Source organism: Sphingobacterium sp. WM, from assembly GCF_029542465.1.
GTDB classification, from domain to species: Bacteria; Bacteroidota; Bacteroidia; order Sphingobacteriales; family Sphingobacteriaceae; genus Sphingobacterium; species Sphingobacterium cellulitidis.
Genome location: NZ_CP120709.1, coordinates 57,672 through 115,342, shown reverse-complemented (window position 1 = coordinate 115,342; position 57,671 = coordinate 57,672). Strand labels below are relative to the sequence as shown.

The window sequence follows — 57,671 nt, the reverse complement described above, 5'->3', positions numbered from 1 at the left end:
AGTTTTAAATACCATAATTACTGAATAATCAACCGCGATGAACCAAATCAGTTTAGGATTGTTATTTTCGAACGAAAAACATTAGGGTTATGCAAGATATATTAATCTTTGACCACATTAGCGAATACAATGCGTTCAACAAGAATCAAACCTTACACCCATTGGTAAGTGTGGTTGATTTGGATAAAGCAGACGTCCGTACTTTACGGAAAATGCGCTATGATTTTTATTTGGTATTCTTAAAGAAGGTTAAGTGTGGTGATTTACGGTATGGCTTGGAGAATTATGATTATGAGGAAGGGACCTTGATTTTTGTTTCACCCGGACAGGTAATTGGCGAAAATGGAACAGAGGCCTATAAACCGCAAGGCTATGCCTTGGCATTTCACCCTGATCTATTGAATGGTACAAGCCTAGCGAAAAGAATGAAAGACCTCCATTTCTTTTCCTATGCGGTCAATGAGGCATTACACCTTTCCGAGAAAGAAAGAAACATAATCCTCGATTGCTTTGCGAAAATTGAATATGAATTGGAGCAGAACATGGATAAACACAGTAAACAATTAATCGTTTCGAATATTGAATTATTTTTAAATTATTGTGAGCGATTCTATGATCGTCAATTTATCACAAGGGAACATGTAAATAAGGGGATTCTATTTCGATTTGAAGAACTCTTAGATAAATATTTCCATTCTGAAATGCCGAAAACCCTGGGTATCCCAAGCGTGGCATATTGTGCTGATCAATTGTATCTATCAGCAAATTATTTCGGAGATCTTATTAAAAAGGAAACAGGGAAGTCACCTCAAGAATATATTCATCAAAAGTTGATAAAAGAAGCAAAAGACTTATTGTTTGATCGAGAAAAGAGCATTAATGAGATTGCTTATGACCTTGGGTTCAAGTATCCACAACATTTCTCCAGGTTTTTCAAGAATGCCGTGGGGAACAGTCCAAATGAGTACAGGACTTTAGGAGCGAACTAATAGGAAATAAAAAAGATGCCCGATAAATCGGGCATCTTTTGTTTATGTTAATTAGCAGTTAGAGCAACTGCGTTTAATTGTCTAGGAGTACCATCTGGTCCTACGGCGATAATATTATCAAATATTACACGTGAACCTGGCGTGATTCCATTTAATGCGGACTGCATTGCTGAGCTTAGTCTTCCTCCAGAAGTAGAAAGAACGATCGCATCTGCGCGAGGCTTAGCAATGATAAGTGAGAATTTAGTCACCTTAAATGAGGCATCAAAATCAAAATTATCCAATTTTGCGAAGATGGCATTTTGAGCTTTAATTGCTACAGTTGCCATCGAGCCACCGGTTTTACCAGCAAATTGAGCAATAGGATCCGGAATTCTTTTTACACGGAATTCTGTTGTGCTCAAGGTTTGTGTTTTACCAGGGGCTACCTCTGCTGAAACAGAGATTCTTGCTGTACCAGGAGAACTAACCTTGACATTGTACTTACCGCCAGAACCACTGATGCTACCGCCACTCATACTAACCTTGATTTTATCCGTTGGAGTACCTGGTGCCGATACAGAAATTGGGTTATTCACACCAATATAAAGTACATTCATCTTATCCGGAGATACTACAGCCGATGGTCTAGCAACTTGGTAAGTTTGTTGCGGAGTACGGTATTCCTTAATTGAACCATCCGTTTGCTTCACCTTGATCACTCCTGACCAGGTAAAGATTCCTTCTTGGTTAGTAGGAACTCGGTAAACCCCTTTACCATCTACTACCTCAAGGTTATTTCCATTCACCGAAATAGAAGGTTGGGATTTAGAATCTGAAGCTGTTAAAAATACTTCTGCAGCATAAGGTTGTCCTTGTACCAAGTAAGAGGTTGGAGCAACCGCAACGGCAGCAAATTTATCCAGGTTCACGACTGCTTGGTCCATTTTGCCTAAGATTAATTTCACCATATCTGATTCCGCATTCTGGGCATCCGTTTGGATCTTTGTCAGAATGGTCATGGCAGCTGTTAAAGGCGTACCACTACCGAAGTTAATCTCTTCCCATTTACGTTTTCCATTTACGGGCTTTTGCGGGTCATTGGCTTCCAGAGAAAATGAAACAGATTTTTGCTCTTCCGGAGTTAACAAGGCTAACAACTTAGAACGAGTACTGTTAATCTTCTCTTTTAATTCAACACCTTTCTTCTGGTTGATCATTAAACTAGGTGCGATGTCTTCGTTTTCACGCATCTTCAGGTCGCCGGTTTTTTCATCATATCCGCCACCTTGTTTTACGAATTCTTCCTTAATACCGTTGATGTACTGGTTTAGGTCCTCAATGATAGCTTGAGCATTCTTAGCTTTATCGTATATGGGTTTTGCCCTTCCGGGTTCATCCTTTAACTTAGTGCTCTCAAATGCCGCAAACAATTGTTGGACGGAATTATTTACGTTGGATTTTGAAGTCTCCAAACTGTTGTTGATATTTTTAAAGGCATCCAATATTGAATCGGGTACATTTAATGCGAGCAAGGCAAGTAACACGAGATAAAGAATGTTTATCATCCGTTGCCTTGGCGTCTCTCTTCCTAATGCCATATTTCTTTTTTAAAATTTTACTTGGATGAATTACACTCGAGGTTGATTCATGGCACTCAACATATTGCCATATACGGCATTTAATGCGTTGAGGTTCTTTGCCAACTTATTTACCTCGTCTTTGAAAGCTTTGGAGTCATCCAAAGATTCATTGAAGTTTTTCATTGTAAAACTTAAATTCTCATAGAAATGGTTCATGGACTGCAAGTGAGTAGAAGAGTCGCGAAGCTCTTTTTCATACATAGTATTTAACTGACGCAAATTAGAAGTCAGGTTCTGAACTTGCTCATGGTAGCCAGTTGTATCCGTATTGGTATTTGCCATTGCCACCAAATTCGCTGATGCTTTTTCAAAGGCAACACTTAGGTTATCAAATTTTGAAGTTGCAGATCTTAATTTCTGCGTAAACTCATCTGTAGCTAGAGATACATCGCTGATTCGGTTGATAGCAGATACTTTTTCACCGAAATCACGTAATCCTCTTCCCAAGTTTTCAATGGTAGCTGGTTCGATGTTTGCATCAGCAAACATTTTATCCAATGCTGCAGTTGCAGAAGGTCCTTGCGGATTATTTACTACTTGAGCAGATCTTACTGGTAATTCACCTTGGAATTTCTCATCCAATTCAGGGTAAACCCTTGACCAATCAGGCTCCTGAGGCGGAGGATTGAAACCCATCAAGAAGAATAGAATCGCCTCCACGGTTAATCCTAATCCAATCATGTAGTTCGCCCATGAGCCTCCAAGATGGAGAATTTTAAATAACACACCGATAATTACGATACTTGCTCCCCAAGAAATGGCAACATGTAGCCATCTTGAATTGTCTTTCTTTCTACTCATAATATAAATTTTGCTTGCCCGATATTGTTGGGATTTTTATGGATTTAAAATTGATTTTGTTCGTTATAACCTTCCGTTTCATTTGAAGAGCCTTCTTCTGTCCCACCTTCTTCCGTCGTGCTTTCAGTTTCTTGATTGCTCTGCTCACTTTGTTTCAACAATTCTTCCAACTGCTGTTCGCTTTGTTGCTGTTGTTGATTTTGACGTTCCTGGTGTTGCTGCTCCATCAATTCCTTTTGTCTCTTTTGCTCTTCTTCGATTTTCAGGTCTTGTTCATGACCTTCCAGTTTCTCGGCCTTAACCCCTTTTGGTGTAGTCCAAAGTTTTTTCTTATAAGCATCTAATTTATCCTCCAGGACTTGTGAATTATCTGTTTGAAGACTATCTGTTCCGGCGAAGGTTGCTTGTTGTAACATGCCTGGCGAAGATTCTCGAACGATTTTACTAGCAAACTTCCTTTGGACGAATAAGTCGTCCATAGTCATATCATAAAGCCCTCGGTCAGGGTCAGAAATATCAACTTTAACCAGGCTATATCTTAATTGCGGGAAGTACAACCAGAACGCAGGAGTTGAGCCTACAGAGGTTGCCAATTCTGAAGAAGTTGTGATATCCATTAAAGGAGCAACCCCGATGATACGGGTTTCAAGTCGTCCTCTTTGTTTATCAAAGAAGATATCTTCTTTGATTCTGAATTTGGTTACACGTTCAGGGTTAAATTCGTTTAAGGTCATTCTGGAGTCGATCTGGTTTCCTTCATCATCGAAAATGGGAACCAATACCGAGTCAGCAAACCTAGCAATCCCCTCACTCGCGGAAAGCTTTCCTTTAAAAGAATCATCTTCAGGATTGTAAGGAGTAAGTTTTCCGGTTTCAATTCCCTTCATGATTACTTCCATCAAGGAATTTCCCGGGACTGCATAAATGAAGTTACGTTCATCTTTCAAATCGATATCACGCCATACACGCTTGTAGAACCTGATATTTTTAAGATTTACCTCTGGATAGGCAAATGGAACGGCGTCTTCTAAGTTATTGACTTGATAAAATCCATCAGTGGTCGGTATAGTGTCAGACAAAACCTCTCCCGGCACTGTATCGTTCTGCACTTGGATTACTGTCTGGTTAATTACGGTGCTATCAGGTATTGTATCGATACTTTGTGCCATAATTGGAGAAATTCCAATTGCCATGGCCACTACCATCATCCAATTTTTCATTTTAATAATCTTTAATTCGTTAACAGATTGATGTTAATATTTTCGAGTTTTACTTTGTACTGTTGGCAACTCAAATGCCGACATGACACATCTAAAACCTATATATGAATGGGGTTCATAATCCACTGAATAGTTTCTGGTTTCGCTGTTTAATTGCTCACCATTATCTTTCCATGATCCACCACGTACTACTTTTCTTTTCAATGCATCTGCATCTTTCTCATCAGCATCATACAATAACACTGGGTTAAGGTCATTTACAAATGCAATTGCTGAAGGTGAATAAGCATCTAAAGTCCATTCTGAAACATTTCCCGCCATATTGTACACTCCAAATTTATTCGGGGTATATGATTTAACTGGAAGGGTAAATGTTGCACCATCGCGAGCATAAGTACCTTCACCTTGTTTATAGTTTACTGCAAGCTTTTCTTTACCCTCATTACCTTCAATGGTCAATTTTGTTCCTGCTATGGTATCTCTTGGGTCGATTTTACCCTCAGCAGCATATTGCCATTGCGCTTCGGTTGGAAGGCTGAAAGTCAGTTGGTAACCACTTAGGTAGGAGTTCTTCATTAGGTTTGCCATCATCTCTTTACCTCTCCAATCAGAATAGGCACGAGCTTGACGCCATGACACGCCAACGACAGGGTAGAAGTCAAAAGATTGATGAGTAAAATAGTTCGCATCTAGGGAAGTTAACTGAGCATTCGGGAAGTCCCTTGACCAGATATCTTCGGCAGGAACTACCGATACAGTATCCGTTACATATTCCTTTTTCAAATTCCCTTTCGTTTTCAGGTATGAAAATCTGTATTTGATTACTTCAGGGTTTAAAGCGCGTGTTGAGCCTTTCATTTCCAACATAGGAGCAATCTGTTCTGCTATTGAAGGGTCAGAACTCATCCAGATCGGAGATACACTTTTTACTTTTTTCCAGTCTATCCTTTTTCCTTCGCCATCTTCACTTGCGATATCCAGGAAATACTGATCATCTTGTAAATAGTCAGTTACGGCAATGGAATCTGCCACCCAATTCACGAATTGGCGATATTGTTTGTTGGTCACTTCAGTTTCGTCAATAAAGAATGCACTTAAGCTGACGTTTTTCCCAACATTTCCACTGTCCAGGGAACCCTTAAATAAGATAGTTCCTGAAGGTATATAAACCATGCCCGGAGGAGCTGGTAATTTTCCGCCCCTAAATGCAGATACCTTAGGTGCTTTGTAAAAATTATTTGAAGAGTTACAACCTGCTATTGCTAATACAAGCAATAAACAAGCGGTAGTATATATTCGATTGAGGAATACTCTTTTCATACTTTCCATTGTTTTATATTATTGTCCAGTTTTGTTAATGATTGAATAGGATATTACCTTTGAAACAAAGCATATTTTACTCCTAGGGAGATATAGCTATAGTGGTCATTTTTCTTATTGATGACACCGTCAAGATTATCTTTTGTCGTTAGTGTATGTTGATAATTTAAGTTGATAGCCCATTGCGGACCATAGAGTCCACGTCCAATTGGAAAATCTACACCTACATTCAATGGCACTACAAAGTGGAGTCCATCCAGGTCTTCTGAGAGTTCACCCCCTTGATTGATTACAGCGTCATGATAATTTGCAGCAATATTATTGGTGATATTGTTTTTGATCATCCCGGCACCTGCACCGATATAGATATTGGCAAGAATTTTATGTAAAGGATCAGCTTGAAGATTAAAATAGCTGTAATTATCAGGTAGGTTCATAAATTGACCAATACGGACTTTTGCATTTGCATTAAAAGCATAATAATCATTTTTAAAAGTACTGGCATAACCATTACCACTTAATGCACCTTTTTCAGCATGAATACCAGCCGAGATAAACGGAGTAATTAAACCATCCACATCAATATGACCTGCTAAATTGGTTTCGACATTGGCCAAATCGGTCAAGTTAATGGTAGGTCCTGCACCTATTCCTACGCTAAGCGGACGCGAAAATTGTGCTTGCGCTGAGTTAAAACCAAAAACTGCAAATAATAGTAAGGAAAAAATAGTTTTTTTCATGTTTAGAATACTTGTTAGCAATACAACACATTATTATTTAGACGAATTTTGGCCCCTTTTATTATAACTTCTACAAAATTGAGGGCACAAAATTATCAAGTCGAAAAATTTCGACCGTATTTTTGGTCACAAGAATCTTACCAAAAGATGACTTAGCTGGATTTATTAGGAGGTTTGGATCGAAATTCCCTAAACAGAATTGTAGGCAAAAATGTACTCAATGGCTAATAACATAACATTTCACCCGAAAAACAAGAGAAAAATTTACTATAAAAAATAATTTTTAAATTTTTGTTAAGAAGTGCTTTTGGACACGAATAATATGTAGTAATGAATAATATGTTCAAACACATACATAATAATTTTATGTTAATCGATAAAACTCTACTTGCGGATGTATATTTTCTACCTTTGCTACATGATTTGAAATATCAGGGAAAATATCAGTAAAAGATTGAGGATACATTTACCTATTTTCCCTTTTTTGACCATTCAATTCATTGAATAAGAGAAATAAAAGATAGTATTATTGCTTCTTTTGAAAAATTAGTTCATTCATGGAGTTCTCATTTTTGAATTTTTCATCGACAGATACTGGCTTCAATTTAAACTGTGTAGGCGAAATAATCTGTACATTTCCCTTCAATATTCCATTACCCTTAAAGAAGATCTCCATAGAGCCTGAATTCGAGGATTGCCCACTATATTTCCATGACCCAAGGGTCTTAATGAGCTCTCCATCGACAGGCCTCCATTGAGCTGTTGCTCCACCTCCACCTAAATAGGTCATCGAATAAAAGTTCATGGAGCCATTCCCATTTAATTCATATACCTGGGTAACCAATTTAAAATTGCCATCTTGAGCTACCTTTGCTTCCCATTTTCCTATTAATGGTTTATATACATCTTCGGGCTTTTGCATATTCGAATACTTTCTTCCGCGGTCAAAACCAAATTGATCTTTTATACTTCCATTTGGGTTAAACACCGTAAAATCCCCATCTAATTCGCCAATCGAATAAGCTCCTTGCGCTAAAGGTTTATTATTAGCGGCCCACAATGCTTTCCCATGAAACATATAGGTTGTAGTTCCCTCTAGTTCAGAGACATTGACAGCAAAGTGTAGTTGATTATTATCAACACGATAATACTCATAAAAGAATAACAATACTGGTGTTCCCTTAAAATACTTACGGTCTTCCCAGTAATTTCCAGTTTCATCATCATTAGGAACGATATCACGCCCCAATAACTCTCTTTTTAAATAATAAACAGCTTTATTTTTATCTACTTGTCGAAGATTTTTATCGACATAGACCTTATCATCATTTTTTTGGTAATCACCAAAAGTTGCGAAACTAGTATCAAAACCTAACTTTAAATCAGGTTGAATTTGATCTTCAGGGTTGGCATTGGAATCTTTGGAACAAGATATTAATTGGAGCATCAAGAGTGGCAAAAACCAGATGGACAACCATTTTCTTTGGATTACGATTGATTTCATATTCGTGTGATTTTCTGGAATCTCTATTGATTCCAATGTGAAATTAGGTTATAATTCCCACGAACAGACTGTTTTACCTTTAGGTAATCTTATTCATTTATATAATTCAGTTAGCTGAATTTGATATTTAAGCGATGGTAAAGAAGCAAAAAAAAGCGACCATACTGCTATGGTCGCTTACAATTTTATTATAACTATTTATTTTTTGGGTACTCTTTTTACCATTGGAACTATAACATCAATTTGATAAGTTCCAGGCGCGAAAGTTCTGAAATTGAACCTTGCATTACAGGAATAAGTATTGTAAGGAAGTTCAAGGCTATCATCAAACTGCACATAAGGAGCAGGAATACGGTAATAATAATTAAATCCGTTTCCTAATGAGTTTAAAGGAAATGGAACAACGCCATAAGTAAACTCCATACGGTCATCAAATAACTGAGTTTCGATGGAATAATCCTGCATTGTTTGTAAGAAACCACCTTGAGTACCTGAATTAGGTCTTCTAGCAATTTCTCCTGCCTTAGGATTAAATGGCGTGCCATTTTTATCTACGATTCTCACGATTACCTTATTGCCTTCTTCAGAGATTCTCTTTGTCACCTGATGCTCGCTAGTGCTCGGGATTAATTTCGTAGTAGTTTCAGCACCTACCTTCATAGCGACCGTGGAACGAACCGCATCAATAACAAAGAATGGAGCTTCAACCAAATCAAATTCACCAATTCCCTTATATACACGGGTTTCTACAGCATTTCCGATTTCAAGGTCAAATTTATATTTACCAATAGGAAGATTAACGGAGGTATAGTTTGCTTCCAGTTGACCTGATACAGGATTGATATTAATTGGACGAATCATGGTGTCGATTCTTTTCGCTTCAATCATCGCAATTGTGGTGTCTATCTTCGGATCATAAAGAGCCTTCCAAACCTTATGTTTATACGTTTTAGTAAAGAGATCCGTTACATCTTTTCCGGTTTCTCTATCATAGACATTCAACATTTTAATCTTCAAGGGCTTAGTAGAACCTTCAGGATTTATGGCCGTAGAGACATAATCTCTACCTTGTGGCACTTCGATTGGCAACTCTTCATAACGAATGATATTACTCAAGTTACCATCAGGAATTTTTTTACAGGCTGAAAAGCCAAGGCCCAATAATAAGCCCAAACTATATATAATTGATCTTTTCATAACTATCTGTGATAAAATAAGGTATGTGAATTGGACAATACATGAACTGTTCCAGTGGTTGTGCGAACGTTTGAAGTTTGAACCAAAGTTCTGGTCCCCACAGGATATTCGATTTTGCTCACATCGAAATTAGGATCTAACTTCTGATATAAATACGTAAAATAAACCAATTTTGGCTTTGTCGAAGAATTTGAGTTATACCCTAATGCCTCATCATCTGTCTCCTCATAGGAAACTACAACCTCATTATTCTTCAAGTTTTTATAAATTTTACCTTGAGCATTTAAATCATCATTCACGATCGGCTGATTGACAAAATAAATATTTAATGAATCAGCAAAACGAGCCATTTCATATTTCATTATTGAGTCTACAGTCCATTTCTTAAATGGGTCGATTTTTTGAATCTCCAATGTTCTTGCAAGCACATAATTATTGATTGCATAATCTGAAGGAACAAAGAACGTTTTATTGGATTGATTTAATTTTTCCTTTAATCCGGCTTTATCTACAAGCAATAATAGGGTATCAAACATACCGTACCTATTACTTTTCAAAAAATCGTAGGTGCTCATGTTTACGTTAGGATCATGAAGATCTCCACCGATTTTATAATCGTCATTTTTGCATGAAAAGATACTCAGAGATAACACTAAACCAAGTAATCCGATTAATATATTTTGAATTTTCATAATCTTAATTGTTTTTCCACCAAGGGTTTTGGGTTAATAATTCATCTTGTGGCAATAATGCGCGCATATCTAATGGCCAATAATAACCTTGGGCATTGATACGGGATTCAGTGTAATAATCTTCAAACTCCAATTTATTTAGGAATCCCATTCTGATCACATCAAATTGAGCAGAACCTTCACCAATTAATTCTCTTCTTCTTTCCTTAAAGATTTCAGTAAATAAGTCAGAACCCGCTGAACCAAGTTTCTCCAAACCAGCACGCTCACGGATACGATTTAAATCATCCAATGCCAATTGTGTTTTACCATTTTTGAAATATGATTCCGCTCTTAAAAGATAGATATCTGCTAAACGGTAAATAACCAAGTTATTACTTACCGCATAGATATCCGTTCTTCCCGGCTCGAAATATTTAACATTATCATATTTACGAAGATAAAATTCAGTACTACCGTCACCTTTTCTAAATACAGAATCAAATCTCGCTTCCGCATCTTCAAAATAACTTTCTTTAAAATCTACATCCAAAGTCCAAGCACTACCTTTTCCTTTTCCTTTAACTACAGGGTCCGTTAGGAAGATATTGAAGAAATTTCTGTCATTTTCACCACCTGACTCAGAGTAAAGCATGTTAAGCTCGAAGATGGATTCCTTTGAACCACCAGCCCAGATATTGCGTATATCTTCTGAGGACTCTAAGGAATATCCTCCATTAATAACATCTGTACTCAGTTTTTCTGCATTCACATAATCGTGTTGCCATGCATAAACATGCGCCAGCAATGCTTGTGCAGCACCTTTGGAGGCTTTGGTTTTTGTACTATTATCCAAGTTATCAATCGCGAATTTTAGGTCTGCAATACAGAATTCCATCGTTTCTTTCTGCGAGGATCTAGCCACCGGAGGGATGTTTTGAGGATCTTTATAGCTTTCTTTGATTAATAGAACATCTCCCCATACACGTTGCATATAAAAGTTGACATACGCACGAATAAAATGTGCCTCAGCAATCAAAGCATTCTTTTCCTTGGCACCAGCAGAGAAATTCTCATCCGGAATCAAAGGTGTATTTTCAATAATTCTATTGGCTTGATTTATAATCTCATAAAATCTCGTCCAGTTCCAAAGCGCACTTTCTAAATAAGGTGCATAGTGGAAATTAAAATTACCGGATTTACTGAAAGATGTCATGTTCCAGTGATCACTACCAACTTTAAAGTTGCCGGCAGCAATATCACCGAAGATAAAATAAGAACGTTCCATTCTTAAAGCATTTCTTAGGAGGAAGTATGCTCCGTTGGTTGCCTTTGAAATGTTCTCCGCATCTTTCCAAAACACTTCATCATAAGTGCTATTTTCTGGTTCTAAATCAATATATTTCTGACATGAACTTAAGCTAGCCGCTACAAGCAGATAACAACAAGCCTTTTTTATATAACTTAATTTCATTGTGTTCTCTTTAAAAGTTAATTTCTACACCCAATGTATATTTCTTAGGCAAAGGATATGCTCCACCACTATATTCTCCTTGTGGAGTTACAAGTTCCGCATCTGGCACTCTTGCTTTTTGGATGGTCAACATATTATCTAACATTGCATAGAATCTCACATTACTTAAACCAATTCCGAAGCTTTTAATCATGTCTTGAGGTAGTAAATATCCCAAGGTGATGGTTTTAACTTTGAAGTAGCTTCCGTTTTCATTCCACATTGTACTGAATGGGAAAAACTGATAAAAGTAACCTTGATAAGGACTAATTGAAGGGAAGTTGGCTTCATAATTAGGGTCTTGTGCCTTTTCAGGAGTCCAATAATCAACCCCATCCAGATCAGGAAGTCTTCTGTTGGTAAAATTGAATACATTACCACCAAAGCCATTATATTGGTTACTTTTTAGAGTATTGATAATATCTCTTCCAATAGTGAATGTCCCTAAGATACCAACCGAAAAGTTTTTATAGTTGATCTCATTGTAAAGACCACCTGTTAACCTAGGGTTTGGATTTCCAGTTGGAACCAAGTCACCATCAGCAGCTCCTTTATCAGAATCACTCCATACATCATAATCCCCGTTTACATCTGCCCAATGAGGATATCCTGGTTTAACCGGATAGTTATTTTTAAAGTAGGTCAATAATTTACCAGTAATCGGGTTAACAGGGATTTGATCCGCTTGGTTGTAAACACCTTGGTAAAGCATCTGAGCCCATTGATAAATTGGACTACCCACACGATAGAATAAAGATTGGTTATAGCCATAAGAATCAGCATAGAACCCTTTATCACCAAATGGCAATGATCCAATTGTGTTTTTATTGAAGGTTAAGTTCAAGTTGGTATTCCATTGTACTGGACTTGTACTCGCCATATTACGCGTTGCAATGGTCACATCAAAACCTTCATTATAGATAGTCATTGGAACGTTATATGATAATTTGGTGTAGCCTGTATAGAACTGGAATGGGAAAGAAAGAATAGGATCTTTTGTAATCTTTCTATAAGCATCCATAGTTACGGTCAAACGATCATTAAATAATCTTAAATCAAAACCAAGGTTCACTTGCTCAGACTTATTCCAAGTCAAGTTTGGTAATGTCAATGGTTTTTGGAATGAAGGTGTCGCAACACTACCACCATCATATGTAGAAGTATTTAGGTCCCACACATTGAATGGAGCGTAGAAATCCTGAGGAAGAGATCCTGAAAGACCCCAGCTACCTCTGAATTTCAAGAAGTTTAACCATGAAATATCCTTAAGGAATTCTTCTTCAGAAGCAACCCAAGCAAGGGATCCCGAAGGGAAATATCCCCATTTTGTGTTTTTACCAAAACGAGAAGAAGCATCTGCTCTCCAAGAAGCGTTAAAGATATATTTGCTCTTATAATCGTAAGCAAACTGACCCATAAAGGATACTAACCCTGATTTTCTGATATTAGAATTTGCGGCTAAGTTCTTTTGTGCCACCCCTTGAACAACATGGATATCATCCGTTGGAAGGTTTTCACCATAGATATAACTTGATCTGTAATCATCATATTGGAATGATTGAATTCCAGTTAAGGTGAAGGTATGGTCGTTATTTAAAACCTTAGAGTAGTTCAAGACATTCGCCAAGTTGTAAACGAATGCATTGTTTTTATTTGCAGAAGCGAAGTTCACTCCTTGATTCAATTCACGAGGTTGGAATTGATCTCGGCTATCAAAATTCGCTTGCAAGGATGCTTCAAATGAATATTGTAATCCTGGGACGATATCAACATATGTTTTTGAGAATATATTCAAGATATCAGTTTTATTGTCATCCAATAGCTTATCGTACTGACCCATGTAGAATGCATAGTCCAAGTCTGATAGTTGTACGAAAGATGAAGGCATACTTCCTTGGTCGATAGGTACAACCTGATTGATTCCACGTCCTAAACCTCTTTTTCTATCCATGCGAGAAGTAGAGAAAGTCAGGTCTGAACGCAAGAAAGGCGCTAATTTAAAACCGAAGTTACCGCGTAATGAATATCTTTTGAATCCAGTTTGACGAACAATACCTTCTTCGTTATAATAGCCAAGGGATAAACGATAATTCACGATTTCCGATCCACCAGCAATACTACCATCCACGTTATCAATATTTCCGGATTGGTAGAATAGGCTTTGCCAGTCAGTAGCATTATTAAAACTACTGTTTAAACTGTCTGTCAAAGGTTGAGTAAGGCCTCCAAGTTGGTTATGGTTCGCATACTGGTTTAAGATATCCAGTTTTGTTCTTCTTTCAGTTGCTCCCAACAAAGTTTTTTGTAGCTCAGGTCTTTGTGTCAATCCTTTGTAGTAGGAAAGTCTGATTTGAGGTTTTCCTGAACGACCGGTTTTTGTTTTAATAATGATAACCCCATTTGCACCACGAGAACCCCAAACGGCAGTTGCAGCAGCATCTTTTTGCACCACGATACTTTCGATATCATTGATGTTGATTCCGGCAATGTAGTTTGTTCCAGTTGCTGAGGAGGTTGCTAAATCCGTTACAGACATCGGCATTCCATCGATGATGTATAACGGTGAACTCATTGTATTCGCCAAATCGATTTCAGAGTTCAAATCTGGAGACAAGGTTGAGTTACCACGTACGGTAAATGTATTTCTTGCCCCTGGCTCACCCGTAAAGCTTTGGATGTTTACTCCGGAAACACGTCCTTGAAGTAAACTCTCGAAACTCGGTGCAGCCATGTTCTCAATATCTTTTCCAGAAATAATTTGAACCGAACTGGTTGTTTTGCGAGTTGATTGCTGCTGATAACCAACAACAATGACCTCATCCACGACAGCTCCATCTTCCTGAAGACTGATGCTGACTGGGTTTAAGTTTGTAATTGAAATTTCGCTATTCTTATAGCCAATTCCTGTTGCGACTATCGTTGCTGGAAAATTTCTCAATGTAATTGAAAACTTTCCTTGTGAATCCGTCGAGGTTCTATTGCTGGTCCCTTTCTCAGTAATGGTAATACTTTGAACAGGCGCTCCATCTGCATTTACCACACTACCATTAATCACATTCGATTGTGCAAAGAGGGTAGAATGGAAAATTAAGAACCCGATAATGGTCAGTAGATTTCTCATCATAGTATAGGGGTATTATGGTTTCCGATAGTGGCAAATATATTCACAACTTTAACATATTTTAACTTTCTAATTCCCTCAAAATAGGCTATAACCTGCGATTATTGGTTTTAAGTGTCTCTCAAACGTTTGCGTAATTTTAACACAATCGATTGCACAATTTTCACATTTTAGTAAGGATTCTAGCTGTTTTGTAATGAAGTCTAAAAGAATTATCCACAATCTTTGCGATTGACGAAAATTAGGATAAAATACTTTTAATATTTTCTTAATAAATAAGTCGATAAACGAAAAAACAATTCTTTAATTCGGAATAAAAAAGAAAGCGAGCATAAAGCTCGCTTTCAAACCATCTATATAACAACTAACAAATTACTTTCCTAAGTTACGGTCGAACAGGACGTTGTGAGGTATATCCTGTTCCTCCTTTTATCCATTTAGAAGCTTCTCCAGTAAGCCACAGGTAATGGTCCGTAGGCAAATCATTTTCAATGCCCACAAACTTCATACGATCCCCATTCAACGGAGTATCCTTTTCGCGAGCACATTTGAAAATAGCCGTCCCTTCATCAATCTCATCAAACATGGCAACATATAGTGACATCGCACCAGCATTGATGGCATTGGACATTTGCTTCCAAATAAAATCTCCCTTCACCCGTGGAATAGAATGATAGATTTCAGGATCTTTCTGCAGATTTCCCCAACTAAATCCTGGAAATACCAATGGCACATAATCTACTTTATTCTGTGATGCCCATTGCATATCTTCACGCACCACATTAGGATTAAAATCATTGCTATTATAGCGCCCAACAGCCCATGGCATGATAATATCTACCTTTTTTATCAGAGCATGCAATGCTGGATCATTTTCGGTATCCCGATCCAAGGTGCGCCAATAGTAAGGGATTCCCAGCATGATCGAAACCTTCTTTTCGCCATTTTTCAACTTGTCCACAAGCTTATCAACATCCTGGATTTTATACTTTCTTTTATCATTGAATCCGACTCCCCAAATGGTCATAAGCGGTTTTCCATTATGCCATAAGTAGGTTGGATTTGCCTCTTTATCATATAACTTGTGGGTAGAGACCAATTCTTTCCAGTCTTGCTCCAATTCTGCGAAATCTTCTGGAGAGGATCCACTCAAGTCGTACATGATACTTATTGCCCGACCATATTTCTTGGCAGCCTTTAATGCGCTGGTCAATACTTTATTGAAATGCGCTTTTCCAGAAGGATTACTCGGTTTTACTTCTCCCAAGAAGCGTTGCATATGGACTCCGTCAATTCCGTAATCTTTCATCCATTTAAAATGCAAATCAACCGTTTCTTCGTCATTTGAGCTGAATAGATAGGCATCAGAACCATCGGCAAACTTGAATGGTGATTTATATTTCTTGGTATATTCGGTCATATCGGGCCAGAAGTCAACCTTGGTAATCCCGGGTTCAAACTGATTATTATCTCCCTGATAATGGTACCAGCCGCGATTTGCACCATCTTCAGGCGCATTAAACCAGCCTTGGTATCCCGCCATAACGAGTCCCTCATACTTTGGATAAACCAATCCGGAGGTATCATAACCTTCGGTAGAATCAATCGGATTAGGTGGTTCTTTATCCGGGGTTTCCTGTGTTCCAGATGTTTTTGAGCAGGCCGAGCATAGGCTAAAAAACAGGGTCAAAAAGATCAAATTAATTGTTTTATGGAATAATATCATAGCGTTTTTCATTTATGGATTAGCATTTATAAACAGTGGATTCTTAAGGAACCTTAATTACTACGACCTCTGAATAGTTAAATTTCTCAAAAGTATCGCGAACTTTAGCACCCATTCTGAAATAATAAGTATATCCTGATTTCAAAGGAATATCCTTGATGGTATAGGTCTCATTCCCAATTCCTGAGCTCATACTTCCAATCTCATCCCAATTTTTATTGATTAGGATCCTGAATTCATCTTTGTAATAGGCATCAATCCGACTTCCCGCACCACAATAGGGCGTTAAACTTAAGAATGGACGTACTTCAATAACTTGTGGAAGGCCTTGCGGAATTGGGGCTTCCAATGTACAAGAGACATCAATTTTATTCCCTTCTTTCAATGTCCATTTCGCATTTTTGATTTTAAGGTAGGGTGTAACTTTAAAGTCTTGTGTTCCGGCACCACTTAATTTATAATCAGTGACTACTTCTGCAGGCCAAAAAGCACCAGCATAGGGCTGCATGGAATAGGTCGCAGAAAACAACTTGTTATTATTAAACGACCCGTCCTGCTTGACCAATAAATCCTGTGGTGCAGGATTTTCACCATAGCTAGTTTCTAATAATCGGATAGCGAATTCTCCAGGACCTGTTAGAAAGGGGGTATCACTGGTCTTATCCAATACTTGCCCTGAAATCGTCGCATTAGGAGCTTCAAAATTATCTATATCGGCACAGGAACTCAGCCATAAGGCCGGCAGTACTGTGAATAATAGGAATATCTTTTTCATGTTCTTTCTCATTAGATTAATAAATTGGGTTTTGCGGATATAGATTAGGATTCTTATTCAGTTCTCCGCCTGGAAGTGGCTCATAATACCATTTCTTCTCAAAATTGAACGTTTTGTTCCATGGTTCTCTTTCGCGGATAAAGATGTAAGAATTTATTCTTTCACCATTAGGTTTATACTTCATTTCATCCAGAACCAAATACGGCATCAAGGAATTCGGAACAAAGTTATTAAGCTCTACATCGGCTGTTCTCCATCTTCTGATGTCCCACCAATGATGGTTTTCAAAGCAAAGTTCTCTCTCTCTTTCTTCACGGATAAATTGAAGGTTTCCATCTAATGGATATCCATACTTTGTAATATTCGATGGCGAAGCGTTATACGCATAGGCTTTTGCACCAGCACGTTCACGGATTTTAGCGATATAAGTGAAAGCCTCCGTCTTCAAGGTTTCATTGGATTTCAACAAACCTAATTCATAAGCTGCTTCGGCCTTGTTTAACATGATTTCAGCAAGGCGGATGATTTTCCAAGGTTGCGTACTGTTATACAGTTTAACCTCTTTGGTGGAAAGCTTATAATCGATATATTTTCGGATGTAAAAACCTGTACGCGTATTATTTGCGTGACCATCCTTCCACATGCCATGTTCGCCGGTAATTCCAATTTTTGTTCCTTTATAGGTGTATTGGGTATTCTTCGGTCCGGCAAGGATTCTATTCGCTTCGCTATTGATAGGAGCCGAGGTGGAGCCCATCTGAGCATCACTCGCTTTGCCTGGGTATGAAAGATATAATCCTCTCAACATATCAAAACTTCTTTTCTCCGCACCATCTCTCAAATCCATTCCTGAGAAATATACTGTTGCCCTCAGTCTTGGTTCTGCATCAGCATACAGGTCTTTACGGTCCGTATAACGAATTGGCGTTCCTGTTGCATCATTCAAAGGCAGTTCTCCAAACAACTCTACGATATTGTAAACCGGATAAGCCATAGACTCAGCATCACTTGAAAACGTTGGGTTAGGCAGCAAAGTGGCGTCATAACTATGTTTCAAGCGCGTTCCATAAGGTGCTGTAATATTATATTGCTTAATAAAGATGTCCTCAGGGCTATTATCATCGATAAATAGATCCACATAATTCATTTCTTTATCTTCTGGCTTTTTGTTGTACAAGGAATATGGACCATTCAACACAACCGTTGCGGCATCATATGCTTTTTGGAAAAACCATTCCGCTTCCTGTCTTGGAATACCCACGAAACCTTTGCTCGCAGCATCTCCTTGAAGTTGGAATAAAACCCATACTTGGCAATACTTCCAGCATAAAGCATGGCTCTTGACAATAGTGCTGCAGCTACAAATTTATTCGCCCTGCCTTTTTCAGAAGTGTTGGACATATTGTCCACGGCGAATTGAAGGTCTTCCTGGATGAATTTATATACATCCACCTCCTTGTCACGACCCACAAGTAGGGTTTCCTTTTCGGCTTGAGGATCCAGAACTTCTTTTATGATTGGAATTCCACCGTAACGCTTTACAAGAGCGAAATAAAAGAAGGCTCTTAAGAAGTGGGCTTCCCCTAGAATCTTATTGTAACCATCTTCAGTGAAGTTTTCTTTGTAATTCGGTAATCCAGCAATAAAGCCGTTGATATTTCTAATTCTGTCATAAGGCCAATAACCAAAGCCTTGAGCTCCGACTACGCCCCAGAATTGTCCTGTCATTTCTCCGGACATGGCTGCCATATTCTCGGCATTTACCCAATAGTTGTCCCATCGGAACCCTCTCTCCGGATGATAGACAAAGTCTTCCACCGGAAGATGGCTATAAATTCCGGCAACAAATTTCCTTGCGCCATCTTCATTTCCGTATAATGCTTTTTCGTCAAGTACTCCTAGGGGTTCAAGGTCCATTTTCCGACATGAACCAACTAAAACCAGTAGCAGGACAGCCAATATTTTTGATAATGTAGTTTTCATAATGTCAATTAAACTTAGAATTTAATAGATGCCCCAATATTGTAGGTTTTGTTCAACGGATACTTATAGGTATCCACCATATGGGTTGATGATCCTCCTTCTGATCCCGGATGCTCAGGGTCAGAATACTTCATCCCTGTCCAGGTCAATAAATTATATGCACTCACATATAACCTAAAGTTTTTAACCTTTATGGATTCCAGCCAATTGCTAGGGAAGGTATATCCCAGCTCTAGGGTCTTCAACCTTAAGTATGAAGCATCTTGGATTGCTCTGGTACCTTCAGCCATTGCTGAACCCGTGGAAGGATAATAACCAGATATCCACTCGGTATTAGGATTGAACAAATCAGCATTCGGATCAACAGGTCTCCATCTATCCAAAAACTGGGTCAATGCGCCTCCTTGGAATTGAAGGGGAGCTGCCAACACTTCAATATAACGCGTGTAAACTTTATTTGCGCCTTGGAAATTCATCGCTAGATCTACTCCACGCCATGATGCCCCGATATTGAAACCGTAGTTAATCAAAGGCATATTGAAGGTTGCGATTGGGTGATCATCATTTCCATTGATAAAACCATCTCCATTCCAATCTTTATAGTAATAGTCGCCAGGTAAGGTTCCACTACCAACTTGAGTTGGATGACCATAAATTTGATCATAAGAGGTAAATTGCCCATCATATTCCTTACCCCACCAGATATCCTTGTACCGATCGGCATAACGATTTCTCCAATGGTCATAAGAGTTTCCTGCCGGTGATTCTATTCTGTTTTGAAATTGACTCTTGGTCGTTGAAACCTGAGCATTGATGAAGTAATTAAGATCATTGATATGATTTCGGTGGCTAACAGAGATTTCATAACCAAAAGTGCGATCACTTTCCAAGTTTTCCTGAGGAAGGTTTGCACCAACTGTTCCTGGAATAAGATCCAATCGGGTTGCTAATAGTCCATCGCGATAGCGGTTAAAATAATCGAAGGTCATCCCGAAAAGGCCGTTCCATAGATCCACATCAAGGCCGATATCTGCCGTTTTAGAGGTATACCATGTCAGGTTAGGGTTTGGAATCGCGGTTGGCAATGCTCCACTTACTAAGTCTTCTCCAAAAATCCAGCCCAGGTTATTTGGATCCAGAGCAAACCCAACAAAGGTTGAAGGGTAATTTCCCGCAGAACGGTCATCTCCCAACACCCCATAAGAACCACGGATTTTTAAGTTATCTACAAAACTCAAGTTATCCTTGATGAAGTTCTCTTCAGAAATTCGCCATCCAACTGATGCTCCTGGGAAGAATCCCCAACGTTCATTTTTAGGGAATTTAGACGACCCATCATAACGGAAACTGAATTCTGCTAAGTATTTGCCCTTGAAATCATAGTTGAACTTACCCACAAATCCTCTTGCTGTTCTTTCTCCGATTCCTTCCATATCAGCCAACTGATTTTTAGCTTCCCCAGCAAATAGATATTCAGAGTTTACTTTTATTTCGCGTTGTGCATAAAAGCTATCCCATTTATTGTACTCCTCAACGAACAATAGTAATCCCGATACATTATGCCCTATGCCAAAGGATTTATTGTAGTTTAAGGAGAACTGCATCAGGTTATGCGAATCAGGATATGCTGCACGACGAACAGATGATGGCGCATTTTTCTCATGTGCATTATATTTTTCTGGAGTAATGATTTCACCATTTGGCCCTAGAACTGCTGGTGTATAACTATAAAGTGGATATGATTTTTTGAAATCAGTATTGTCAGAGTATTTAAAATCATAGTTATAAGTTCCCTTGGCAGTTAAACCATCCACATAAGGGATTTTATATTCCAGGGATAGTATTCCATTGAATTGTTTTCTCAAGAACTTCCGATATCCCGTTTGTGCTGCATCCGTAACTGAGACAGGATGTTCATTATCAATCATATCAAAGTTTGGATATAATGGATTGTTGTTCAAGTAGATTGGAATATCAGGTCTTTGTCTCCAGGCTTGCTTATAAACTGCCCAGATATCAGTTCTTGGTTGATTGGTTTCATCCGCATAGCCACCGAGATCCAAGGATGCCTTTAAACGATCTGTGATTTTCACATCGACATTCGATCTCAAATTATAACGGTTATAGTTTAAGCTTTTGCTTTTATAAGATCCCATTTGATCCATATAGCCCAGATTGAAAAAGTAATTTACCTTGTCAGAACCGCCATTGACGGTCAGGTTATGTTGTTGCTGAGGTGATGTTTTATCAAATGCGGCATCCAGGTAATTGGACGATTGCTTCGTACCATCTTCATATTCTAGAATACTCGCCTCATCCCAAGTTGCCGGAAGACGATTAGGGTAGTTATTATTGAAATTTCTCCATAGCTCCTCATTTCTCAATCTTCTAAAATCTGCTGCACCAACGGTATTTGGAACATACAGAAATTGTTGAAATCCCCTGTTGTAAGAATATCCGATCTCAAAGCCTTGATCCGAACTGGAACCTCTACGCGTTGTCACCAAGAGAACCCCATTTGCTGAACGAACCCCGTAGACTGCTGCCGAGGCATCCTTTAAAACCGAAACACTCTCGATTTCATTGGCATCCATTCTGGAAAAATAATCCTTATCACGAGGGATACCATCCACCACGATCAAGGGTTCGCCCATACCACGGATATCGATATTCGATTCGAAAGCTCCAGGCTGACCAGTCTGTTGGGTAATTCGTACTCCTGGTAATTTACCAGTCAGCATATTGACCACGTTTTCGTTTTTGGTAATAGTAATTTCTTTATTGGTTACAGATGATACTGCTCCGGTAAGGGTAGATTTTTTCTGAGTACCATATCCTACGACTACGACATCTTCTAAGGTTGTATTATCGTTGGGTAATTCGACTTGGATAGTTGGATTATTTTCGAGGATGACCTCTTGGCCTAAGTAGCCAACATAGGAAATCTGTAAGCGATCTCCTGGAGACGCTGCAATGGAGAAAAGACCTTGCGAGTCAGAAGTCGTACTGATTCCTGTTTTTGTGTTCTTAATGGTTGCCCCAGCTAGTGGTTTAGCATCCGCAGATTTAACCGTCCCGCTGATGTTTCTTTGTTGTCCAAATACGGTCCCCAAAGAAAGCGAGAGCACTGGTATTATTGCCAAACGCCAGGATAATTGTTTGAATCGCCTGCCCCAGAATAATGAGCAGGAATTAATGATTTTTAATCCCATAATTTAATTTGTTGAAATTGGTTGATTCGTCTGATATCAGCATCAGACAGTTAAAATAGGTGTGATACTCCCTCTGGTTTCTAAAACCAAAAGTTCCTTGTTAGGATTATGTATCAGGCAGGATAAAGGTTTCTTGCTTTCGTGTCATCGTTTATAAATTGATTATGAAGCAAGATTAATTTGGGGACTATAATAAAGTATTAACAAAACATTAATACGCGTAAATGAAAAAATAATGCACTGAATATCAGCGCATTATTTTTATTAATATTTTCATTCTATACAATCTCCCTGTAATTTTTACTATAGGATTCATCGTATAAATGTTGGTAAACTTGGGAAAAGTTTTCAAAACATTGATGGGCAAGACTATGATATCCGAGTTGTACCAATGCCCTACATTTATAGACCATTGCCTCCTCATGGACAGAATCGAAATGAAATATTCGATTTGCGACTTCAATTATTATTTCAGCATCTTTTTCAAGATCTAATTTTTTTAACAAACCGGATAGAAGACCGGTCGCATGTATGGAGACCTCGTCCTTAATGCCATCCAACCATTCATAATCTGTATCAAACATAAATCCGCCTTTTTCCAGGATACGAAGCAATGAATCAATTTCATTTTTATCCAATTCCTCAGATTGATTGAAAAGCGACATAAATTGAGAAAAGTCAATATCAATGGTATCTATATTTTCAAGACTCCAATAGCCACTTTTCTTGGAGATCTTCACCTCTCCCAATTGCTCCAATAAACCATTTATCTTCGCAATATTTACAGATCTGTTGTTTGTAGCACTTGATGTGGATTTATCCGACCAAAACAATTCCATTAACTTTTCAGAACTCACACCACGTCCTCTATGAATGGTGTAGACCACAAACATGGTCAATAGCTCCTTTAATAAGGGTGAGAATTGCTTGGTAATTTCTTCTCCTTTTTGATCAAAAATCTGGATATCTCCTCTAAACAAATTGATAGAGGCTCCTTGTATTCGATTGCTGGTCTTTTGGAAGCTTTCTTTTTGAAGAACTACCGGATCTGGATGTACTCCAACCTCCTGTTTCGGACTTACAGGCTGCATATTGTGACTTACATTCTTTCTTTTTCGCTTTAACAGCCATAATAAAACACTTCCGCCGGTAAGAAAAGTGAAAACAGATATCCAAATCCACCTACTTGTTGTAGGATTTTGTTTTCCTTCTGTGATTTGATAAGGCAGTGCTGGTGCCAACAGACTATAAATTCGTACGCGGCTTTGACTTAAGGCACTATCATAGAACAGAGTAACCGCTACAAATCGGTTGGATGCTTTGGAATAATAAAAGTCAGCAAAGGATTTAATATCATGAAAGTCAAATGGAATGGTACTCCCTAATTCCTGGAAATTAGTCCCATCCTTTGAAATTGAAACCAATTGAAGGAAAGATTTAAATTTATTCCGTGGAAACATAAGGCCAAAAATGTTCTTTGAATCTTCATCAATGTACAATGAATTTGCCCATACAGCCTCAGGAATAGGGAAGTTAATCTCATATAAGGTTTTAAAGCTGTTGGAATTAATATCCATCTTAACCAAATCATTGGAGACTTTTGGATTCAGCATTTGATCACCTGTGGAACTCCCATAACCACCTAACAGATAAATCCCATCCTTATCTACTCCCATTCCACCTAAATAATGAGGAAATAAAGTGTCTCCTGAAAAAGCTAAGCTATCCCATGATTCAGTAGGGATATGGTATTTATGAATGGAGTTTTTATACCTGAAATGTCCATAGCCGGCAACCATATAGATACTGCTATCCTTTGGAGAAAAGAACTTATTAAAAGAAAGGTAATGGGTTCCATGTGCTGGGTGTTGAAAACCCTTGGACCAGGTCCTTGAAAGGGTATCAAATGAAGAAACTATTTTTTGGTCAATGGAAATATTTAAAACCTTGCCTGTTAGAGGATCAAATATAGATTGGCTACCATTCACCATATAAAGTGGTGGTTTAAGGTATTCCCATGAGGTACTGACGGTTGCCCCGAGATTGGTGCGAACCAAGGAGTCCTCCGAAACAATATATACACTCTCATTTTTATGATCAAAAGCTACACTTGCCTGCCCTGAAACGTAAAATTCGTTTTCCAATGTCCACTCTTCCCGTTGTCTTTTAATCCAAGATGGATTATTACTGTTCGCCATCAATGAGCCTTGATCATCATTCGCCTTATTCCCTGTAGTTTCATCCAATTTCCAATGATTACAAACTTTCCCCTTACAATTGATCATAACATCTTTAATCCGCATGGGTGGGAGATCTGAACTTTGGAAGGATTTATAATCATTGAATCCAAAAAACAGTTTATAGGATTTATAATCTGCCAGATTTAATAGATGCCTATAGGTGGAATTTGCACTTTTTAATATAATTGTTCCTGCCTCCTGATCGAGCAAGACCTTCAGGTTATTCCATTTATAAAACAAGTTGGATTTAGGAATGTCGAAATTAATATCCGTGAATTTATCTCCTACAATCAATTTAAAATGCTTGCCATTATCTTGCCTTCGATCATAAATCAGATCTATATTTAAATTATCATCCAAGATTAATCGAAATATATAACCAAAATAATCTTGCTGATAAGGTTTAAACTGAAGATCAAAGGATAATTCTGTTTTCTTGGCTAGTATTAAAGGTTTATCGATTCCAATTGATAGACTTGTTCGTTTATCCATCTCTTTTTCATGGCTTGAAAACTCCAATCCATATTGCCCATAAGCCTGTTGGCAAAGGAAAATGCAAAGAATAGTGTAACAAGCAATAACAAGATTTATAAACGATCGTCTCACATTAAAAATTGGCTAGCTATTTAATAAAAAGATTTAGCAAAATGTAATTTACTTCATATTCGTGGAATAGCAAAAGAGTTTTTAAGCAAATTTTAAACAAAGGCTTTTTTTATACCTCATTAGTAAATTATTTTAATCCACTAAGCAGAATTAACTTTGATTCTTTTGAAGCATTAACCTTATTTTTCTGTATTTTCCCAAACTTATATTACAAAACACAACATTTTATTTTATTGTATTTCAACGCGTTACAATAAAAACAAATAAAGTCTACTAATCTAGTAGTCTTTATTGTAAAATACTTCTTATTTTGATTTATAAATTAAACAGAACACAATGAAAAGAATCAATACCAGTATCCTTTACAACTATTGCAATTTCTTCAGCTATAGCTATGATACTGAACGAATGTGTTACGAAACTATCTTCCCCAAATAGGATAAAGCGGGAATTGCAATATATTCCCGCATATCCAAATTAATTCAAGCTCCGAGAAAGGAGCATTACCATCAACCAAATACTATCCCATGATTTTAAAGAAAACAATTCGCTTTCTAGGGCTTTGTATTGCCTTATTTTTCATCATTGACCAGTTAAAAGCTCAGGAAAATCCGCAGGCCATTATCAATGCAAGCCTTAAAGGTACTGTCCTGGACTCCATCACTAAGGAGCCTATTGCCGATGTAACATTACAATTGGAAGGTGTTACCCATCAGGTTAAAACTGACAAGAATGGTGAATTTCATTTTATTACCGGACAAAAACTGCCTTTTCAACTTATTATTTCGCGGATAGGTTATGAAAAACGAATCCTTACTATCAAGGATTCTCCAGCGACTATTCTTTTAAAACCATCTTTGGAAAGATTGGACCAGATAGTAGTAAGCTCGAGACGTAGAAAGGAAGAAATCCAGGAAGTCCCGATCCCTATCACGACAATAAATGCAGCTACCATAGATGATGCCGGCGCCTTCAATGTTAATCGAATCAAGGAACTGGCTCCCACAGTTCAATTATACGCGTCCAATGCGCGAAATACCACCCTAAACATTCGCGGCTTAGGTTCCACCTATGGTTTAACCAATGATGGGATTGATCCAGGTGTCGGATTTTATTTAGATGGAGTATATCTCGCAAGGCCTGCTGCAACCTGGTTAGATTTTATTGACATCGAACAAGTGGAAGTATTAAGAGGTCCACAAGGCACTCTTTTTGGAATGAATACCACTTCTGGCGCTTTTAATGTCACCTCCAAGCCTGCTGAATTTAAACCTTCAGCTAATTTTGAACTGAGCTATGGAAACTATGGGTTTATTCAAGGTAAAGCATCCTTAACAGGTCCAATATCCAATAAAATTGCTGCACGAGTATCCTTTTCAGGGACCCAAAGGAATGGTACTCTATTTAATACCAATACGAATAGAGCCATAAATAACATGAGCAATCTGGGGCTGAGAGGACAAATCCTGTATCGAGCAAATGACAAGGTTAATATTAGTTTGGCTGCTGATAAAAGCATTCAAAAACCCGATGGATATGGCTGGGGAGTTGCTGGTGTGGTTGAAACAAAACGGGCCGAGTACAGGCAATTCCATAATATTATTAATGATTTAGGCTATACCCAACCCTATCAGGAAGCATTCGAGCGTAAGGTTGATTTAAATACGCAGTCCAAGGCTGATAACGAATTGGGAGGGGCATCCTTGAACGCCGAGATTAAACTTGGCTCCGGACAATTGACCTCAACGACAGCATGGCGTTATTGGAAATGGGTACCATTAAATGATAGAGATTATATTGGCTTACCTGTTTTTACAATTTCTGCGGGAAACTCAAAGCATGATCAATACTCTCAGGAATTTAGATATACAGGAAAAATTCGAGAAAACGTGGAATTTGTCGCAGGCCTATTTGGTTTGTATCAAGATTTAAGAACGGATCCGGTGCATACCGAAGAGGCAGGATCATCCCTATGGCGATTTGCTCAAAACACAACAAGTAATTTATGGAAGACGGAAGGCTTGTTTGATAATTTTGGAATTAAAACCAAATATGGCATCAAAACGACAAGCTTAGCAGCATATACCCAAGTAGATTGGGCGATAACGAATCAAATCCATGTTCTTCCCGGTCTAAGGTATAACTATGATAAAAAGCAGGCCAATTACAACCGCCAGACCTATGGAGGACTGGCAACAAATGACCCTGACTTATTATCGCTGAAAAACTCGGTTTATACCAATCAATCTTTTGAAACTGAAGCCGAGGCTGGCAATTTCTCGGGACAACTTTCGCTTCAATACAAATTAAACTCTAATTTCAATGCTTTTGCTACCTATAGCATAAGCTATAAGCCGGTCGGTATTAATGTAGGTGGACTACCAACTGCCAAAGGTGAGGTCCTTCTGGATCTGGCTCGGGTGAAACCTGAGTCAGTAAATCATAAGGAAATAGGTCTTAAAACCAGCCCAAGTAGAAATTCCATCTTAAATCTTACCCTCTTTCAAACCGACATTAAGGATTATCAAACCTTGGTGCAAACTCCTGAACCCGGTGTAAATCGTGGCTATTTAGCGAATGCAGAACAAGTAAGAGTAAGGGGAATTGAGTTTGATGGAACTGTAAGAATTAAGAGGTTTTTAAGGCTGAATGCTGCAGCTGCCTATACCGATGGCAAATACATCAAATTCGCAAATGCACCCGTTCCTCTGGAAGAAGTTGGTGGCCCGGAAGCATTCAAGGATATTTCTGGCGGTCGATTACCTGGAATTTCAAAATGGTCCTCATCCATAGCAGCTGAATTTACCCAAAATGGAAAACTACTTGGCCTTGAAGGACAATTCATATTGGGTGCAGATCTATTTTATAGATCAGAATTTTCATCAAGTCCATCACCTTCAAAATATTTAAACATTGATGGTTATTCCGTCTTAAATGGTCGAATAGGCTTTAAAGCAGACAATGGAATCAGTATTTTGGTATGGACCCGAAACTTAACAAATAAGAATTACTACGAACAACTTTTGGCAGCACCAGGAAGCTATGGTCAATATGCTGGCGTTATTGCAGACCCAAGAACATATGGAGTAACCTTAAGATATAACCTCAATCAATTTTAAAATGGATTAGGACTTAGCCGATGTATTATCAGCTGGGTCCTTTTTTATTGTCCTTTAAACTTCAGAATATAATCCCCATCAAATGGGTCTCCCTGCATTAAGCTCTCTCCAATAATGAGTTTATAGTCTCCTTTTTTATCCAATTTATATTGAATATCCTTTCCAAAAGGTCCATCAGCATTTGTATCAGGCATAATTATTTGATTGAACCGAATATTTCCGACCTTTTCACTGATTAATTCAGCATTTATCTGTTTAAAATCCTTGCTATTAAAGGAAATCGTATCCGACTCTTTGGAGATTTTATGAAGATTAATGGAATCCCATTCTGCCTTCAGATCAATAACCTTCTGCTGGATACTTTGAACGGAATCTATTTTTACAGCAGAGGAAGCTGTATCGATGCTATCATGTACAGGATTGCTGTTTTTTGTACTAGTATTGCAGCTGAGTAGGATTGAAATAATGGGAATTAAGAATAATGCTTTCATATGAAATTTTAATTAATGAAAATTAACATCATAATATTAAACACATAAATTATTCCAAGGTTCTAAAAAATAAGATTGTCTCCTAAAATCTGGAGACAATCTCGCTTATCAATTACTACTATACTAACTAACCATTTATTACATCCACCTTTTCAAAAGTTTAAACAACTTCTCCTTTCCTTCATAGGGCGGATAAATCATTTTTGAAAGGGCGAATGGGGTTTGTTTCATAAATGCTCTTTCGTGTGAAAAAGCTTTAAAGCCATAAAACCCATGGCAATGACCGAGGCCACTATAATTTACTCCTCCAAATGGTAGATTAGGATTGGAAACCTGGATCAAAACATCATTGATGCAGACACTCCCCGAGCTACAACTTTTGGATAATAAAGCTATTGAATCTTGATTCTTGGAAAAGATGTACATGGACAATGGCTTTGGTTTGGAATTAATATAATCAATGACTTCCTTTATGCTTCCGTATGGAATAATTGGCAATACTGGTCCGAAGATTTCTTCCTCCATGATTCGGCAATCCTTGGAAACATCCGTTAACAACATCGGTGATAATGATTCCTCATCAATTTCCTTGCTTACATAATTCACCTTGGATCCTTGTTTCACCGCATCTTCCAGCAGGCCTTCAATCCTACTTTTATGTTTTTGATTGATTATCTTGGCATATCGATTTGGATCAATGGCATCCCCCACATAAAACATCCGCTTACAGGCATCTTCAAAAGCAACTATAAAGTCATTGATTTTGCCCTGCGGAATAAATAAGTAATCTGGAGCAATACAAGTCTGGCCTGCATTTATCAATTTTCCCCAAGCTATTTTATTAGCTGCATCCAGAAGATTACAACTTTCATCAATAATTACTGGTGATTTTCCTCCTAATTCAAGGGTAATACTGGATAGATGCTCTGATGCAGCCTTCATTACTATCTTTCCAACCTCAGGACTTCCTGTAAAGAATATTTTATGAAATGGCAAGGCCAATAGACCTGTCGCCAACTCCCTTTCTCCAATCAAACATGCTACTTCTTCTCTTGGGAAGGCCTCCTCAATAATTTTCTGAAGAACTTCCGAAGTTTTAGGGCTATACTCCGATGGTTTTAAGATCACCGAACATCCAGCCGCAATGGCTGAAACTAAGGGACTCATACTTAGTTGAAAGGGATAATTCCAGGGTGATATGATCAAGGAAGTTCCTAATGCCTCGTATTGTATCCAATTTTTGGAAAAGAAACTTGTTAATGTAAAAGGCTTCTTATGCTTTTTCATCCAATTGGGCAGATGTTTGATTGCATAATCAATTTCACTATAAATAAAATACACTTCAGTCAAAGCAGACTCATATGGATTCTTCCGCAAATCATTCTGCAGCGCATCAAAAATTTGCGTTTCATATTTTGAAATAACCTCTTTGAGCCGCTTTAATTTTAGGACACGGTCCTTCAAAGAACTCATACGAAGTGCTAGTTGATGCTCCATTTGAACATCAAACAATTGCTGTATAGAAGTATCCATGATCCTTTTTGTTAAATGGATATTATTAATAGTCTAATTTTATAATTGCTTAATCCAGTCTTTAATAAGTTCAACGCCTTCCCTATGGACAATTGATCTAGCAAGCTCTGGCATGGCCGTTCCAGGTTCAGCGCTATTCATCCGATAATAAAGAATAGATTGTTCTGGTACGCCCGGTACAAGGTCATAATTTAAACCGCCTGCTCCCGCTCCAGCCGATACGGGGCCTTTATGATAACCCAATCGAACCGTATCGGATTCATTGTACTCAAGAAACAATCCTGTATTAAAGGCATCTCCGCCGCGACGATGACAATGACTACAGTTGATATCCAAATAAGCCCGAGCACGTTGATTGATGTTAAAGTTTGCTTTGTCCAACCAATTAGGTAATACCTCCACTTGTTTTAAATCTGGTAAATTCTCCAAATGTCCGTTATTTGCCAACCAAGTAAGTTGATTTTCCGAATGACCTGCTCGAGTGTAATTCATATTGCGGGCTTTTGGCCCAATAGGAATCAATTTAGAATCCTTGATATGACATCTTTTACAATCATTGGTATTGGGAACCATATAATTGGTTTTGTGCATTTGTCCGTGGTCATCCTTTAAACTTATCGGAAGAACTACCCCTCGAATAAATTTAACCGCATCTTTTTGCTCATCATCCCATAAATAATTCATCACTTTCCAGTTATGATCCAAGGGGTCTTTTACAAGAAGCCTAGTTTCAATATGAACCTTCTCATCCTTCTCATTTCTGTAAGCGAAGTTTTTGATAATAATGGTAGAATCAGGAAAATCCAATTCTTCATTATTCACAAACTTCATTTTTTGTCCTTCTGGCAGCACAATGAATCTATCCTTGATTGCATAATCTGAAAATAGGGCACTACTTAAATCATAGGAAATCAATTTAGGACTCGGATTCAATTCCGACAGTTTTCCAGTGAAGAAGCCATAATCAGACAGCTTCTCCTTAAACTGAAAACTCTTATCAACTTGTTGTTGTTTCTTGCTTTGATTTTGACAGCTTTGAATCAAGAAAATCAGAAGCAAGAAACAACAAGATATCTTTAACAGGTTACTCATTATTACTTACATTCAAAAGGTTGAACATTTGTATTGGGTTTCCATTTTGCTTGGTCTTTTACATTGCCGAAATCTGCATTTACAAACATATTCTCGCCAGGTTGATCGATACAAACCTTATCAGGATTTGCTTCGGTACCTTGGGTCATGATATTGCTCGTTACTCCATCGTAAAGGATTGCAGGAATTCTCTTGCCCTTTCTTTCGGGGTCAAGGCCATTTAATTGTTGCTCAGTCGCAATGATCAACTGCCCAACCCTATGTTCAAATGCTGGTTTCGGAAATTCCTTCCCCATTGTGATGGTATTCCCATGGATTTTAATGTTTGTAGGAATTGGAGAGTACTTATCATTAATTTTTTCAGCAGCTTTTTCATCCACTGTAAATCCGGAGGCAATAGTAACAGCAGAACTATTATTGTTGGTTATCTTATTGTTGTAGATCTCAACATCAGATGTGGCTAAAATAATGACTCCACTCCCTGGTGACGCATTCCCTACTCCCCAAGAGGTTCCAAAACTTCCTGCCTTGGCAAAATTCCTGAAGTTATTATCACGGATAATATTATTATAGGCCTTAATTTTTCCACCACGTTGCGATAGGTCTGGTAGATCAAAGACCAAGAAGCCAGCTGTATTGTCATAAAACTCATTATCATACACTTCTGCATCCGTAGAGTTTTCAATTTCACATCCAGCAACATTCTTTGCAGCCTTACTGTTTCTAACAATAGCCCCATTGGTCTGCCCAACATAAATTCCAGCATCTGAAGCGCCTTCGGCATAGCAATTTTCAATCAAGACATTGCTACAAAGGACAGGATAAATGCCATAACCTCCGCTGGTAGAATCTGCAGTGCTCCAAATCGCATGTAACTCCGCCACTACAATGTCCTTACCATTATTAATTTTTAACAGATCGCCTTTGGAATCTCTAATCTCCATGCCTTGAATCTTAAAGTTCTTCACATCGGTTACCCGTATCCCTTCACCACCTTGTTTCTGATCTTTAAAATCCAAAACGGTCTTGGTCGGACCTGCACCTCGAATCAAAATATGATTCACCTGAGCAATGCTCAAGTTTTGGAATTTATACTTCCCTTCTTTTAGAAAGATCTCGGTACTATCCTTTAAAGAAAGAAACGCTTCTTCAATTTTCTCTTCTTCCCCTGGACCAAAGGTCAATTGGGTTGCATAGCCACTTGAATTATCGGGAGTATTCTTACACCCAAACAATAGGCTAATACAAATAATTGCAGCAATTGAAATTCTTTTCATCATTATTTATTTTTTTGGTTAATCTTAAAAAATATTATAAGCATAGCTCACATAATACATTGCTCCTATTCTAGGATTGGCAATACCGGTAGAATAGTATTTATTGGTAATATTTGTTCCGCCAATCCTTATTCCTGAACGAGCTTTAAGGATCTTATAGCTTATTTGCGCATCAATAACAGCGGATGATGGCACCTCACCTTCACCTAAGCCCCCTGCAACTGCATAATGGTACCCTGGTTTATACCTCAAGGTAGTATTAAATGACCAAACTTGTTTTTTTCCAAATCCTGAATTTCCAAATTCCATGTTTACATGGTAGTTCGGTGTATTGAAATTATTGATTTGGCTATTGTTTTTGTTTTTTAAGAAATCTGAATAATAATTCACCTTAGTCATGAAGTTCTTGCCAAGATCTACACTTACCGAAGCCGCATAACCATAGGTATTTACTGTTTCGCCTCCGTTGAAGGCAATGTTATAGACCATATATTTACTTTGATCTTTAAATGCATTAGGATCATCGGTGCCTGGGCTGTTCGCAACATTAGCATAACCGATAAAGTTTTCCCAAGTTGAATAATAACCCAACACATCAAACATTACTCTTTTCGCAATTAATGCTGCATAACCTAGTTCAAATGAATTTACGGTTTGCGGTTTGATATCATCGTATTCAAATTTTTTCAAATCCGATGGATCATTGCTCTGTTGATACTCCTGAACACTCGCTAAAGTGTATGGCGGATATTCATTGAAATGATAATGTTCGTTTAACAAAAGATTTGAACCTCCTGAAGAGAAACTATTATAGCCATTCATCGTATTCTGCAAGGCTTGAATATTGGAAGGGAAGCTATATGCATTCTGATAGGAGAACCTTAAGTAGTTCTGATTTGCTGTACGAAATACGGCCGATGCTCTCGATGTTAACTTAGGCTTTCCAAATAGGGTGTTTTTATCCAAGCGGAAAGAGGTATTTAGATTCAACCTTTCTTCCAGCAAGCGTTTTCCTAATGAAAGATAGCCACTGTATTCATTTACATTGATTGGTTTATCTTTATCTGGGAATAAGGTGTTTTTAGAGTCCAGGTTATAAATTCTCCAGTTAACACCCGCTATTACATCCATGAATGTAATCAGTTTTCTGAAGTTGTATTGAAACTCTGTATTATATAGCTTGGAACGATCTAAGAATAGGGTTCCGCCTTCGGAAATAGGAGTTTGAGAAATTTTCTTTTTCAACTCATTAAACTCTGGCGTACCTTCCAGCAATCGGCCTTGATCTGCAAATTGTCGTGCTGCAATATGCGCTTCTTGTTGTGAAGATCCTGTTGCTAATGCCGTAATAAAGGCTTCGGTATATTCCGGATACCAACCTCCAACATTACCATCGTAACTTACTTTCCAAGCTTCATTTATTAACTGTGCAGTAGGTCCAGCAATAAGTGTATTTCCTGAATTTTCTCTTGTAGTATAAGTTCTTAAGAACCAATCATCACTCTTTAATTCCAAACGATATTGACCTACTTTAAAGTCGTTAATTTGATACCTGGTATCATTCGTATAAACAATATTTCCTGTTCCGAACGTTCCGGATGCAATAGCCTCCAAATTCGGGTTAATCCGATATCTCAACTCAGCATTTACCTTAAAAACATTGGCATTATTATCCAAATAACGGTGTTCTGGATATCCAGTTCTGGCAACATAATTCGGGTTTGCCAGCATAGGTTCAATTAAGGGGGCCAACTCTGGATTTCCCATCATTGCCGCATACATAAATGGATTAATGTCCGTCGATGTTGCACCCCCGTACATATTGATTCCATTATAATTTGGATCTACATCCGGACCACCGGGACCATTTTTGTTTTCCATATTATTTGCAACCCAATCATTGGCTTTCGAATACTGTGCATTAATTTTATAGGCCAATTTATCATTTACGGAGTTTGCATAACGGATTACCCAATCATACACCGGCGATGGAGAGATTGGATCATTATTGTTTTTATTATTAATATGGTTAATACCTTGGGTAACCAAGACGCTCAATCCTTTGTATTTGAAAGGATCTTTTCCAGTCATCACCATGGTACCATTCAAGCCCCTGGAACCATATAGTGCGGAAGATGCTCCTGAAAGAAGCTCTATATTATCAACATCCAATTGAGTAAGGCCGATCACGGAACCCAAAGGAAAGTTTAATCCAGGAGCTTGGTTATCCATTCCATCCACGATCTGAGTAAAGTTCGTATTACCACTCGTATTAAAACCTCTTGTTGTCACTGAGGTAAACCCAATACTTGACACTGTTACATCGACACCTCTCAGACCTTGGACCATATCCATATAGTTGATTTGTGGTGAATTCTGTACGTCTTTGGTACTGATTTGCTCAATAGTTACGGGAGAGGATAATTTCGTCTGAACGGACCTGCTGGCAGAGATAACAATCTCTTGCGCCAGTGTAGAGGTAGGATTCAGCTCTATCTGAATGGCTTTTTGATTATTTTCTACGACTATTTCTTGCTGTTCATAGCCAATAGAAGAGATGATTAAGGTAGATGGAAATCCTTTATTCAATCGTAATTGAAAATTTCCTTTATCATCGGTAAATGTCCCGGCACGGTCGTCCTTTACACGAATGGAAATCGCCGCCGCGGGCTCTTGGGTAATTTTGTTTTTCACATTTCCTTGTATCACCTGTTGGGACAGCGCGGTAAAAGGCGTAAGAAAGCAAATCACCAAAATCAAATAGGCAATGTTTCTCATGGTTATTTGGTTAGTTTATAATCAGTTACAATTACAAACAAGCAGCATTTTACTCAATTGCCTCGGGGATCTGCTAGGTCTACTTTATTCCTTCAAATATTAAAGTCACGAGTGTTTTAATGTCTTTAAGGCTCTGAGTATAGTCTATATTGGTTTCTCTTTTGAGAATAGCTTGTTGCTCAACATTATGTTTCAATGCATCCGTGAAATTAATCAGAACTGAAGCCACCTCTTTGGGATCTTTCATTCTAATTTTCTTCTCTTGAATAGCTTTCTCTAATAAAGCAGTCAAGAATTCTTTCTCACGATGCATCAATGCATCATATAATTCAAAAAATCTCGGAAGAAGTTTATGCAAGGTTTCTACAGAAACCCGATTCATATTTAAAACCTGTGTGTAATAATTAAATCTGGATTCCAAATAAAACGCAACACATTCTTCGATTTCACTTTTCTCAGATGTAGCCTCTTGTAGGGTCTGAATATATTTCTCTCCCTCCCGTAAGGCAACCTCTATAAAAATGTCTTCCTTCTTTTTATAATAATAGTATAACGATGTTTTATTAAGGCCAACTGCCTTAGCAATATCTTCTAAAGTGGTTTTATCCAAACCATATCGTTCAAAACAATCCATCGCGGCTTGCTCGATCCGACTCTTTACCTGTTCTCTTTTGTTCATCGCTTGATTAAAGTTAGATAATAGTTTTTCATTTTTCAAACATTTTGTTAAAATATTTGAAAAACATTGATTACGGCTGCTTCCTTTAAACGAAATTCAGTTTAAAGTTTTCAAAAATGCTCAAAAATACCCTGATTATCAAGGACTAGCCTTGAGAAATAGAAATAATTATTATGAAAATAAGTTCTAGGATGGAAATTATTTCTGCTTAGAAATATATCGACCGACTGTCATTCCTGAAAAAATACATCCTCCTAAAAATGTACCTTCAAGGGAATTATAGCCATGCATTCCGCCGCCACCAAATCCTGCAGCCTCCCCGATTGCAAATAAATTAGGAATTAACTTGCCATCTTGATTAAAAGCCTGTCCATTCAGATTCGTTTCAATTCCGCCCAGCGTTTTCCGCGTAAGGATATTCAACCGAACTGCAATCAATGGATAATGCCCTTGATCCAGGATTTTATGTGGCTTTGCCGTACGTGCTATCTTGTCACCAAAATACCTCCTAGTATTTTGAATATAGCTGATCTGGAAGTCCTTTGTAAACTTATTGTCTAACTCTCGATCTCGACTTTCCAAAATTTCCTGAATATTGTCAAAATCCAATAAATGTTCATTGCTCAACTCATTCATCCCCTGAACAAGGTCTTCCAAGGAGTTTGCAACAACAAAGTCCTTCCCATGCTCTTTGAACGCTTCCACTGGCCCTGTTGCTTTTTTTCCAAAAAGTCTTTTCACAATGAGTTTATAGTCTTTGTTTGTAAGGTCTGGATTCTGCTCCGACCCTGAAAGTGCAAATTCCTTTTTGATGATACTTTGATTCAATATAAACCAGGAATACGACTTACCGGTACTTTGTATATATTTTAAAGTCCCAAGTGTATCAAACCCAGGATACAAAGGCGCTGGCAATCTTTTTCCAAAGGCATCCAACCAAATAGACGAAGGTCCAGGAAGTATCCGAATCCCATGATTCGGCCAGATTGGGTTCCAATTTTCAAGCCCTTCAGTATAATGCCACATCCGATCTTTATTGATCAACCTCACATTTGCAGCCTCAGCAGCCTGAAGCATTTTCCCATCGACGTAAGCCGGTACACCACAAACCATCCTTTCAGGTGGATTCCCTAAACGCGTTGGCCACTGTTTCCGAACCATTTCAATATTGGCTCCAATCCCACCACTAGCTATAATCACCCGTTCTACTGAAATTTCAAAGTTATCTATAATGTCCCTATTACTTTCTACACCGCGATCAGCATGATCCTCTTTCAGGATATTCCCATAAACCCGAATCAAATTCTCCGATTCTATGTGAATTTTATGCACTTGATGCCTAAATTTAAACTCAAGCAAACCTTCTTTTTCCATTTGAAGAGCGTGCTCAACAAAGGGCTTGATAACTCCTGGTCCGGTACCCCAGGTGATATGAAAACGAGGAACCGAATTTCCATGACCAGTTGCAAGCCCATTTCCTCGCTCTGCCCATCCTACAATCGGAAAGAAACTCAAACCTAATTCTTTGACATATTTGTACTTCTCCTCATGTGCAAATTTCAAATAAGCATCAGCCCATTGTTTCGGCCAATAATCTTCTTCTCTATCAAATGAGGCACTCCCAAACCAATCTTGTTTTGCCAATTCAAAGGAATCTTTAACCGATAATCGCCTTTGTTCCGGTGAATTTATAAAGAAAAGACCCCCAAACGACCAAAAGGCCTGTCCGCCTAGGTTGTTCCGGTTTTCCTGATCCAACATAATGACTTTTTTTCCAGTCTTGCTGATTTCATAGGCAGCTACTAAACCCGAAAGACCAGCTCCAATGATTAGTGTAGTGGATTGGCTCATAATTGATTTTTTTAAGAAAGATATGAAAAATAAAAGTCAACCTGATTAATCCTATTTGGATAAATTATTATAATTCAATAAGAACATCAAATACTCTACAGCCGAAACAATTGATTTGTTGGATCAGAAGGTTTTATTTATTTTAGTAGTGATAAACATAGTTTATTACCTCTAACCGCAATAAAACCCATGAAACTTAAACTATCCTTATTCCTATTCCTTATTTTATCGACTTTAGGCTCAAGTGCTTTGGGTCAAAAGAAAGCTAAACATGTTATTGTACTTGGCTTTGATGGCCTTGGCGCTTATGCAATAGAAAAGGCAGATATGCCAAATCTGAAGCATATCATGAAAGATGGATCATATAGTCTTCATGTAAGGACTGTTTTACCATCTTCGAGTGCCGTAAATTGGGCTTCCATGCTGATGGGCACAGGACCAACGATGCATGGTTATACCGATTGGGGAAGCCAAACTCCGGAAATACCTTCCGCAATCACAACTTCAAATGACCGTTTCCCGTCCATTTTTACAGCAATAAAAAAGCAGAAACCAAAAGCTAAAATTGGCTCTGTTTACAGTTGGGGCGGAATCAGCTATCTTTTGGAGAAACCCATACTGAACTACGATTTCGGAATGGAAGGGAATGAGTTAGAAACTCAAAATAAGGCGATTGAACTCATAAAAAATGAAAAACCGGAGTTTTTGTTTGTTCATTTTGATCAACCTGATGGAGCCGGACATAATGCTGGCCATGATAGCCCCGGCTATTATGAAGAACTCAAAAACGTGGATAAAAGAATTGGCGAGATCCAAAACGCTATAAAAGAGGCTGGAATTGAAAATGAGACCCTCTTGATAATTGTCTCCGATCATGGTGGAATCGAAAAAGGTCATGGAGGTAAGTCATTAATGGAAATAGAGGTTCCTTGGATATTAAAAGGCCCCGGAATCGCAAAAGGAAAGGCCATAACTGAACCCCTAATTGTTTATGATTTAGCGCCTACAGTAGCCTTAGCACTTGGAATTAAACCTGAGGAAGTTTGGCGTGGAAAAGCCGCAAAATCATTCTTTAACAAATAAACAAAAGGCCCAGCTATTACTAGCACTGAGCCTTTCCACGAGCATTAGTAAAACTAAATTTTGTATTATAAATTATATTTATAGACGGCAACCCAGTCTAAAATAAGGTTCCAAGAAGCACCGGTGCTTTCAGCTTTTGTTTCAGTTTGTAAATGCCATCGCATAGGTGCTGAAGGAATCAACTTATCGGTATTTAATACATCTTCACCATTTTCCATCTACAGTATGTAAATTGTAGATTAATTTATTCTATTATTAAACAATAGTCATGCCATTTGAAAGAATAACTCGAATTATAACAAATTTTCTTCTATAACGAATTTTTTACAAAACATCTGTAGCTGACACTCTACAATGATTAAATGCGAGTTAATTTTTCTTTTTCATAAGAATTTCACGAAGTACATTAGCAATTGATAGTATACCATATTATCTAAACCAGTTATTTGGATTTTTAAGATTCTGAAGTTTTTAAAAGTTGTGCGAAATGATTTTATCGCTTATATCAGCATTCCTGATTTTTATTAGTTTGTTAATCTTTAAATTAATACCAGGACAGAAAAAGAAATCTCAAAACTTAGGTATTTGTGCTGCTCTTTTTCTAACAATTATATTCTTATCCAAAATTCCTTTCTTATATCAAATTGATCAAGAAGCCCAATTTTACACGCTTAACATACCTATCGGTTTTCTTTATGGACCAGCACTTCTAGTTCTGCGAAATAGCATTGAAGGGAAATCTAAAATAAATCCATGGCTTCATTTGATCCCCTTCCTATTCTTTTTTACGTTGTATCTGCTGTTCGCAAGCAACTTATCATTCCGATTTAACTCCATTTTCAATTATATTCCTTTATTAAATTCAGTATTAGTTCTCTTCCATTTTTTGATATATTTTACCTTAATCAATCCACGATATTTTTTATCTAAACAGTGGAAAAAAGCACAGCTATTACCCCGTCTAATTGTGGTTTCGCTAGTCTTCAGCATATTTACACTAATCATCCTTGCTTTCTTCTATTTTACCAATAACATGGAATATATTTGGTCTGCCAGACTAATCATGATCAGTCTTTTTTTAATAGCTTTATCTAGTCTTTCCGTAAGTAATAACAACGAACAAAACACGGAAAACAAAATAGGAGAAACGAATAAGTTCATTGGCATATACCATCTCAACCAATTTACCAGCTTAAAGCCAACTTCTGAATTAGCAAATTCAAAACTATATCAATCCTATAACAGAAAGGTCATTGAATTCATCAATTCATTAGGCTATCTGGACTGTGATTTAACTAAAGAAAAGTTTAGCACTGATTTATCTATTCCTATTCGCCATGTGAGTCATTTTTTGAAACAAGTATATGGAGAAAGTTATACCAGCTTTATCAATCTATTAAGATTGAATTATGCTGAAAGTAAACTGAAGGAAGAAACAATGGATCATACCATTGAGGATTTAGCTTCAATCTGCGGTTTCAGCTCAAGAGCATCTTTTTACAGGAATTTCAATGCAGTATATGGATGTTCTCCACATAAGTTCAGGAATGACCATCATCCCAATCAATAATATAAATTTTCCCTCCTATACAACTTTATCTCATGCAAAGTCCACTCCTTGTCCACCCTTAATAAACCCTTTCGAGACACTTAACAAAACGGAAAAATTTTATTCTGACAGTAAATTTGGTTTTCCAACAATAAGTCTTAAAAACTAAAAACAGAACTTTAGGAGGGTTGACTATCAGCATTTTACGTCATTTTAATTTTCAAAAACAAACAAGTACATAAGGATGCTAATATGTCATGAATTGTGTAATTGAAGAAATTAAGACAAGAAATTCCATCCAGTTTTTTGAGCTTTGTTAAGGGCGATAATTAAAAAAACTAGGCTATTTCTTGTTGCCAAATTTGAGAATGCACCAAACCAATTGATTTCGTTTTAATTAAAAAAACATCAGATTATGAACTATGATTATTTACTGTATTACCTCAACTATGTAGGTACCATTTTAGATGGCTATCCGCCAATTGCTCGATTCACATTCGTGATGGTCATGCTATTGTTATTGTTTTCCATCCTCGCTCTTGGAAGAATGTTAATAATAGGATATAAATTAAATGTGGCAGAGAAAAAGAAAAAGAAAACCATCGATCATTTTTATGATAAACTTTTTTTCATCATCAAAAACTCAACTATCTATGAAAAAGAAGAAATCCTAAGGTTATTGGAAGTCAACCTCAGAAAATTTAAAAATTGGAAGTCAGACTTTGTAACAGATGTCTTGCTAGATGTGAAAATTACCCTTTACAAAACTGGAGAATTCAACGAAATCAATTACAAGAATTGCCTCGAAGCATTAAGATTAATGGGATTTTGGGAAAAGAGAATCAGATACTCGAGTTATGATAAAAAAAAGGAGGCCCTTCTGGTCATTGGCGAATTTGATAACGGGGTAAATACAGGAATCCTGTCAAAATCAATGTTCCATAAAAATAAAGAAATTAGAAAAGTTGCTAGAGATTTATACACCAAACTGGATCGTTATAATCCTTTCCGATTTATGGAGGAGAACTTTGATGAAGAATTTACTCAACTAGATAAGCTTCGCCTTCACTCTACCTTGATAAAAAGGTCCAATGAAGGAAGACTTCCAAACCTTTTACGTTGGGTACACAGCTCTAAGAACTCCAAATATATCGTCTTCATTCTGAAGGAAATTGGCTTTTTCAAACAATTTGAAGCTTCGAAAAACTTGTTAACTCTCCTTGACAAATATGAAAACCGGGATATCCGGGTACAAATTGTTGAAACCTTTGGCGCCCTTTCCTGCCTGGAAGCAGTTCCTAAACTGGTTGATCGCTATCACTTGGAGACCTCTGTCGTACGAGATGCCATTATCAAGACCATGGCATTTTTGCCTTGTCAAGAATCATTAGATTTTTTATTGGATAATTACAAATCTACAGATGGTTTGTCCATCAAATTAATGATTGCAAGATCAATCATTCAACATGGACCCGAAGGTGAGCAGGCATTAGAAAAACTAAAGATTGACAACCAACATTCAAAAAAAGAAATAGAAAACATTGTTTTGGCCCAGGTCAGCAATGAAAAGAACTTTTCAATAGTATAATCTCAATCAAATGACCTATTTTTTTAATTATATAATCTACTTCTACGCTACTTTACTGGCAGTTTTTTATTTGTCATTAATGGTAATGAGCTATTTCCAAACTATTCGATACCGTTTTAAATACACGAACCGAGAAGAAAAATATTTTAAGAATTTCCCTGATCAAGCACCAGGAATTTCAATTGTAGCTCCAGCATTTAACGAGGAGGTCATCGTCTCTGAAAGTGTGAAGTCTTTTTTAAATCTTGACTATCCAAAATTCGAAGTGGTAATTGTCAATGATGGGAGTTCCGATAAAACACTCGATATTTTGAAAAAAGAATTTGAATTAGTCGAGGTCCCTTATTACTACGTATATAAGGTGTATTGCAAACAGGTTAAAACCATATATCGATCATCAAATCGAAAGTTTAGCAAACTCATCGTCGTTGATAAAATCAATGGTGGAACAAAAGCTGATGCCATGAATGCAGGAGTAAACATCGCGAAATACGATTATTTCATAAATACTGATGTCGATTGTATCCTCGCTGAAGACACGCTGAGTAAAATAATTCTTCCTGTCTTGGATTCCGATATTCCGGTAATAGCTGTCGGGGCAACAATGCGTATGGCCAATGGCAGTAGGGTGGAAAATGGAAAAATAATAACATCAAAACCGCCAAAGCAATTGATACCACTTTTCCAGGAAACCGAATACCTAAGGTCTTATCTAGTTGCAAAAATGGGTTGGTCCATGATCAATGCCATCCCAAATGTCTCCGGTGGCTTTGGTTTGTTTGACAAACAAGTCGTTATTTCCGCAGGTGGATTTGATTCGGCTTCTCATGCTGAAGATATGGATATGACTGTAAGAATGGTAGCATATATGCGCGAAAACAAAAGGAAATATAAAATAGCGCAGTGCCCATACAGTTTATGTTGGACGGAAGGACCTTCAAATCTTAACCTTCTAAACAGACAAAGAACAAGATGGGGCCGTGGAATGCTCCAGTTTATCATTGATCATAGAAAATTCTTCCTCAATAAAGACTATGGAAGAATGGGCCTCATAGTGATGCCTTATATTGTCTTTTTTGAGTTCTTAGCCCCCATCTTGGAATTTATTGGCTTTTCATTCCTAATAATCCTATTGCTGACTAACCAGGTTAATTTTGACACCTTCTGGATCATGGTACTCTACACCTACCTCATAGGCCTAGCTGTATCCATTGTTACTGTTTCTAATGATTTGGTACTCAGTAAACTCTATAAGAACTTTTGGGGTTATCTAAGGCTGATATTCTTTGCAGCAATGGAGGCTTTCATATATCACCCCTTCGTCGTATTATTCACCTTAAAAGGCTACCTGATGTACCTGATAAAGAAGGACTTCAAATGGAAGCAGATGACAAGATATGGATTTTCTCCAACTAAAAACACAAATACCGCAGCCTAATATGTTAAAGAGATTTATACTCTCCAAAATGATGATTACATCATTTGGCCTAATATTTTTTTGTACTGTTTCTTATGCTCAAGTCAAAGAAACAGCCAAAAGAAAAGATGTACAATTATATCAAATCATTCAGCTATACAATCAACAGAAATGGGAGGAGGGAAAACGTTTAGCAGATGAATCCATTAAGGAAACCCCAAAGGATTCTGATCTGAGAATGATGGCTGGAAAATATTACCTACATAAAAAACAATATGATAAAGCTCGATATGAATTGGCAAAATCATTGGAATATGGCTCTTCCAACACCGAATCTAAACAAATGCTTATTGCCGTTGAAACTGAAACAGAACGATACTCTAGTGCTATTTGCTATATCAACGAATTACTGGAAGTGAATCCTTATGGAAAAGAACTTTGGCGGAAAAAAATTGACCTCTACAGAATATCAGGCAATCAAGTTGAAGCAGATCGATTACTAAAAAGGATTTCACAGATTTACCCAAATGACCCTGAGATAAGTAAAGACCTATCCTATATCATTGAGCAAAGAACGGTTGAAGTTAGTAGGTCCGGTAAAATCGATAAAACAATCGAACTTGCAAGACAAACAGTCGAAGATCAACCCAATCAACAAGAACTCTATTTTCCTGTTATTGACAATTACATTAAAGCCGGAGATTTTAGCAACGCCCTAGCCTATACAGACAGAGCACTAAATCACTTTCCTAAGGATGAAGGATTTGTAAAAAAGAAACTTGCCATATTAGAACATGAGGATCGGTATTCTGAACTTCTGGGGTTCCTCAATGCTGAAATGAAGAATGATGCCAGTGGAAACCTTAGAAACCTTTACAACTACTATTTATTGGAAGCAGCGAGAAATGCAAAAGATAGCGATCCAGTTACCTTATATGGTAAAATCTTTGCTGCATCTCCCGGAAACACAGAAGCTTTTAATTATGTCTTTAGCGAACTCTTTAGTCAGGCACAATATGAAGAAGCAATTCATCTATTAAATAGACACCGCAATAGTGTCGGACCTAGAAAAGAGCTTGATTTGAAGGAGCTAAATGTTTATAAAAGCATGCAGAATCTACCAAAGGTGTCGAGCTTTACGAAAGAACTCTTCAAAAGATATCCTGATGATGCAGACCTTCGCGAATCCTATGTAACATACAGCTTGAAAAGTGCCAAAAATAGCATGGACGAAGGCAAAATTAATACAGCCATTGCTGATTGGAAAGAAGCTATCCAGTACGGGAATCAAGAAGCAATAAATTATGCGCGAATAGGAATGTATAATGCTTATCAATCCTCCAAACAATATCCTGAAGCTATTGCAGTATTGGATGAAATGCTAATTGATGACCCAGAAAACCTGGATCTCATCATGAAAAAATCAGACCTATACAATAAGCAGGGTAGTTATGATTATGCATTAACAATTTATGAACAAATCCTAGATAAAACCTCAGGAGAAGAAAGATCAAGACTGCAAAACGGTTATTCTGAAATAGCCTCTCCTTTGGTCAAGAACTTTCGGGAAGAATATAAACTGATCGAAGCGAAACAACTCTGCGAAAGATGGTTGGCGATTGAAAATCATAACCAAGAAGCACTTATTGCCATTACCAACATCAGTTACCAGCTTCGGGATTACGATGCCATGCTCGCTTATTCTCAAGCAGCGGTACAATTTTACCAGAATGATATCCCATTTAAGATTAAGCTGGCCGAAGCTCTGAGTCATAAAAAGGAAAGATTGGGTGATTCATGGGAATTACTTCATAACCAAGTAATAATCACCCCTTTCCACCAACCATTGCTAAACACCTTCAACAGTACTTCAGAGGAATATGCAGAAGACTTAATTAAAAATAAAGACCATGCTAATGCCCTCGCAGTCATAGACACTGCGCTACATTATAAGGAAAATAATAAGGCGCTAAAATATCTTAAAGGCCGCGCTTATGAAGGCTTAAAAGTTTATGATTCCGCATATTATTATCAAAAATTTTATGAGCCTGGTCCATTGGAATTTGACGAATTTAAAGAGCATTTGGATTACTTGGCTCAACGATCATATCAGAACACTGTCGGTATTTCCCATCTCAATTCAAGATTCGGTGAGAATAATATGCTTATTACGATATCCTCAATTGAATATTCTCATAAAAATTCAAATGGATCCATGTTTACTGGTCGATTGAACTATGCAGGTCGCGAAGAAGGGCAAGGTGTACAGGGACTCATTGAATGGACTAGACCATGGACAAAAGGAGTTTCAAGCAGGATCGACCTAGCGATCTCAAATAGGTATTTCATGCAGTATACAGCAAATGCCGCTTTACTATATAACTGGGAGTCCTCTTGGCAATTAGAAACTTCTGTTGGTTTTAGAAAGTTTTTCACTGATCAAAACTTAACCAACTTCAATTTGGCATTGGCAAAGACAATCAATGGTTTTAATCTCTCAGGAAAGCTTTCCAATTTCTTACTAGCTGATCAAGGTAATACAAATTACCTGTACAATGTAGGACTTAAAGCTCAATATTTCTTGAGCAACCCTAGAAACTTTGTTTTGGCAGTTGCTAACATCGGAAACTCAGCAGACATAGATCTTGTGGACTATCAACTCTTTAATAGTTTCGAGGTCATAAATGCTATGGTGGGCGCCGGAATTGGCCGATCCATCACTCGAAATATATCTGCCAATGCATTAGGAACTTGGTATAACTTTCAAGCCCAAAGAATAGGTGATAATAACATTTATAGAAATCATTACAATCTTAATCTGCAAATCAATGTATCTTTCTAGATGGTCTATAACGCTGTTCAGCATATTTGCTCTGACCTCTTGCACAAGCAGTAAAGGGCAAAGTAAATTGCTCAAATTCCCGGATCAGAAGGTCATAATCTTATCTAATGGAGATGATGCCAGCACTGAGGTAGCCGACTACCTTTATCAGCACTTGACCAAGCGAAACAAGGAAGATAAAACCTCCATTCTAAGAGCCGACAATGCTAACCCAAATGACAAATCAAATCTGATTTATTTGGAATTGGTTGCTGATCTAAACTTTGATTATGAGATCAATAATATCCCTGGAAAGCTTTCTTTATTTGCAAAAGACCGAGAGACCATGATTTGGTTAATATATGAGCTGATTACTCAATTAGGAGAAGAAATAGACCTGGATACGCATGACCTACCTCCTGCAATAATTAATTTCAAAAATGGACAGTTTAATTTTGCCATTCGCTATAGAGAACCTCATTTATTGAGTAATACCAATCCAGATCTAGCTGGTATTTACCATAACAATAGTGTGGATGAAGATTGGGGAATTTGGGGTCATAACTTTAAAAAGGTCTTTGATGGAAAGATCCCCGAGGCCTCCTATGCCCAAACTGAAAAAGGAATAGATAAAAAACAATTTTGTTTCTCTTCTGATGCTACCATCAATGCAATCAAAAGCTATCTGGATACGCAAAGGGGAAATGGTGTTCAGTGGTTCATGGTTACTCCTAACGATAATAATATTGCCTGTACCTGTGCGAGTTGTAAAAAACTGGGAAATAAACCTGGACAAGCAACAGCAGCCATTTCGCACTTGTTAAATAGCCTTGCAAAATCCTACCCAAACTATTTCTTCTTCACAACCGCATACCTGACAACCAAAAACGCACCAACCATTCAAATGGAAAAAAACACTGGTGTTTTTATTAGCACGATTGATTTCACCAAATTATCTAAGATTAATCAGACAAGCAGCTCAGTAAAAGATTTCGAGTCATTGGTCCGACAGTGGAAAGAAAAAGTCAATGAAGTTTACCTTTGGGACTATATTGCCAATTTTGATGATTACTTAAGCCCCTACCCTGTTTTATACCGATTTCAGAACCAGCTCTCCTTTTTTCAATCTATTGGGGTAAATGGATTTTTCCTTAATGGATCGGGCTACGACTATTCTCCTTTTGAGGATATCAAAACCTATGTGCTAAGTGCGATGATGATGAACCCCACTTTGGATACTGAACTCCTAATAAGGAACTACTGCGATAGATTTTATCCGGTTTCAGGTAAAATTATAGCTGATTACCTTCTTGAAATTGAAGAAAAATCAACCCAATCAAAATCCGAAATAGGGATGTATTCACCCTTCAGAGACCTTATGAAGTCCTTTTTGGACCAAGGTCGGTTTCAATTATTCTACAAGAATCTGTCAGAAATAATCACAAAAACTAATCCAGAGGAAAGAACAAAGCTTGATAGATTAATATTGGCCTTGAGTTATACTAAACTCCAATTCCAATACCACAAAGGGAACCTTGAAAATGGTTTCCTCTTGCAAAAAGAAAATACCTTATGGGTGAACCCAAAATACCAAACAGAAGTAATGGAATTGGCAGCTTATTCTAAGAAATATCATCAAGAGAATTATAAAGAATTTGATGGAAAAATAAGCAGCTATGTTTCCGAATGGAATCATATGCTGACACAACCTATGAATCGAAATTCATTTCAATTGAAAAACGTTGTTGATATCAAAATGAACCAATCTCTGCAGGAAGGGAAGCTTTTGAACAACAATCTCCCTGGATTTTTATCAGACTTTAATCAGGGCTGGTTGCTTGCTGGAAATGACATCAAAGTCATTGGAAATGTTGTCATTCCAGAGACGAAGTTGAAAACAATCCGTATGAGATTCTTATCCAATCCAAGACATCGGATGCTAAGACCTGATAAGATTGAAATTCTCAAAGATGGAACTAACATCGTCACTGTTCTCGGAAAGGAATTAATCAAAAAAAACAACTCTTTTCAATTGGAAAAAACAATTATGCTTGATCCAAAACAACAAATAGAAGTAAGAATAAATAAAAATAGAAACATTAATAAATCAGTAATAGCGTGTGATGAAATTGAAATATTTTAATATATCGTTTTTAGTGGCAATCCACTTATTTTTAACAGGTTGTGTTGATATAAAAAGCAAGAAAACCACTTTGGAAATTGAAGACAACCATAGACATTACTATCCCATTTTAGCCGGAGAGGTAAAGGATTTATCCTTTAACCTAAAGAACACTGGCGAAAACCCTTTAATTCTGACTGATATAATCACTTCATGTGGTTGTTTGAAGACCGCAGAGGGTCTTGGGAACTTCTCAATTCCTCCTAAAAAGGAAAGAAAACTAATTTTGAGTTATAATAGTGCAAAGAATATTGGTTCCGTGAAACACTTTATAACCCTTTATGGAAATTTTAAGAATGCTGAGTTTCATGAAATAGTTTTTGACATCAATGTCGTTCCTGATGCTCTGTACACCAAGGATTATGAGGAATTATTTACTGAGGAAAATGCCAAGAATAATGGACTTGAAATTTTGATGGACGGACCAAAAGGTAATAAGGGATATTATCTAACTGAAAACCATCCTAAGGTTATTGGAGAAAATAATTGATTCCAAAATATTTTTCCTATAACAAAATTTTAGTTTGTAAAGAATTGGATTCATTCATAGAGATGATGTGAAAAATGTGGATATTTAACTGCGTGAGTTTACTATTATCTTAATATGAAACCCAAAGCCTATAACCCACAAGAAATACTGATTTCATTACTTGAAATTGAGAAATCCCTACGGACGGTTATAAAAGAGAATTGCCCTGAAAAATCAATTACTTTAAATGAAGACCTTGACAAAGCTCTGAATGATCTATTAGGGGGAGAAAGTGACGATATCGATAAGGTTGAATTCTTAACAACCCAATTATCACTTTTGCATCTCAAACGTGAAATTGAAAAGACCATCAAGGTTGTATTAGAAACCAACGATCTCCGGGCCTTTGTGGATTATTCGAAACATACACAGGAAATATTGAGGAAAATAAACAAGAAAAACAATGTCTGGGCAACATTAGATTATATTCTATTAATTGCGCTGTGTGCCAACTTTATTATCGTCGCTCTCGCCCTGTATTACCTAAGGTAATTAATACGGAAAATTGAATTCTCACATTTCAAGAAATAGAAAAAATCAAGAATATCAGATAAAAGCATTAAACATATATGAAATTCATTTTTAGAAACTTCTTATTGCTAATGTGCCTTTTTTTAAATTATGCACATACAGCAGGGAATTCAATTGAAACTACAAACGGAACCTCTTTCAGAAATACCATTCCTATTCTAGCAGAAAACCTAAGAGTTGTGGCTCTGAATGCAGATTCACTTATAGCATCTGCCAATAGTGATAAACAACGAATTGCCGCATTAATGACCAAAGCAAAGGTTTATTTCAAACAAGGGAATTACCCCCTATCCGTCAAGATCGCCATGCATGCAGATTCCATTGCTTCCTACACTTCAAATTTTAGATGTCAAGCAACAATCTCCGGATTTATAGCTAAGTCTTTCCGCGCCTTAGGTTTGAAACATATCTCAAGCAGGTACCTGGACCGCGCACAAAAAGCTAACGACATGATTAAGGATTCTGAAATCAAGAATTTTAATTCTGTTGACATTCTCCATGAACATGCCTACCATTTCCTGGAAGAAAAGAAATATGCAGAAGCCAATGAATTAGCAATCTCAGCCGCTAAACAGATCCCTCAAAACGCACATGATATAAAAAAATTAAAGATTGTTGAAGCAACAAATGATCAAATCATGGGAATCTCCAAATTGAGATCTGGTAAGCTAAAAGCCGCAGACTCCTTGCTGAATTCTTCCCTTCATAAATTGAGCGACATTGAATCTTCCCTGAAACCCCGGGTTTATATTGCCCTTGGGGAGATTGCATTAAAAGAATCCAACTATACAATAGCTCATCAATTTCTTACCATGGTAGATCAATACCTAAAAGCTGAAAATGATGAAGATCTTGAAAAAATATCCTACGACAGCTGGTCTGAATATTACAAGGAAACCAGAAACATGGAATATGCGCTATATTATAGCAAGAAATCTGCTGATTTATTGAATACCAAAATAGACCAAGCCAATTTATTATCAGACTCCTTGCTTAAAGAAACAGCCGTTAGAGAAGAATTATACCGCTTTCTATATATCCTTTCCCTTAGTGGGATTATCCTTTTTCTGGTCTTTGCAGCCTACTTCCTACTTGTCTGGAAAAGAAAAATATGGACCCACCCTGAAGCCATAGAACCTTCAAATGATATCACAACTCATTTATTCTTAGATGCCAGTGAACTATCAAACCCCGATAAAATGGAATCAGAAAAAGACAATTCGAAGTTGAATCAAATAAAAATCTCAAAATACACCGAGACCAGCCTTTTTAGAAAACTTGAGAAATTAGAAGAAGAAAAGTTCTATTTAGAAAAGAATGTCAAACTCGATCAGATTGCATCCAAAATGGGAACAAATTCCAAGTATGTTTCCTATATCATCCTAAAATATCGACAAATGGATTTCTATGAATTCATCCAAACCAAAAGAATAGAACATTTTTTAAATCTAATCAAAGGCTCTCCAGAACTTTTAGATTTCAAATTAGCTATCCTAGCTCAAAAGTGTGGCTTTTCCTCTTTAAGCAAATTCTCCACATCCTTTAAAAATATTACCGGCATGCCTCCATCAACCTATATTAATCTTTTAAAGAAAGAGTTAAACACTTAACTTATCACCAAGAACTTAACTTTCCTCAGACCTATTCGGCCATCCTCAGGTCAGTATTTTTGATTTTTTTTATGGCCCAAGTCCGAGTTATTTCTGATGATTTTATAGATAAGATTTGAGGGGAAAAATAAGGAAATGTATTTATTAAAATTTTGATATAGAGAAAGAAAATGAGGGATTTTAAGCGAGGAGGGTTTACTGCGGCGATTCAGTGTCCTAATCTTTAATACGACCAAGAATATATTGTTCTCGGTCACTTATTTTGGTATAAGTTATAGTTTTGGAGACTTAATTAACTATCTTAAAGAATGCTCTAATTTCTCCGGAATAATTTTCCCGTTTTCTTTTGCTTTTTCTAAATAAAATTTGGCACTTGGGATATCGTTTAATGAGACATAAAATACATTAATGCGTTGACTTGGTCTAGCTTTCTGTAAACGCCATCTGTAAATTTTCCTATTGTATTCGGTTCTTTAAATTGTTGTCCATAGAGATATGTACAAAAGAATGCCTCTATAAATGCGAAAAACATTTTCATAATTAATGGCCAAAATGGTAAATTGAAATTCAAATTAACAATTAATACTTGGAATTTTGACTCATTGAAAAATAGTTTATCGAAGGCATAATTTCTTACTAATGAATAATGTTCAATAGTTAATTTTTAAAAGAACAACAGGAAAGTATTTTATAAAAAAAGATGAAGCCTAAAATAATATTATTAATTATTTCTTTTTTTATTGTCTCAATTTCAAGGAGTCAAATTGTTCTTTTGGACTCAATTACTAATAGTCCTATTGCTGCTGTAAGTGTGTTTGATTCAAATGGTCATTTAATATCTATTAGTGATAAGAATGGAACAATCTACCTGAATGAAGAAAAATTATCTGCCCTTGATTATTTTTCTTTTCAGCATCTTTCCTATCGTTCAAAAGAAATAAGCTTAAAAAATATATTAGCGACGGAAAGACTGGTTAAGCTATCGCCTTCTACTTTCGTGATTGATGAGATCGAAATAAATAATAAGCCTAAGGATTGGTTGCTCTTAAAAGGTTACTTCCGGGCTTTAGAAACGTTTGATGGCAAAAATAAATACTTCTCTGATGGCATTGTAAAATTCTATATTCCGTTAACCCAAAAAAAGGCAAAGATAAAACATAGCATAGATGCCTATCGGGTTTTGGGAAATAAGGAGGCTATAAAAGCTTACAAGGAAGCAATGGGGCCATTCGTAGAACCTCCAAGAATCCCAAATATTTCTTCGTCTCCAATTCACCTTGGTTTGTCAAAAGAGTACGAAATTAAAACGCAAGAAACCTCAGCCAACATTTATAAACAACAGGTGAAAGTAGGTGAAATAAAAATTAACCCTAATGGAAAAGCTCAAACCTATATTGATTTTGTACTACCCGATTCTATGATAAAAAAGAAACTATTTCGGATTGAAGGAATACGGACTAGTCAGGTTCGGATTGAGAACTATGATGTAGGCAGACTTTCTGATATTACTCTACAAAATCTTCAAAGCTTGTATAGCCATACCATCGGTAGTATTAAACGCAAAAATAATTTGGGTTATTTTCCTTATGAAATACTATCTGAATTCTACGTAATGGAGCGTAGCTTTTTAACTAACGAGGAAGTTGAAACTAAGAAAAGCATATTTAATAAGAGCTCCTATTTAGATGAAAAAAGTAATTATACTCAGGAGTTTTGGAAAGATTTGGAACGCTATGGCATTCCTTCTGTCGCTCCTGTTGTTGTTAAGCAGTTTGATAAAGAGTTAATTGAGTTTTGAGAAGTTAAAGAGCTCAGCTTATTGAACAAAATCAGAAATAGTTAAATTTAACTACCTAAGTATCATATGATAAACAAAACAATAGAAAAAGTGGCTTTGATCCATATCAAGAAAAATTGTGTCCTTAGTACTCTTTCCAAATCAAAAAATAAACTATACTTCCCAGGAGGAAAAAGAGAAAACAACGAATCTGACATAGAATGTTTAAAAAGGGAGGTTTTTGAGGAACTTAATGTTCATATTCTGGAAAATACCGTGGAATTTTTTGGAACATTTGAAGCACAAGCTGATGGTCATGCTTCAGGAGTTTTAGTCAAAATGTTATGTTATTTCTCTGATTTCGAAGGAACATTAATGCCTTCCAGTGAAATAGAGTCTTTTGAGTGGATAAAATACGAAGATAAAAATAGGACCTCTGCGGTTGATGTTCTTATACTAGAAAAGTTAAAAAAGCAGGGGTTAATCGAATAGAAAAATTCTTTTATGAATTTGTTGGATATGAATATTCAGCCTTAGGTCTAACTACTAAAAACGCATTACAATAAACTAAAAAAGCGACTTGAATAAGTCGCTTTTTTCTGTAGCCCGTAGGGGAATCGAACCCCTGTTTCAAGAATGAAAATCTTGCGTCCTAACCCCTAGACGAACGGGCCCTTTTGCTTTGGTGATGCAAATATAGAAGCTTTATCTATTCTTCCAAAATATTTTCACCGGCAAAAATATAACTCATTGGCTTTTAAACCGATATTTTTATATTAAATCAAATCCAATGTCTGTTCTGAAGTATTTTCCTTCAAAAAAGATACGTCCTGCATCAGCGGTTGCTTGTTGTAAGGCTGAGAATAGGTCATCCTCTAAAGCTGTTACAGCCAATACCCTTCCTCCAGCTGTTAATACGTTTGCTCCATCTTGTTTTGTACCGGCATGGAACACAATAGATTCTTTGACATTTTCCATGTTGGAGATCACCTTGCCAGTTTCATAGTTCCCTGGATAACCACCGGAAACAATGACTACTGTGGCTGCGGTTTTATCTGTAACGGTATAAGAACGGTTTGCTAGATCTTCTTTGGCAACACCTTCTAATAGGTCTACCAAGTCGGATTCGATACGAACAAGAACAGATTCTGTTTCAGGATCGCCCATACGAACGTTGTATTCAATCACATAAGGATCACCCCCTACGTTCATTAATCCGATAAAAATAAAGCCTTTGTAAGGGATATTATCTTTTTTCAAACCATCAACGGTTGGTTTAATAATACGCGCTTCTACTTTATCCAGGAAGTCTTGATCAGCAAAAGGAACTGGAGAAACAGAACCCATACCACCAGTATTTAATCCTGTATCGCCTTCGCCGATACGTTTATAATCTTTTGCCGAAGGCAAAACTTTATAGTCATTACCATCAGTTAACACAAAAACAGAAAGTTCGATTCCTTTCAAGAATTCTTCAACCACCACTACATCACTTGCCGCTCCGAATTTAGAATCATTGATCATCGCCTTTAATTCAGCTTTAGCCTCATCATAAGAATCCAGGATTAATACTCCTTTTCCTTGAGCCAAACCATCTGCTTTTAATACGATTGGAAGTTTTTGGGTATCCAAATAAGCCAATCCTTCTTCAAGGTTTTCTTTGTTGAAGGATTTGAATGCCGCAGTTGGGATATCATGACGAATCATAAACTCTTTAGAGAAATCCTTAGAGCCTTCCAATTGCGCACCTTCTTGCTGAGGACCTACGATTGCGATATGTTTCAATTCATCATTGGCAAGGAAGAAGTCATGAATTCCTTTTACCAAAGGTTCTTCTGGGCCTACGACAATCATTTCAATTTGATTTTTCAGCGCAAAATCAGCGATTCCTTGGAAGTCAGTTACTTTTAGGGCAACATTTTCACCATATTTTTCAGTTCCAGCATTTCCTGGAGCGATAAATAATTTGCTAAGTTTTGGGCTTTGTGAGATTTTATAGGCAAAGGCAGACTCTCTACCTCCAGAGCCGATGATCAGAATATTCATACCGCAAAGATATTGAAGCAGATGAGAAATCCGCTTTCAAAAAAAATATTTACAAACATTCTTTACAAATTTTCGTATAATTATAAGGAATTAGCCAACTTAATTATGAAGAAACTCCTGAGCTTGCTGGCCTTTTTTTGTTTAGTCAGCTTCCTTAATCCTTTGTCTGGCCAAACCACAGACCAGTTCCAAGCCAAAATGTCTGAGTATGCAGACAAGTTCCCGCAAGAAAAAATACACATTCAAACAGATCGAGATAATTATGGTGCCGGAGAAACCATTTGGTATAAGATCTATTCGGTTATCGGGATTGAAAACAAGCTTTCCGTATTATCCAACATCAGTTACGTAGAACTAATAAGTCCAACAGGAGAAATTGTATCCCAAAAAATCAATTCGCTTTTTACAGGGGTAGCTGTGGGGGATTTAGTGCTTTCGGACACCCTAGTTGAAGGTTCCTATAGAATGCGAGCCTATACCAATTGGATGCGAAATAGTAGCTCAGATTATTATTTTGAGAAAGTACTAAATATAGGGAATGTTCGGTCGGATAATATTGTCAGCAGCACAGAATTGATTTCTGAGGAGAATACAGAATATTATGTGATGCGGTTTAAGAATCCTGAAGGAAAAGATTGGGAGAAGACCCAGGTTGGCTATCAGGTTGTGGAAGGCGACAAAATAATTGATAAAGGAAGAGAGCCTTTGCAGCCCGACGGGACGGTAAAAATTAAAGTAAACAGCAAGAATAAGGGAAAACCAATTTCGCTTCGATTTAGGAATCTAGATGGTTCAATTGTAAAGAAGCTAATCAATACGAATGTATTTAATACGGACAATAGTGTTCAACACTTTGTAGAAGGGGGGCAAATTGTAGGCAATGAATTAAATCGGATTGCATTCAAAACCTTAAATCCTCAAGGACTAGGGATCAAGGCAGATATTTATATTTTGAGTTCCACGCAAGATACTGCGGCGAGTTTAAGTACCAATGCATTGGGGATGGGCTCGATCCCATGTTATCTAGCGGCTGGGGAAACTTATAAGATCAATGTTAAGTTTGATGATGGTACTCAAAAGACCACTAATCTAGAAATCATTCCGACCAACAGCATTTCTGTGGCTGTTAATAATTCCAATTCGGATAAGTTGTTGGTTCAGGTGAATGTATCAGAGTCCATGATCAATAATGAGGATCTCTATGTCACCCTACAACATTTGGGGAATATATATTATATGGCAAAAAACAGGGCTTCTCAGGCTAATGTTTTGTTTTCCATACCAAGGCAAGGACTTCCATCTGGCGTTTTGACTGTAAGCCTATTGAACAAGAATTTCATACCTATTTCAGAGCGTGCTGTATTCAATTTTAATAATTCCAGCATACTACCTTCGGATATAAAATTTGACAAGGCTTCTTATGGGTTAAGAGAGAAAGTCAATACGACCATAGATGTAGGCCAGCCGGGCGATAGTATTCGGTTTTCGGCACTCTCGGCTTCTATAGTCAATTTGAAAAATTATAAAGATAATGTACCCAATGCGGTAAGTATTTTAAGTTCGTTCTTTCTGAACGGAGATATTAGAGGATTTATAGAGAATCCTAGTTTTTATTTCAATGAAGATGGAACTGTTAAATCGGGGGATTTGGACGATCTGATGTTGACCCAAGGTTGGCGAAAGATAAAAATCAGCATGTTGGATTCCATCGCAACCTTAAAACCAGCTTTTAAGGCAGAAAAAGGGTTGACCATTGATGGTAGCATTAAAAGAGTGGGTAGAAATGCACCTGTTCCCAATGCTTCTATTCAATTAATTTCCACCAATAACTTTATGGAATACCTCGATACTACGGCGAATGCGGAGGGGTATTTTAGTTTTGACAACCTCTTATTTCCAGATAGTGTTAAGTTCTTATTATCAGCGAGAAATCAAAAAGGGAAGAATTTTGTAGATATCGTTTCCAACAGTTACTTATCGCCGGATATAAATTTTGAGAAGAACCAGCCCTTGATAAAAAATGACATCAATAAGCTGAATGAAGATCAGTTAGCGGCGAGCAAGAAGTTTTACGAGCAGTTGGAGCGAAAAGGGATCATGGATAAGGTTTTTCAGATTGAGGAGGTTACTGTTCGTGCGAGACGGCCGAAGGCAGCTGAAAACTCTTCCAATTTAAACGGGCCAGGAAATGCGGATCAGACACTTACCGCGGAAGATTTAAGCACCTGTGCGACGCTAGAAATGTGTTTAAACGGAAGATTAACTGGGGTAATCTTTCAAAATGGAGTTCCGACGACTACCAGAGGTGGCGGAGCGATGCAAGTTGTGGTGGATGGGATGTATATGGAGCCAGAAATCTTAAGCACGATTAATCCTGCTGATGTGGAAAGTGTTGAGGTTCTTCGTAATGCAAATTATACTTCCATTTATGGCTCATACGGTGCTTCTGGATTGATAATTATTACTTCCAAAACGGGC

39 protein-coding genes and 1 tRNA gene (1 of these 40 only partly in view) are annotated in these 57,671 nt (G+C 37.3%); 14 read left to right on the top strand and 26 right to left on the bottom strand.

Going from position 1 to position 57,671, the window contains the following annotated elements:
- The first annotated feature begins 89 nt into the window (after positions 1–89).
- On the top strand, positions 90–989 hold the full coding sequence (locus tag PZ892_RS00490) for a response regulator transcription factor (protein WP_094281293.1): 900 nt from the start codon (positions 90–92) through the stop codon (positions 987–989).
- Between the two features lie 47 nt (positions 990–1,036).
- Here PZ892_RS00490 and gldM read toward each other — a convergent pair whose 3' ends face one another.
- From gldM to PZ892_RS00410, 16 genes are all read right to left on the bottom strand, one after another.
- Entirely contained in the window at positions 1,037–2,569 is a 1,533-nt protein-coding gene (gene gldM, locus PZ892_RS00485; RefSeq protein WP_094257527.1) for a gliding motility protein GldM, read from the bottom strand.
- A gap of 30 nt (positions 2,570–2,599) precedes the next feature.
- Positions 2,600–3,412 (bottom strand): gliding motility protein GldL, encoded by an 813-nt coding sequence (gldL, locus tag PZ892_RS00480; RefSeq protein ID WP_094257526.1) that lies wholly within the window; start codon positions 3,410–3,412, stop codon positions 2,600–2,602.
- A gap of 44 nt (positions 3,413–3,456) precedes the next feature.
- Positions 3,457–4,632, bottom strand: a complete 1,176-nt coding sequence (gene gldN / locus PZ892_RS00475) for a gliding motility protein GldN (protein WP_277711921.1) — start codon at positions 4,630–4,632, stop codon at positions 3,457–3,459.
- 33 nt (positions 4,633–4,665) lie between these two features.
- Positions 4,666–5,952 carry an SUMF1/EgtB/PvdO family nonheme iron enzyme gene (locus tag PZ892_RS00470; RefSeq protein ID WP_169715201.1) on the bottom strand — a complete coding sequence of 429 codons (1,287 nt, stop codon included), beginning with the start codon at positions 5,950–5,952 and terminating at the stop codon, positions 4,666–4,668.
- 53 nt (positions 5,953–6,005) lie between these two features.
- Positions 6,006–6,692, bottom strand: coding sequence for an outer membrane beta-barrel protein (locus PZ892_RS00465; protein WP_277711919.1), 687 nt, complete (start codon positions 6,690–6,692; stop codon positions 6,006–6,008).
- Between the two features lie 526 nt (positions 6,693–7,218).
- Positions 7,219–8,196, bottom strand: a complete 978-nt coding sequence (locus tag PZ892_RS00460; RefSeq protein WP_277711918.1) for a hypothetical protein — start codon at positions 8,194–8,196, stop codon at positions 7,219–7,221.
- Positions 8,197–8,394: 198 nt separating this feature from the next.
- Positions 8,395–9,393 carry a DUF5007 domain-containing protein gene (locus tag PZ892_RS00455; RefSeq protein ID WP_277711917.1) on the bottom strand — a complete coding sequence of 333 codons (999 nt, stop codon included), beginning with the start codon at positions 9,391–9,393 and terminating at the stop codon, positions 8,395–8,397.
- A gap of 2 nt (positions 9,394–9,395) precedes the next feature.
- Entirely contained in the window at positions 9,396–10,085 is a 690-nt protein-coding gene (locus PZ892_RS00450; protein WP_277711916.1) for a fasciclin domain-containing protein, read from the bottom strand.
- 4 nt (positions 10,086–10,089) lie between these two features.
- A complete protein-coding gene (locus PZ892_RS00445) occupies positions 10,090–11,538 on the bottom strand; it encodes a RagB/SusD family nutrient uptake outer membrane protein (RefSeq protein WP_277711915.1) in 1,449 nt (482 codons plus the stop codon).
- A 10-nt stretch (positions 11,539–11,548) separates the two neighbouring features.
- Positions 11,549–14,701 (bottom strand): SusC/RagA family TonB-linked outer membrane protein, encoded by a 3,153-nt coding sequence (locus PZ892_RS00440; protein WP_277711913.1) that lies wholly within the window; start codon positions 14,699–14,701, stop codon positions 11,549–11,551.
- Positions 14,702–15,083: 382 nt separating this feature from the next.
- Positions 15,084–16,436 (bottom strand): glycoside hydrolase family 71/99-like protein, encoded by a 1,353-nt coding sequence (locus tag PZ892_RS00435; protein ID WP_277711912.1) that lies wholly within the window; start codon positions 16,434–16,436, stop codon positions 15,084–15,086.
- A 31-nt stretch (positions 16,437–16,467) separates the two neighbouring features.
- Complete coding sequence (locus PZ892_RS00430) at positions 16,468–17,199, bottom strand: DUF3823 domain-containing protein (RefSeq protein ID WP_179221498.1); 732 nt, start codon at positions 17,197–17,199, stop codon at positions 16,468–16,470.
- A gap of 16 nt (positions 17,200–17,215) precedes the next feature.
- A complete protein-coding gene (locus PZ892_RS00425) occupies positions 17,216–18,460 on the bottom strand; it encodes a RagB/SusD family nutrient uptake outer membrane protein (protein WP_277711911.1) in 1,245 nt (414 codons plus the stop codon).
- Complete coding sequence (locus PZ892_RS00420) at positions 18,391–19,182, bottom strand: RagB/SusD family nutrient uptake outer membrane protein (protein WP_277711910.1); 792 nt, start codon at positions 19,180–19,182, stop codon at positions 18,391–18,393. The genes PZ892_RS00425 and PZ892_RS00420 overlap by 70 nt, the downstream gene beginning before the upstream one ends.
- Before the next feature lie 14 nt (positions 19,183–19,196).
- Positions 19,197–22,394, bottom strand: coding sequence for a TonB-dependent receptor (locus PZ892_RS00415; RefSeq protein WP_277711909.1), 3,198 nt, complete (start codon positions 22,392–22,394; stop codon positions 19,197–19,199).
- A 278-nt stretch (positions 22,395–22,672) separates the two neighbouring features.
- Entirely contained in the window at positions 22,673–25,126 is a 2,454-nt protein-coding gene (locus PZ892_RS00410; RefSeq protein ID WP_277711907.1) for a hypothetical protein, read from the bottom strand.
- A gap of 641 nt (positions 25,127–25,767) precedes the next feature.
- Between PZ892_RS00410 and PZ892_RS00405 the strand changes: the two genes are divergently transcribed.
- Positions 25,768–28,359, top strand: a complete 2,592-nt coding sequence (locus tag PZ892_RS00405) for a TonB-dependent receptor (RefSeq protein ID WP_277711906.1) — start codon at positions 25,768–25,770, stop codon at positions 28,357–28,359.
- 44 nt (positions 28,360–28,403) lie between these two features.
- Here PZ892_RS00405 and PZ892_RS00400 read toward each other — a convergent pair whose 3' ends face one another.
- The 7 genes from PZ892_RS00400 to PZ892_RS00370 form a co-directional block, all read right to left on the bottom strand.
- Positions 28,404–28,850 carry a hypothetical protein gene (locus PZ892_RS00400; RefSeq protein ID WP_277711905.1) on the bottom strand — a complete coding sequence of 149 codons (447 nt, stop codon included), beginning with the start codon at positions 28,848–28,850 and terminating at the stop codon, positions 28,404–28,406.
- 138 nt (positions 28,851–28,988) lie between these two features.
- Positions 28,989–30,383 carry an aldehyde dehydrogenase family protein gene (locus PZ892_RS00395; RefSeq protein WP_277711904.1) on the bottom strand — a complete coding sequence of 465 codons (1,395 nt, stop codon included), beginning with the start codon at positions 30,381–30,383 and terminating at the stop codon, positions 28,989–28,991.
- A 39-nt stretch (positions 30,384–30,422) separates the two neighbouring features.
- Positions 30,423–31,475 carry an SO2930 family diheme c-type cytochrome gene (locus PZ892_RS00390; protein WP_277711903.1) on the bottom strand — a complete coding sequence of 351 codons (1,053 nt, stop codon included), beginning with the start codon at positions 31,473–31,475 and terminating at the stop codon, positions 30,423–30,425.
- A 2-nt stretch (positions 31,476–31,477) separates the two neighbouring features.
- A complete protein-coding gene (locus PZ892_RS00385) occupies positions 31,478–32,755 on the bottom strand; it encodes a parallel beta-helix domain-containing protein (RefSeq protein WP_277711902.1) in 1,278 nt (425 codons plus the stop codon).
- A gap of 21 nt (positions 32,756–32,776) precedes the next feature.
- Positions 32,777–35,530, bottom strand: a complete 2,754-nt coding sequence (locus PZ892_RS00380; protein ID WP_277711901.1) for a carboxypeptidase-like regulatory domain-containing protein — start codon at positions 35,528–35,530, stop codon at positions 32,777–32,779.
- Positions 35,531–35,609: 79 nt separating this feature from the next.
- A complete protein-coding gene (locus PZ892_RS00375) occupies positions 35,610–36,209 on the bottom strand; it encodes a TetR/AcrR family transcriptional regulator (protein WP_094257507.1) in 600 nt (199 codons plus the stop codon).
- Between the two features lie 198 nt (positions 36,210–36,407).
- On the bottom strand, positions 36,408–38,060 hold the full coding sequence (locus PZ892_RS00370; protein WP_277711900.1) for an FAD-binding dehydrogenase: 1,653 nt from the start codon (positions 38,058–38,060) through the stop codon (positions 36,408–36,410).
- Between the two features lie 189 nt (positions 38,061–38,249).
- Between PZ892_RS00370 and PZ892_RS00365 the strand changes: the two genes are divergently transcribed.
- Positions 38,250–39,143: an alkaline phosphatase gene (locus tag PZ892_RS00365; RefSeq protein ID WP_277711899.1), complete on the top strand. Its 894-nt coding sequence runs from the start codon at positions 38,250–38,252 to the stop codon at positions 39,141–39,143.
- A gap of 65 nt (positions 39,144–39,208) precedes the next feature.
- On the opposite strand, the gene PZ892_RS00360 is transcribed toward PZ892_RS00365, so the two are convergent.
- Positions 39,209–39,361, bottom strand: coding sequence for a hypothetical protein (locus tag PZ892_RS00360; protein WP_277711898.1), 153 nt, complete (start codon positions 39,359–39,361; stop codon positions 39,209–39,211).
- Between the two features lie 815 nt (positions 39,362–40,176).
- Between PZ892_RS00360 and PZ892_RS00355 the strand changes: the two genes are divergently transcribed.
- The 10 genes from PZ892_RS00355 to PZ892_RS00310 all read left to right on the top strand — a co-directional run bounded on the left by PZ892_RS00355 (position 40,177) and on the right by PZ892_RS00310 (position 53,639).
- The gene (locus tag PZ892_RS00355) at positions 40,177–40,713 is read left to right on the top strand and encodes a helix-turn-helix domain-containing protein (protein WP_277711897.1); all 537 of its coding nucleotides are present in this window, start codon (positions 40,177–40,179) and stop codon (positions 40,711–40,713) included.
- Between the two features lie 394 nt (positions 40,714–41,107).
- The gene (locus PZ892_RS00350; protein ID WP_277711896.1) at positions 41,108–42,280 is read left to right on the top strand and encodes a HEAT repeat domain-containing protein; all 1,173 of its coding nucleotides are present in this window, start codon (positions 41,108–41,110) and stop codon (positions 42,278–42,280) included.
- Between the two features lie 10 nt (positions 42,281–42,290).
- On the top strand, positions 42,291–43,718 hold the full coding sequence (locus tag PZ892_RS00345) for a glycosyltransferase (protein WP_277711895.1): 1,428 nt from the start codon (positions 42,291–42,293) through the stop codon (positions 43,716–43,718).
- A 28-nt stretch (positions 43,719–43,746) separates the two neighbouring features.
- Positions 43,747–46,539, top strand: a complete 2,793-nt coding sequence (locus tag PZ892_RS00340; protein ID WP_277711894.1) for a tetratricopeptide repeat protein — start codon at positions 43,747–43,749, stop codon at positions 46,537–46,539.
- Complete coding sequence (locus tag PZ892_RS00335) at positions 46,526–48,661, top strand: DUF4838 domain-containing protein (protein WP_277711893.1); 2,136 nt, start codon at positions 46,526–46,528, stop codon at positions 48,659–48,661. The genes PZ892_RS00340 and PZ892_RS00335 overlap by 14 nt, the downstream gene beginning before the upstream one ends.
- 13 nt (positions 48,662–48,674) lie before the next feature.
- The gene (locus PZ892_RS00330) at positions 48,675–49,190 is read left to right on the top strand and encodes a DUF1573 domain-containing protein (protein ID WP_277711892.1); all 516 of its coding nucleotides are present in this window, start codon (positions 48,675–48,677) and stop codon (positions 49,188–49,190) included.
- Between the two features lie 114 nt (positions 49,191–49,304).
- Entirely contained in the window at positions 49,305–49,721 is a 417-nt protein-coding gene (locus PZ892_RS00325) for a hypothetical protein (protein ID WP_277711891.1), read from the top strand.
- A 77-nt stretch (positions 49,722–49,798) separates the two neighbouring features.
- On the top strand, positions 49,799–51,370 hold the full coding sequence (locus tag PZ892_RS00320; protein WP_277711889.1) for an AraC family transcriptional regulator: 1,572 nt from the start codon (positions 49,799–49,801) through the stop codon (positions 51,368–51,370).
- A gap of 700 nt (positions 51,371–52,070) precedes the next feature.
- Complete coding sequence (locus tag PZ892_RS00315; RefSeq protein ID WP_277711888.1) at positions 52,071–53,168, top strand: hypothetical protein; 1,098 nt, start codon at positions 52,071–52,073, stop codon at positions 53,166–53,168.
- 66 nt (positions 53,169–53,234) lie between these two features.
- Positions 53,235–53,639: an NUDIX domain-containing protein gene (locus PZ892_RS00310; RefSeq protein ID WP_277711887.1), complete on the top strand. Its 405-nt coding sequence runs from the start codon at positions 53,235–53,237 to the stop codon at positions 53,637–53,639.
- 110 nt (positions 53,640–53,749) lie between these two features.
- On the opposite strand, the gene PZ892_RS00305 is transcribed toward PZ892_RS00310, so the two are convergent.
- Both PZ892_RS00305 and purD read right to left on the bottom strand, forming a co-directional pair.
- A tRNA-Glu gene (locus PZ892_RS00305) sits at positions 53,750–53,821 on the bottom strand.
- Positions 53,822–53,918: 97 nt separating this feature from the next.
- Entirely contained in the window at positions 53,919–55,193 is a 1,275-nt protein-coding gene (purD, locus tag PZ892_RS00300; protein WP_277711885.1) for a phosphoribosylamine--glycine ligase, read from the bottom strand.
- A gap of 105 nt (positions 55,194–55,298) precedes the next feature.
- On the opposite strand from purD, the gene PZ892_RS00295 reads away from it, so the two are divergent.
- Positions 55,299–57,671, top strand: partial view of a TonB-dependent receptor plug domain-containing protein gene (locus PZ892_RS00295; protein WP_277711884.1) — the 5' portion only. It continues 300 nt past the right edge of the window; only the first 2,373 of its 2,673 coding nucleotides appear in the window; it begins with the start codon at positions 55,299–55,301; its stop codon lies beyond the right edge, outside the window.

What these genes read in the sequence shown, in the direction of transcription:
- PZ892_RS00410 (WP_277711907.1), bottom strand. Translation starts at nt 25,126, where the DNA reads ATGGATAAACGAACAAGTCTATCAATTGGAATCGATAAACCTTTAATA.
- gldN (WP_277711921.1), bottom strand. Translation starts at nt 4,632, where the DNA reads ATGAAAAATTGGATGATGGTAGTGGCCATGGCAATTGGAATTTCTCCA.
- PZ892_RS00375 (WP_094257507.1), bottom strand. Translation starts at nt 36,209, where the DNA reads ATGAACAAAAGAGAACAGGTAAAGAGTCGGATCGAGCAAGCCGCGATG.
- PZ892_RS00345 (WP_277711895.1), top strand. Translation starts at nt 42,291, where the DNA reads ATGACCTATTTTTTTAATTATATAATCTACTTCTACGCTACTTTACTG.
- PZ892_RS00380 (WP_277711901.1), bottom strand. Translation starts at nt 35,530, where the DNA reads ATGAGAAACATTGCCTATTTGATTTTGGTGATTTGCTTTCTTACGCCT.
- purD (WP_277711885.1), bottom strand. Translation starts at nt 55,193, where the DNA reads ATGAATATTCTGATCATCGGCTCTGGAGGTAGAGAGTCTGCCTTTGCC.
- PZ892_RS00415 (WP_277711909.1), bottom strand. Translation starts at nt 22,394, where the DNA reads ATGGGATTAAAAATCATTAATTCCTGCTCATTATTCTGGGGCAGGCGA.
- PZ892_RS00420 (WP_277711910.1), bottom strand. Translation starts at nt 19,182, where the DNA reads ATGAAAACTACATTATCAAAAATATTGGCTGTCCTGCTACTGGTTTTA.
- PZ892_RS00455 (WP_277711917.1), bottom strand. Translation starts at nt 9,393, where the DNA reads ATGAAAAGATCAATTATATATAGTTTGGGCTTATTATTGGGCCTTGGC.
- PZ892_RS00460 (WP_277711918.1), bottom strand. Translation starts at nt 8,196, where the DNA reads ATGAAATCAATCGTAATCCAAAGAAAATGGTTGTCCATCTGGTTTTTG.
- PZ892_RS00465 (WP_277711919.1), bottom strand. Translation starts at nt 6,692, where the DNA reads ATGAAAAAAACTATTTTTTCCTTACTATTATTTGCAGTTTTTGGTTTT.
- gldM (WP_094257527.1), bottom strand. Translation starts at nt 2,569, where the DNA reads ATGGCATTAGGAAGAGAGACGCCAAGGCAACGGATGATAAACATTCTT.
- PZ892_RS00340 (WP_277711894.1), top strand. Translation starts at nt 43,747, where the DNA reads ATGATGATTACATCATTTGGCCTAATATTTTTTTGTACTGTTTCTTAT.
- PZ892_RS00315 (WP_277711888.1), top strand. Translation starts at nt 52,071, where the DNA reads ATGAAGCCTAAAATAATATTATTAATTATTTCTTTTTTTATTGTCTCA.
- gldL (WP_094257526.1), bottom strand. Translation starts at nt 3,412, where the DNA reads ATGAGTAGAAAGAAAGACAATTCAAGATGGCTACATGTTGCCATTTCT.
- PZ892_RS00310 (WP_277711887.1), top strand. Translation starts at nt 53,235, where the DNA reads ATGATAAACAAAACAATAGAAAAAGTGGCTTTGATCCATATCAAGAAA.
- PZ892_RS00335 (WP_277711893.1), top strand. Translation starts at nt 46,526, where the DNA reads ATGTATCTTTCTAGATGGTCTATAACGCTGTTCAGCATATTTGCTCTG.
- PZ892_RS00355 (WP_277711897.1), top strand. Translation starts at nt 40,177, where the DNA reads ATGGAATATATTTGGTCTGCCAGACTAATCATGATCAGTCTTTTTTTA.
- PZ892_RS00395 (WP_277711904.1), bottom strand. Translation starts at nt 30,383, where the DNA reads ATGGATACTTCTATACAGCAATTGTTTGATGTTCAAATGGAGCATCAA.
- PZ892_RS00445 (WP_277711915.1), bottom strand. Translation starts at nt 11,538, where the DNA reads ATGAAATTAAGTTATATAAAAAAGGCTTGTTGTTATCTGCTTGTAGCG.
- PZ892_RS00440 (WP_277711913.1), bottom strand. Translation starts at nt 14,701, where the DNA reads ATGATGAGAAATCTACTGACCATTATCGGGTTCTTAATTTTCCATTCT.
- PZ892_RS00470 (WP_169715201.1), bottom strand. Translation starts at nt 5,952, where the DNA reads ATGAAAAGAGTATTCCTCAATCGAATATATACTACCGCTTGTTTATTG.
- PZ892_RS00365 (WP_277711899.1), top strand. Translation starts at nt 38,250, where the DNA reads ATGAAACTTAAACTATCCTTATTCCTATTCCTTATTTTATCGACTTTA.
- PZ892_RS00490 (WP_094281293.1), top strand. Translation starts at nt 90, where the DNA reads ATGCAAGATATATTAATCTTTGACCACATTAGCGAATACAATGCGTTC.
- PZ892_RS00405 (WP_277711906.1), top strand. Translation starts at nt 25,768, where the DNA reads ATGATTTTAAAGAAAACAATTCGCTTTCTAGGGCTTTGTATTGCCTTA.
- PZ892_RS00430 (WP_179221498.1), bottom strand. Translation starts at nt 17,199, where the DNA reads ATGAAAAAGATATTCCTATTATTCACAGTACTGCCGGCCTTATGGCTG.
- PZ892_RS00385 (WP_277711902.1), bottom strand. Translation starts at nt 32,755, where the DNA reads ATGATGAAAAGAATTTCAATTGCTGCAATTATTTGTATTAGCCTATTG.
- PZ892_RS00320 (WP_277711889.1), top strand. Translation starts at nt 49,799, where the DNA reads ATGAAATTCATTTTTAGAAACTTCTTATTGCTAATGTGCCTTTTTTTA.
- PZ892_RS00325 (WP_277711891.1), top strand. Translation starts at nt 49,305, where the DNA reads ATGAAACCCAAAGCCTATAACCCACAAGAAATACTGATTTCATTACTT.
- PZ892_RS00435 (WP_277711912.1), bottom strand. Translation starts at nt 16,436, where the DNA reads ATGAAAAACGCTATGATATTATTCCATAAAACAATTAATTTGATCTTT.
- PZ892_RS00350 (WP_277711896.1), top strand. Translation starts at nt 41,108, where the DNA reads ATGAACTATGATTATTTACTGTATTACCTCAACTATGTAGGTACCATT.
- PZ892_RS00390 (WP_277711903.1), bottom strand. Translation starts at nt 31,475, where the DNA reads ATGAGTAACCTGTTAAAGATATCTTGTTGTTTCTTGCTTCTGATTTTC.
- PZ892_RS00360 (WP_277711898.1), bottom strand. Translation starts at nt 39,361, where the DNA reads ATGGAAAATGGTGAAGATGTATTAAATACCGATAAGTTGATTCCTTCA.
- PZ892_RS00370 (WP_277711900.1), bottom strand. Translation starts at nt 38,060, where the DNA reads ATGAGCCAATCCACTACACTAATCATTGGAGCTGGTCTTTCGGGTTTA.
- PZ892_RS00400 (WP_277711905.1), bottom strand. Translation starts at nt 28,850, where the DNA reads ATGAAAGCATTATTCTTAATTCCCATTATTTCAATCCTACTCAGCTGC.
- PZ892_RS00450 (WP_277711916.1), bottom strand. Translation starts at nt 10,085, where the DNA reads ATGAAAATTCAAAATATATTAATCGGATTACTTGGTTTAGTGTTATCT.